Origin of the sequence: Pseudomonas sp. AB6, assembly GCF_034314105.1 — a bacterium.
In the GTDB taxonomy this organism is placed as follows: Bacteria; Pseudomonadota; Gammaproteobacteria; order Pseudomonadales; family Pseudomonadaceae; genus Aquipseudomonas.
Map to the genome: position 1 here is coordinate 1636545 of NZ_JAVIWJ010000001.1, position 57127 is coordinate 1693671.

The 57127-nt window shown below is 54.5% G+C and carries 51 protein-coding genes, 1 tRNA gene and 6 pseudogenes (2 of these 58 only partly in view); 29 read left to right on the forward strand and 29 right to left on the reverse strand.

Annotated features, from left to right (window positions below; all coding sequences use genetic code 11):
• A protein-coding gene (locus RGW60_RS07865; RefSeq protein WP_322183886.1) for a hypothetical protein crosses the window boundary here: on the reverse strand, positions 1-159 show its start. 1038 nt of this gene lie to the left of the window's left edge; the window shows 159 of its 1197 coding nt (coding positions 1-159); it begins with the start codon at positions 157-159; its stop codon lies beyond the left edge, outside the window.
• Positions 160-320: 161 nt separating this feature from the next.
• On the opposite strand from RGW60_RS07865, the gene RGW60_RS07870 reads away from it, so the two are divergent.
• Entirely contained in the window at positions 321-557 is a 237-nt protein-coding gene (locus tag RGW60_RS07870; RefSeq protein ID WP_322203571.1) for a hypothetical protein, read from the forward strand.
• 196 nt (positions 558-753) lie between these two features.
• On the opposite strand, the gene RGW60_RS07875 is transcribed toward RGW60_RS07870, so the two are convergent.
• A complete protein-coding gene (locus RGW60_RS07875; protein WP_322183888.1) occupies positions 754-1839 on the reverse strand; it encodes a hypothetical protein in 1086 nt (361 codons plus the stop codon).
• A 118-nt stretch (positions 1840-1957) separates the two neighbouring features.
• Here RGW60_RS07875 and RGW60_RS07880 point away from each other — a divergent pair, with 118 nt between their 5' ends.
• Positions 1958-2452 (forward strand): hypothetical protein, encoded by a 495-nt coding sequence (locus RGW60_RS07880; protein WP_322170222.1) that lies wholly within the window; start codon positions 1958-1960, stop codon positions 2450-2452.
• Between the two features lie 379 nt (positions 2453-2831).
• Here RGW60_RS07880 and RGW60_RS07885 read toward each other — a convergent pair whose 3' ends face one another.
• From RGW60_RS07885 to RGW60_RS23775, 5 genes are all read right to left on the reverse strand, one after another.
• The gene (locus RGW60_RS07885; RefSeq protein ID WP_322170221.1) at positions 2832-4193 is read right to left on the reverse strand and encodes a hypothetical protein; all 1362 of its coding nucleotides are present in this window, start codon (positions 4191-4193) and stop codon (positions 2832-2834) included.
• 1032 nt (positions 4194-5225) lie between these two features.
• Positions 5226-6683: a D-aminoacylase gene (locus RGW60_RS07890; protein ID WP_322203573.1), complete on the reverse strand. Its 1458-nt coding sequence runs from the start codon at positions 6681-6683 to the stop codon at positions 5226-5228.
• 1 nt (position 6684) lies between these two features.
• Complete coding sequence (locus tag RGW60_RS07895) at positions 6685-7545, reverse strand: MurR/RpiR family transcriptional regulator (RefSeq protein WP_322203575.1); 861 nt, start codon at positions 7543-7545, stop codon at positions 6685-6687.
• A gap of 11 nt (positions 7546-7556) precedes the next feature.
• Positions 7557-8906, reverse strand: a complete 1350-nt coding sequence (locus RGW60_RS07900) for a gluconate:H+ symporter (protein ID WP_322203576.1) — start codon at positions 8904-8906, stop codon at positions 7557-7559.
• 179 nt (positions 8907-9085) lie between these two features.
• Complete coding sequence (locus RGW60_RS23775; RefSeq protein WP_369124707.1) at positions 9086-9352, reverse strand: ImmA/IrrE family metallo-endopeptidase; 267 nt, start codon at positions 9350-9352, stop codon at positions 9086-9088.
• Between the two features lie 260 nt (positions 9353-9612).
• Here RGW60_RS23775 and RGW60_RS07905 point away from each other — a divergent pair, with 260 nt between their 5' ends.
• The 3 genes from RGW60_RS07905 to RGW60_RS07915 all read left to right on the forward strand — a co-directional run bounded on the left by RGW60_RS07905 (position 9613) and on the right by RGW60_RS07915 (position 12644).
• Complete coding sequence (locus tag RGW60_RS07905; protein ID WP_322203578.1) at positions 9613-9744, forward strand: hypothetical protein; 132 nt, start codon at positions 9613-9615, stop codon at positions 9742-9744.
• 161 nt (positions 9745-9905) lie between these two features.
• Positions 9906-11231: an OprD family porin gene (locus RGW60_RS07910; protein ID WP_322203579.1), complete on the forward strand. Its 1326-nt coding sequence runs from the start codon at positions 9906-9908 to the stop codon at positions 11229-11231.
• Between the two features lie 519 nt (positions 11232-11750).
• The gene (locus tag RGW60_RS07915; RefSeq protein ID WP_322203581.1) at positions 11751-12644 is read left to right on the forward strand and encodes a LysR family transcriptional regulator; all 894 of its coding nucleotides are present in this window, start codon (positions 11751-11753) and stop codon (positions 12642-12644) included.
• Here the strand turns inward: RGW60_RS07915 and RGW60_RS07920 are convergent.
• From RGW60_RS07920 to RGW60_RS07950, 7 genes are all read right to left on the reverse strand, one after another.
• On the reverse strand, positions 12634-13035 hold the full coding sequence (locus RGW60_RS07920; RefSeq protein ID WP_322203583.1) for a RidA family protein: 402 nt from the start codon (positions 13033-13035) through the stop codon (positions 12634-12636). The genes RGW60_RS07915 and RGW60_RS07920 overlap by 11 nt on opposite strands.
• Before the next feature lie 311 nt (positions 13036-13346).
• Positions 13347-14831 (reverse strand): xylulokinase, encoded by a 1485-nt coding sequence (gene xylB, locus RGW60_RS07925; protein WP_322206867.1) that lies wholly within the window; start codon positions 14829-14831, stop codon positions 13347-13349.
• A gap of 7 nt (positions 14832-14838) precedes the next feature.
• Positions 14839-15840, reverse strand: coding sequence for a LacI family DNA-binding transcriptional regulator (locus RGW60_RS07930; RefSeq protein WP_322203585.1), 1002 nt, complete (start codon positions 15838-15840; stop codon positions 14839-14841).
• Positions 15841-15899: 59 nt separating this feature from the next.
• A complete protein-coding gene (locus RGW60_RS07935) occupies positions 15900-16832 on the reverse strand; it encodes an ABC transporter substrate-binding protein (protein WP_407074097.1) in 933 nt (310 codons plus the stop codon).
• 54 nt (positions 16833-16886) lie between these two features.
• Positions 16887-17795 carry an ABC transporter permease subunit gene (locus RGW60_RS07940; protein ID WP_322206868.1) on the reverse strand — a complete coding sequence of 303 codons (909 nt, stop codon included), beginning with the start codon at positions 17793-17795 and terminating at the stop codon, positions 16887-16889.
• A 153-nt stretch (positions 17796-17948) separates the two neighbouring features.
• Positions 17949-19490, reverse strand: a complete 1542-nt coding sequence (locus RGW60_RS07945) for a sugar ABC transporter ATP-binding protein (protein ID WP_322203589.1) — start codon at positions 19488-19490, stop codon at positions 17949-17951.
• A 189-nt stretch (positions 19491-19679) separates the two neighbouring features.
• Entirely contained in the window at positions 19680-21035 is a 1356-nt protein-coding gene (locus tag RGW60_RS07950) for a carbohydrate porin (RefSeq protein ID WP_322203591.1), read from the reverse strand.
• 297 nt (positions 21036-21332) lie between these two features.
• Here RGW60_RS07950 and RGW60_RS07955 point away from each other — a divergent pair, with 297 nt between their 5' ends.
• The gene (locus tag RGW60_RS07955) at positions 21333-21941 is read left to right on the forward strand and encodes an FMN-dependent NADH-azoreductase (protein WP_322203593.1); all 609 of its coding nucleotides are present in this window, start codon (positions 21333-21335) and stop codon (positions 21939-21941) included.
• 15 nt (positions 21942-21956) lie between these two features.
• Here the strand turns inward: RGW60_RS07955 and RGW60_RS07960 are convergent.
• Positions 21957-22424: pseudogene (locus tag RGW60_RS07960) on the reverse strand (methyl-accepting chemotaxis protein); the annotation flags it as partial.
• Between RGW60_RS07960 and RGW60_RS07965 the strand changes: the two are divergent.
• A pseudogene (locus RGW60_RS07965) lies at positions 22402-23161 on the forward strand (MFS transporter). The pseudogenes RGW60_RS07960 and RGW60_RS07965 sit on opposite strands and share 23 nt — an antisense overlap.
• Here the strand turns inward: RGW60_RS07965 and RGW60_RS07970 are convergent.
• Together RGW60_RS07970 and RGW60_RS07975 are read right to left on the reverse strand one after the other, a co-directional pair.
• Entirely contained in the window at positions 23162-23728 is a 567-nt protein-coding gene (locus RGW60_RS07970) for a TetR/AcrR family transcriptional regulator (RefSeq protein WP_322203595.1), read from the reverse strand.
• A gap of 122 nt (positions 23729-23850) precedes the next feature.
• On the reverse strand, positions 23851-26553 hold the full coding sequence (locus RGW60_RS07975) for an autotransporter outer membrane beta-barrel domain-containing protein (RefSeq protein ID WP_322203597.1): 2703 nt from the start codon (positions 26551-26553) through the stop codon (positions 23851-23853).
• Positions 26554-26797: 244 nt separating this feature from the next.
• On the opposite strand from RGW60_RS07975, the gene RGW60_RS07980 reads away from it, so the two are divergent.
• Positions 26798-27205, forward strand: a complete 408-nt coding sequence (locus tag RGW60_RS07980; RefSeq protein WP_322203599.1) for an MbcA/ParS/Xre antitoxin family protein — start codon at positions 26798-26800, stop codon at positions 27203-27205.
• Positions 27202-27885 (forward strand): RES family NAD+ phosphorylase, encoded by a 684-nt coding sequence (locus RGW60_RS07985; RefSeq protein ID WP_322203601.1) that lies wholly within the window; start codon positions 27202-27204, stop codon positions 27883-27885. The genes RGW60_RS07980 and RGW60_RS07985 overlap by 4 nt, the downstream gene beginning before the upstream one ends.
• Positions 27886-28380: 495 nt before the next feature.
• Here the strand turns inward: RGW60_RS07985 and RGW60_RS07990 are convergent, their stop codons facing one another.
• Both RGW60_RS07990 and RGW60_RS07995 read right to left on the reverse strand, forming a co-directional pair.
• Positions 28381-28656, reverse strand: a complete 276-nt coding sequence (locus RGW60_RS07990) for a type II toxin-antitoxin system RelE/ParE family toxin (RefSeq protein WP_322203602.1) — start codon at positions 28654-28656, stop codon at positions 28381-28383.
• Positions 28656-28928: a CopG family ribbon-helix-helix protein gene (locus RGW60_RS07995; RefSeq protein ID WP_015060662.1), complete on the reverse strand. Its 273-nt coding sequence runs from the start codon at positions 28926-28928 to the stop codon at positions 28656-28658. Before RGW60_RS07995 ends, RGW60_RS07990 begins: the two co-directional genes overlap by 1 nt.
• Positions 28929-29256: 328 nt before the next feature.
• Here RGW60_RS07995 and RGW60_RS08000 point away from each other — a divergent pair.
• The 6 genes and pseudogenes from RGW60_RS08000 (at position 29257) to RGW60_RS08025 (ending at position 33551) form a co-directional block, all read left to right on the forward strand.
• Positions 29257-29818 (forward strand): annotated as a pseudogene (locus RGW60_RS08000) (recombinase family protein).
• Between the two features lie 3 nt (positions 29819-29821).
• On the forward strand, positions 29822-29944 hold the full coding sequence (locus tag RGW60_RS08005; protein ID WP_322203616.1) for a hypothetical protein: 123 nt from the start codon (positions 29822-29824) through the stop codon (positions 29942-29944).
• Positions 29917-30225: pseudogene (locus tag RGW60_RS08010) on the forward strand (Tn3 family transposase); the annotation flags it as partial. The gene RGW60_RS08005 and the pseudogene RGW60_RS08010, both read left to right, overlap by 28 nt.
• Positions 30226-30546: 321 nt before the next feature.
• A pseudogene (locus RGW60_RS08015) lies at positions 30547-31170 on the forward strand (MBL fold metallo-hydrolase); the annotation flags it as partial.
• Between the two features lie 318 nt (positions 31171-31488).
• Entirely contained in the window at positions 31489-32730 is a 1242-nt protein-coding gene (locus RGW60_RS08020; RefSeq protein ID WP_322206869.1) for an FAD/NAD(P)-binding oxidoreductase, read from the forward strand.
• Entirely contained in the window at positions 32727-33551 is an 825-nt protein-coding gene (locus tag RGW60_RS08025) for a sulfite exporter TauE/SafE family protein (RefSeq protein WP_322203618.1), read from the forward strand. Before RGW60_RS08020 ends, RGW60_RS08025 begins: the two co-directional genes overlap by 4 nt.
• 32 nt (positions 33552-33583) lie before the next feature.
• On the opposite strand, the gene RGW60_RS08030 is transcribed toward RGW60_RS08025, so the two are convergent.
• The 3 genes and pseudogenes from RGW60_RS08030 to RGW60_RS08040 all read right to left on the reverse strand — a co-directional run.
• Complete coding sequence (locus RGW60_RS08030; RefSeq protein WP_322203620.1) at positions 33584-34027, reverse strand: GNAT family N-acetyltransferase; 444 nt, start codon at positions 34025-34027, stop codon at positions 33584-33586.
• A 30-nt stretch (positions 34028-34057) separates the two neighbouring features.
• Positions 34058-34246, reverse strand: a complete 189-nt coding sequence (locus RGW60_RS08035) for a hypothetical protein (RefSeq protein WP_322203622.1) — start codon at positions 34244-34246, stop codon at positions 34058-34060.
• A gap of 113 nt (positions 34247-34359) precedes the next feature.
• Positions 34360-34470: pseudogene (locus tag RGW60_RS08040) on the reverse strand (DUF3313 domain-containing protein); the annotation flags it as partial.
• 161 nt (positions 34471-34631) lie between these two features.
• Here RGW60_RS08040 and RGW60_RS08045 point away from each other — a divergent pair.
• Positions 34632-36440 carry a monovalent cation:proton antiporter-2 (CPA2) family protein gene (locus tag RGW60_RS08045; protein WP_322203624.1) on the forward strand — a complete coding sequence of 603 codons (1809 nt, stop codon included), beginning with the start codon at positions 34632-34634 and terminating at the stop codon, positions 36438-36440.
• Between the two features lie 200 nt (positions 36441-36640).
• On the opposite strand, the gene glp is transcribed toward RGW60_RS08045, so the two are convergent.
• A complete protein-coding gene (glp, locus tag RGW60_RS08050) occupies positions 36641-37855 on the reverse strand; it encodes a gephyrin-like molybdotransferase Glp (protein WP_322203626.1) in 1215 nt (404 codons plus the stop codon).
• Between the two features lie 6 nt (positions 37856-37861).
• Complete coding sequence (gene moaB / locus RGW60_RS08055) at positions 37862-38401, reverse strand: molybdenum cofactor biosynthesis protein B (RefSeq protein WP_322203628.1); 540 nt, start codon at positions 38399-38401, stop codon at positions 37862-37864.
• A gap of 182 nt (positions 38402-38583) precedes the next feature.
• Between moaB and RGW60_RS08060 the strand changes: the two genes are divergently transcribed.
• Positions 38584-38808, forward strand: a complete 225-nt coding sequence (locus RGW60_RS08060) for a YgdI/YgdR family lipoprotein (protein ID WP_322203630.1) — start codon at positions 38584-38586, stop codon at positions 38806-38808.
• A 97-nt stretch (positions 38809-38905) separates the two neighbouring features.
• Positions 38906-38982, forward strand: a tRNA-Pro gene (locus tag RGW60_RS08065).
• A 202-nt stretch (positions 38983-39184) separates the two neighbouring features.
• On the opposite strand, the gene RGW60_RS08070 is transcribed toward RGW60_RS08065, so the two are convergent.
• The 4 genes from RGW60_RS08070 to RGW60_RS08085 all read right to left on the reverse strand — a co-directional run bounded on the left by RGW60_RS08070 (position 39185) and on the right by RGW60_RS08085 (position 41705).
• Positions 39185-39784: a biliverdin-producing heme oxygenase gene (locus RGW60_RS08070; RefSeq protein WP_322203632.1), complete on the reverse strand. Its 600-nt coding sequence runs from the start codon at positions 39782-39784 to the stop codon at positions 39185-39187.
• A 98-nt stretch (positions 39785-39882) separates the two neighbouring features.
• Positions 39883-40773, reverse strand: a complete 891-nt coding sequence (locus RGW60_RS08075) for a pseudouridine synthase (RefSeq protein WP_322203634.1) — start codon at positions 40771-40773, stop codon at positions 39883-39885.
• Between the two features lie 97 nt (positions 40774-40870).
• Entirely contained in the window at positions 40871-41197 is a 327-nt protein-coding gene (locus RGW60_RS08080) for a transcriptional regulator (RefSeq protein WP_322203636.1), read from the reverse strand.
• Between the two features lie 271 nt (positions 41198-41468).
• A complete protein-coding gene (locus RGW60_RS08085; protein ID WP_322203638.1) occupies positions 41469-41705 on the reverse strand; it encodes a glutaredoxin family protein in 237 nt (78 codons plus the stop codon).
• A 632-nt stretch (positions 41706-42337) separates the two neighbouring features.
• Between RGW60_RS08085 and RGW60_RS08095 the strand changes: the two genes are divergently transcribed.
• The 10 genes from RGW60_RS08095 (at position 42338) to RGW60_RS08140 (ending at position 55060) form a co-directional block, all read left to right on the forward strand.
• Entirely contained in the window at positions 42338-42652 is a 315-nt protein-coding gene (locus tag RGW60_RS08095; RefSeq protein WP_322203640.1) for a YqjD family protein, read from the forward strand.
• A gap of 5 nt (positions 42653-42657) precedes the next feature.
• A complete protein-coding gene (locus RGW60_RS08100) occupies positions 42658-43050 on the forward strand; it encodes a phage holin family protein (RefSeq protein WP_322203642.1) in 393 nt (130 codons plus the stop codon).
• Entirely contained in the window at positions 43047-43385 is a 339-nt protein-coding gene (locus RGW60_RS08105) for a hypothetical protein (RefSeq protein WP_322203644.1), read from the forward strand. The genes RGW60_RS08100 and RGW60_RS08105 overlap by 4 nt, the downstream gene beginning before the upstream one ends.
• A gap of 120 nt (positions 43386-43505) precedes the next feature.
• Positions 43506-44669, forward strand: a complete 1164-nt coding sequence (locus RGW60_RS08110) for an EAL domain-containing protein (protein ID WP_322203645.1) — start codon at positions 43506-43508, stop codon at positions 44667-44669.
• A 149-nt stretch (positions 44670-44818) separates the two neighbouring features.
• Positions 44819-46150 carry a deoxyguanosinetriphosphate triphosphohydrolase gene (locus RGW60_RS08115; RefSeq protein WP_322203646.1) on the forward strand — a complete coding sequence of 444 codons (1332 nt, stop codon included), beginning with the start codon at positions 44819-44821 and terminating at the stop codon, positions 46148-46150.
• 320 nt (positions 46151-46470) lie between these two features.
• Positions 46471-46884 carry a response regulator gene (locus RGW60_RS08120; RefSeq protein WP_322203647.1) on the forward strand — a complete coding sequence of 138 codons (414 nt, stop codon included), beginning with the start codon at positions 46471-46473 and terminating at the stop codon, positions 46882-46884.
• A 337-nt stretch (positions 46885-47221) separates the two neighbouring features.
• Complete coding sequence (locus tag RGW60_RS08125) at positions 47222-47848, forward strand: response regulator transcription factor (protein WP_322203648.1); 627 nt, start codon at positions 47222-47224, stop codon at positions 47846-47848.
• 8 nt (positions 47849-47856) lie between these two features.
• A complete protein-coding gene (locus RGW60_RS08130; protein WP_407074127.1) occupies positions 47857-51507 on the forward strand; it encodes a transporter substrate-binding domain-containing protein in 3651 nt (1216 codons plus the stop codon).
• Between the two features lie 22 nt (positions 51508-51529).
• Positions 51530-52003, forward strand: a complete 474-nt coding sequence (locus RGW60_RS08135; RefSeq protein ID WP_322203650.1) for a GNAT family N-acetyltransferase — start codon at positions 51530-51532, stop codon at positions 52001-52003.
• Between the two features lie 96 nt (positions 52004-52099).
• Positions 52100-55060 (forward strand): HD domain-containing phosphohydrolase, encoded by a 2961-nt coding sequence (locus RGW60_RS08140; protein WP_322203651.1) that lies wholly within the window; start codon positions 52100-52102, stop codon positions 55058-55060.
• A 74-nt stretch (positions 55061-55134) separates the two neighbouring features.
• Here the strand turns inward: RGW60_RS08140 and RGW60_RS08145 are convergent, their stop codons facing one another.
• Positions 55135-55479 (reverse strand): YggL family protein, encoded by a 345-nt coding sequence (locus tag RGW60_RS08145; protein WP_322203652.1) that lies wholly within the window; start codon positions 55477-55479, stop codon positions 55135-55137.
• A 344-nt stretch (positions 55480-55823) separates the two neighbouring features.
• Between RGW60_RS08145 and dacB the strand changes: the two genes are divergently transcribed.
• Positions 55824-57127: the 5' portion of a D-alanyl-D-alanine carboxypeptidase/D-alanyl-D-alanine-endopeptidase gene (dacB, locus tag RGW60_RS08150; protein WP_322203653.1), read on the forward strand. Its footprint extends 166 nt past the window's final position; the window shows 1304 of its 1470 coding nt (coding positions 1-1304); the start codon lies at positions 55824-55826; the stop codon falls past the right edge of the window.

Consider the following 57127-nt stretch of genomic DNA (forward strand, 5'->3'; position numbering starts at 1 on the left):
CCCTTTTCGGGAGCGAGCCGTCAGTATGATCTCCTTCGACGTCTTTACTAGGAGTACGGCCCGTTGTTCCGTTAGATGATTTTCAGGCGCGACGGCGATGCCGCGGCCGAATGTGCGCATTGGCCCAAACAGATCCGGTCTCGTGAAGGTGAAATACATCCTTGCTCCTCAATGATGAATGCTCCGATTCGCACCGAATAGTAGATGGTGCTCACCGGCCACCCTCCCATGATTGTTTGAATTTTGTGACAGCCTGTGATGGGCCGTCAGCCAAGCCTGCGCCGGTGGCAATATTACTCTTCGCGTGGAGGGAGGCACCAATGGCAGTGTGGCAAGATTTCAGCCCGACGGTAGTCGTGGCGGGCACCAGAAGGAAGAAGAGGGCAGCTACGTCCTTATCGGCTTCGTGGAAAATGCTGCTTAGTGGATGCAAGGATGCCCACCCGAATAAGGGCGACTTCCAGCTGGAACACTGGCGCTTGGGCGCACGCTCCCCACGCTCTCTGGAACTGCCGAATTGTCCTCCCGTGCTGCGTGACGGCAAACAGCCCGACTAAGGATAGACAAACGTTCGTTCTGTTTGACCATCAAAAAAGGATGAGGGGTTGCGCCGTTACCCCGGCGGCGTTGGTTAAACGGGAAAGAGGGCTGCCATAGGCCCGGCAGTTTCCCTTGGCGTACGGCTGATTAGCCTCCAATAAACTGCGTTCGTAGGAGAGGGCTATAGCACTAGGTACCAGCACATTGAAACTTCTACGCCTTGACCAAGGTAAGGTCAGCTTCAGTTGCGAGTGCGTTTATGAACAGCTGAGGGATGTGCGACTCACCAGGATATGTCATAGCAAGTTGAGTGGTCGCCCGATTAAAGGCTTCACGAATATCCTGCCCAAAGCCAATTGACGCGTAAAACCGGGCGGCGAAGTCTTTAGCTGCCTCATCTGCTATGGCGCCGTCCATGCCAATGGCCGCGTGAACATGCACAGAACAACGTTCTGCCAGCTCCAAGGAATGGCAGCAATTGAAAACGGCTAGCTTCAGATAGCGGGCGCTCCCGGCTATTGCACGCAGCATTCCTTCCAGAGGTACCAGGTGGGGCTCACCATTTGGGCTCTCTAACACCAAATGTCCGGCACTTGTTCCATGCCCACTGAAGTGCATGACGGCCGGCTCATTTTCATCAAGCGCTTGGAGTAGATCCTCCGCACGAACAGCCCAGTGTGAGTTTACCTTCAGAGCGTCACGATGCTTAGAAGCGCGGATGTGGGCGTTCACCCCACGGATCTCGTTTTGGAGATCCAGTGCTTTTTCAGATTTGCGACCGGGATCAGCACCGAAAAATAAAATCAAAATTTGTTCAGGGAGTTGCTGAAGCTTGGCCACTTCACGCTCTAGATCGTCCGCTCGGGCCATTTGATTAGCTAGGCCAGATTGTAGGACGTTAAGTTGGCGGTTGCGTGACTGGATGTCTCGGTCGACCTGCTGATTTAGCCGTTGCTGTTCAGTTTGTCGCTTGCGGGCTGCTTCCTTTAGCTCCCGTTCCAAGGCTTTGTCGAGATGCTGCTGGTCTGCTAGAAGCCGAGCCATTTCACGGTTGATGTCGGCGACGATCTTCGCCGCGTCTACCTCAGCTTTGGTTCTCTGGCCGTCATACCGCTGCGCTTGTTGTTGCTTTGTTCTGACAGTCGACGCAGACTGGGCACGGGTCGCCTCCGTCTCGGCTTTACGGCTGGCTTCTCCATGCTTTGCCGCCTCGTGGAGTTTACGGGCGTGAGATTCCCTCAGGCGAGCAATGCGCTGTTGATGGGAACGTACCAAACCGCGATAGTGATTTGAGCTCATAATTCACCCCTTGGCTTCCTGGCATTCTGTACTGGCGCACCACTCATAGACGCTTCGCTTGAGCATTAGTTTTCATATACGGCGGCTTCTAACCAAGCGCAGACAGACGGACGCTCTCATGGACGAAACCCTGACCTACCTGAAAGATCGCTATAAAGACGAGCAGGCGCGATTCGACCATTTCGAGAACAAATGCGCTAAGTTCCTCACTGCTGTGTCGATTGTGATCGTAGCTCTGACCGCTCTCGTGAGCGCAAAGGGGAAGGTGATTTTCGCTCTCCATGGCCCCCTGGATGTCTTGGCTTTTGGGTCGTTCATCGCCGCCGCGTTCTGCGTCGTGTGCTCTTGGGGCCACGCCTTGAATGCGCTCAGAATACGGGACTGCCCATCGCTGCCCTCAAGCCGTGAGACCGCAGAATGGATGAAAAACGCTGCCCCTAATGCTTATAAACAGCACCTCTTTAACTGCTACATAGACACCTTAGAAAAATTGAAGTCAGCTATCGACGAAAAATCCAAACCCTTAGACTTTGCCTACAGCGAAATGGTCTACGCCGCATGGGCGTTGTCGCTGTTGGCAGTAATCAGCATTGGCAGGGAGTTATATTCATGAGCAACGATCAAAAACCTAAGAATCAGGAAAACAAAACGCCTGCGCCGCCACCTACAACGGAGTATCAACGACGCTCTGAAGAGAGACCAATCAACCATAAGGATCACCCTAGTCGGCGTTAGCCCAGGGTTGTGGACGCCGGGTGGTCGGTCGTGCGGAGCAGGAGACTCATTAAGCCGTCCTACTAGTTCGATCAACGTCTTCACTGGCGGCCCTGTGATTGCAAAGCCTACAGCCGACCCTACGGGGCGCGCCCTTAATGATCTCTCGCCGCGTGCGTCGTAGAGAGGAGGGCGCTAGCTCCTAGATGTAGATATTACGGGGGCTGAGGCAAACCAGGCCCTTCAGTGGCCAAGCTCCCACAGTTAACTTTCTACCCTCAGTGGGTCTGAAACCACTGGGATTTCGATATATCTGGTCGAATGCCAATATCTGGCCAGATGTCTGCTTTAGCCCCAACATCCTGGGAGACGAAACTCTTCGGAATCCAGCCTGCGCGCTTTGCCGATTCACGCAGCTCGGCAAATGTAAGCGAGGCACTGGGCTCAAGCTTGTCCGAGCCTTTCCAGTGCATCCGAGCCGATGCAGGCCTGTCGCGAAGGACTTGTAAGATGCTGGTGGTAAAGTCGCTGAGCTTTTCAATGAGGCTGCCGTACCCATAAGCATCGACGCCACGCATCAAAGGAAGCAGGTAGCTATGAGGACTCAGCAATTGGTCATGCTGGTGCCTGAATTGCGCATAACGCTGGAAGTAGGGCTGGAATTGAGCAGAAAGGCGGAAGCGTCGACCAAGGTAAAGCGGACTTTCGAAAATCCCTGGCCCCTTGGCAATCCCCAGCTGTGAAGCCAGGTAAAAGCTCGCAAATTCAGTTTTGGGCTGGTTTTGTACTGGATCGGATACTTCGAAGTCTCGGGGTTTGAAGTAAGAGAACGTTGGCTTGATGGTCTGTGTGGCACCAAGCGCCTTCATGGGAATGTCCGAATGGAGGGCCGCTGCGACGACGAACAAAAACGGTTCCGATTTCTCACTATAGTTTGTGAGCGACTCCGCAATACCCATCAGGTCAGAGAGTTGTTCCAATGTGAAGATTGTCCGCCGATTTTCTGTACGGGCTTCGAAGTCTTTCGGCAATAAGTCCCTAAAGGGATTTTCAGTCTCGGTACCTGCGGCAGTGTTATCGTAGGCATCGGCGAGCGACTTGGGGCTTGGCAGAGAATCGGTGAAGGCGAAATACTCCCGTCCATGCGTTATGAACCAGTTCCGATGGTGTTTAGAACTCAGACCTGGATCATCGCCCGAGAAGGTCTGTCGGATGATCGGACGCCATAGCGGATCGAGAGGCTTCTCTGCGAAATTCCCGCGGGTCTTTTTGGAGTACCGGCTACAACCCGGTGTCGCTACCCACGCAACCGGCGGTCTCATGATGAACTCTATAAAAGTTTTTGCGTCGGTGCCGTTCCAATCATCCAAGGCTTTCCCTCGGATTGACCAACTCCAGTGCATCATCGACTCTAGGATCGGGCAAAGCACTTTGTAGTGCCGGTCTTGGAATCCAGGCCGTCGAGATTGTGAGATGAGAAAGGACATGCCCGTTCGCCAGGCGTTGAGCGCATTCAGGTGCTCGGGAATTGTCTTTAAGCGGCGCCGGACTTCCAGGTTTATCGGTTGTTCAACGTGAGCATGGTCGTTAAGCAGACCTAGGGGTGGGAACAGAGGATAAGGAACTGTGGGCTCAGCCATAGATATAAGTCCTATGCGAACACGGTGACCGCCTGAAGTAAGCGGGAACTGAGTGACTGGTTCAGCTTGGTTTACCAAGTAAACAAGTCACAGCATGTAGATCAGCGCACCGTGCGTAAACGTCATGGAAGGATTCCTTTTGGGGACTCATGACGGAGTGGATGCCCAAGACACAAGCTGCAGCGAATAGGCGCAATGAGTGGCCAAGGTTACTCATGGAAATCGCAAGCGCTGAACGGTCAATCGGTTCTTCATAGACAGCGTACACTCAAGTGAGAAGCACGACAAAGATCACATTGGCGAGTGTCTGACTAGGCTTAAGCAAAAATAGTTGGTGGCTTTGGAGTTGAGATTCGCCGTCTTGTTTTCAAATCTTAGGATTCGATAAATCAAATCTCGCAATCTCGAAAGGCTAGAAGGTAGGGCTCAGAAGCTGTTGATTTGGTTGGATTCTTATAATTCGAGGCAAAGTCCGGTTTTTACCGACTGGTGACAAGCGCGGTATCTGAGCTTGAGTTGAACGTAGTTTAACATAATATACATTATGCGAACCTTTAGGCTGTTCGCCTGTACGCCCAATGCTGCTGATTTGAGGCCTAGCAAACACGTGCTAAGCCCTTAACACTTGGCGTAACGATTCCGCACTCTGAACCGAGCCGCTTGTAGTCGTCACGAACGCTAACGTGCAAGCATTCACCAGAGACCGACGATGGTCTTCGTCGACAGCCGGACGCACTCTGCTTTATCAGCTATATACCAATGACTGAAAAATTTGGTTTGTCTAACGGAATCAGCCATATACCGCTTAAGCTCAAAAATCATGATTGGGTGGTCATCTATACGGACTTCAACACTTTCTTAAGTGTAGAGCCAACTCGAAAAGTAACTTTATCGTCTAGGTCAGCGCCAATTTTATCCATATCAAATCCAACATAACGATGAAAAATTACCATAACGTCTTAGATATGATGTCCAGCGGCTTGCTGGCGCGGATGGTGCGCGCCAGCACTTACCTCGATATGGCAATGCGCTTTAACTAAACCCCATACGCAAATCCCCCTCCCTTGCCAGAAACCGCCCTTCTCTTTTACCGCTCGCCTGGCCTTCGCTGTAACTCAACACGCCATTGACCCACACCCCATCAATTCCTTCCGCCGGCCGCTGCGGTTCATGGAAGTCCGCCATGTCGCGGATGGTCAGCGGATCAAACAACACCAGGTCCGCCCAATACCCTACGCGAATCTCGCCACGCTTTTTTAAGCCAAAACGTGTCGCCGACAATCCGGTCATTTTGTGCACGGCGGTGTGCAGCGGAAAAAGCCCCACATCACGGCTGAAATGCCCGAGTACTCGTGGAAATGCGCCCCACAAGCGCGGGTGCGGGAAAGGATCCTCCGGCAATCCGTCGGAGCCAATCATGGACAGTGGATGAGCAAGAATTCTTCGCACATCAGCCTCGTCCATGCCGTAGTACACCGCTCCAGCCGGTTGCAGCCGTTCGGCGGCATTGAGCAATGACACGCCCCACTCCGCAGCGATGTCGATCAGATCGAGGCCGCCCAGCTCGGGATGCGGCATGGACCAGGTAATTGTGATGCGATGGGCGGCGGTGACTTGCTTGAGGTCTAGGGTCGAAGAGCTGGCCGCGTAGGGATAACAATCGCAGCCCACCGGGTGGGTTTTCGCTGCATGCTCAAGGACCGCTAACAGCTGCGGGCTGCGGCCCCAGTTGCCGACACCGGCACACTTGAGGTGAGAAATGATCACTGGGACTTTCGCGTGACGACCTATCTGGAACGCTTCGTTCATGGCCTCCAGCACTGGTTCGAATTCGCTGCGCAAGTGGGTGGTGTAGACCGCGCCGAATGCCGTCAGCTCTTCAGTCAGTTGCAGCACTTCATCGGTGGACGCCGAAAATGCGCTCGCATAAGCCAGACCAGTAGACAATCCCAACGCGCCCGCTTCCAGGCTGTTACGCAGTTGCTCGCGCATCGCGCTGATTTCATCCGCAGTGGCGGTACGAAACAGGTCATCCAGGTGATTGCTGCGCAGTGCAGTGTGACCAACCAGCGCCGCCACGTTCAGCGTGGTGTTCGCCGCTTCGACGGCCGCTCGGTAATCGCTGAATTTCGGATAAACAAACGCCGCCGCCGTGCCAAGCAAGTTCATCGGGTCTGGCGGATCTGCAAGCAAACTGACCGGCGATGCACTGATCCCACAGTTGCCGACGATCACCGTGGTCACGCCCTGGCTGAGTTTGGGCAGCATCTGCGGCTGGCGGATCACCACCGTGTCGTCATGGGTGTGAACATCAATGAAGCCCGGCGCCAGCACTCGGCCCGCGGCGTCGACTTCTTCGATGGCAGTGGCGTCGTGCAAGTCGCCAATGAACGCGATGCGACCGTTCAGGATCGCCACGTCGGCGGGGTAACCGGGGCTGTTGCTGCCGTCGATAATCAGGGCGTTGCGGATCAGCGTATCGTACAACATGTCAGTCTCCCAACGGCAAGCGATCGTTGCCGCCACGGTAATCGTCCAGGGCCAGTTTGATCCGCCGCAGACGCTCTTGATTGTCTTCAGGATTTGCCAGTGCGAGTTCGGTGGCGAGTACATCAATGGCCAGCAACATGCCGTAGCGCGCCGCTGTGGGTTTATAAATAAACGATGTTTCAACGCCTTGCAGCGGCAGGAGCACATCAGCCTGTTGCGCCAGTGGTGAATCGGCGCGGGTGATGGCGAGAATCCGCGCGCCGTAGCTGCGCGCCAGCTCGACGGCTTCGATCAGTTCAGACGTTATGCCAGTCAGCGAGCAGGCGATCACGACGCGTTCGGTATCGAGGCTAGCGGCGGTGACACGCATCATTACCGGGTCATGGCACACCGCAATCGGGTAGCCAAATCGCACCAATCGCACTTGCAGCTCATCGCTGCACAACGATGAGCAGCCACCCATGCCGAAAGCGTGGATCATCCGCGCCTTGCCCAGTAATTTCACTGCATCGGCAAAGTGTGACTCATTGAAAGCTGCCAAGTGCTGACGCAAGGTCGATTCGATATCACCGACAATCTGGCCGTAAAACGCCGACTGCTCGGGTGTACCGGCCGGGTCGAGGAAACGGCTGCCGACGCCGCTGGCCTGGGCAAGTTGCAAACGTAAGTCGCGCAAGTCCCGACAGCCCACCGTGCGGGCAAAGCGCGACAGGGTGGCGGTGCTGACTTCCGCTCGCAGCGCCAATTCATCTAGGCTGGCAGAAGACGCAAATCCTACGTCATCGAGCATCAGCCGAGCGATGCGTCCTTCCCCGGCACTGAAGGAATCCTGGCGCGTGCGAATCTGGTAGAGGATGTCCATGGCGGCTCCGGCTATAGCAGGTAGGAAAGGCCCACGGTAAGGCCAAACGCGACCAGCGAAATAATCGTTTCGAGCACAGTCCAGGTCTTGAAGGTCTGGGCGACGGTCATGTTGAAGTATTCCTTGATCAACCAGAAGCCGCCGTCATTGACGTGGGAAAAGATAACCGATCCTGCGCCCGTCGCTAGCACCAGCAACTCTGGATGCGGATAACCCAGACCAATCGCCACCGGCGCGACAATCCCCGACGCCGTGGTCATTGCCACCGTCGCAGAACCGGTGGCAATGCGCATTAACGCGGCAAATAGCCAACCCATGATCAGCGGCGACAAGTGAAATTCATGGGCCAGGCTGACAATCTGATCGGTGACGCCGGCCTCCACCAGAATCCGGTTCAACCCACCGCCCGCCCCCACTAACAACGTGATACTGGCCGTCGGCGCCAGACATTCATTGGTAAATTTTAAAATCGATTCGCGGTTGAAGCCTTGGGCGATACCCAGCGTCCAGAAGCTCAGCAAAGTCGCCAGCAACAGCGCGATCACTGAGTTACCAATGAACAATAGAAACTGGTTCAGCCCGCTGCCCGGCGTGGAAATCAGATTCGCCCAGCCGCCGATTAGCATCAACACCACCGGCAGCAAAATAGTCGCCATGGTGATGCCAAAACTCGGAAGTTTGTCGCGCGGTTCACGGTCGAGGAACTGCCGTTCCAGCGGGTTCTGCGCCGGCAGTTGAATGCGCGGCACAATAAATTTTGCATAGAGTGGACCGGCGATGATTGCGGTCGGAATACCGATCAGAATCGCATACAGCAAGGTCTGCCCCACCGACGCCTGATAGGCCTGCACCGCCAGCATCGCCGCGGGGTGCGGCGGCACCAGTGCGTGCACCACCGAGAGCCCGGCGACCATCGGCAAACCGACCATCAGGATCGACACGCCGACACGCCGCGCTACGGTAAAGGCAATCGGCACCAGCAGTACAAAACCAACTTCGAAGAACAACGGCAGCCCGACCAAAAACGCGATACAGACCATCGCCCAGTGAGCGTTTTTCTCGCCGAAGCGGTCGATCAAGGTACGCGCTACCTGCTCGGCGCCGCCGGACTCGGCCATCATCTTGCCGAGCATCGTGCCCAGAGCCACGACTAGTGCGATATGCCCCAGAGTTTTACCCACCCCGGCCTCATAGGTGCCTACCACTCCGGACGCCGGCATTCCCGCCAGCAACGCAAGACCGATGGACACCAGGGTGATCACAATGAACGGATTGAGTCGGTAACGGGCGATCAGAACGATCAGCGCGATAATGGCGATGGCGGCATACACCAGCAGCCAATAGCCGAAGGATAGAGTCATGCGGTACTCCCCGAAAGGGTCACGTCGAATGGATTGTGAAATTCATAAATCATTTTTATGAATTATTTTCAAACAACGTGAAAGTAATTTTCGTAGACGGGTAAGAGTTGTCGCAAAGAGATATGGGTGGACGCAGTTTTTGAAACTCAGTTAGGCGGATTTTCATCGCCGGCCCTTGCTCACCGGCCAATGCGATACGTCAATGTAATCGCAGACACGTCCCACAACTTCTTGGCCTTTTGCACGTCAGCTGTAGTTCCGCATCCGCGGGCATACGTAAGAATGTTATCCCAAGGCATAAGGAGCGCTGATGCAAACACATTCGTTCCAGCCTCAACCTCTTTCCCCTTGCTTTTGCCATAACGGTGCAGGAGCAAATGTTCCAGCTCGCGCGCCGCGTCCAACCTGCTAATGACGCACTCTCGTCGACCTGTCGAAATGCGCACTCAAATGGCGGTAGTCGTCAGTAAGCAGAAACGCTAGTACTGACGTAGAGAAACGCCGGAGCCTTGTTATTGGCTAGAGAATAAGGCGGGAGTGATGAAAATCCGCTTGACCAAGTTTCAAAAACAGCGACTACCCGTATCTCTTTGCGACAACCCTTATCCCTGTACGAAAATTACTTTCTTTTCGTTTGAAAGTTGCGCCTCGAAATGTTTTATGAGTTTCACAACCTATTCGGCGTGACCCTTTCGAGGAGTACTGCATGACCCATTTCTTCGGCTATCGGCTGCTGGTGTATACCGTCACCGCCACCATCGCGCTGATAGCCCGTTACCGACTCAATCTGTTCATTGTGACAACCTTGGCGTACCGCAGGCCTTTTTACTTGATCTAGCGCTTAGAGCGCTGGTCGCTCGAACACTTCGCTCACCCCCCAGTTTCAATGCTGATGATCACCCATCAGGCGCGTCATTGTGCGCGTGAAACATAGGTGCCAGCGATGGATAGCGTTCGTTTTAACACTAAAAAACATAAGAAAATTACCTGGAGCACCGTATGTTTAAGCGAGTAATTCCCACCGCACTCTTATTGGCGACAAGTTCCATGTGCGCCCAGGCAGACAACACTACCGCGCACGGTTTTCTGGAAGACAGTAAAGCCAGTCTTTCGTTGCGCACCTTGTATTTCAACAGTGACAACCGCGACGGCACGGCAGCTCCTTCTAAGACCGAGGAGGCGGCACAGGGTTTTTTGCTGCGTTATGAGTCCGGATTTACCCAAGGCACCTTAGGATTCGGGCTTGATGCTCAGGCACTGCTGGGCATTACGCTGGACAGCGGACACGGACGCCATTTGGGCAGCGGCATGATCCCGACTGACGGCGATGATGCCGCCAATTCTTGGAGCAGCTTTGGCCCGACCGCAAAGATGCGCATTTCCAAAACAGAGTTTCGCTATGGCACGTTGCTGCCTAAGTTGCCGATCCTGCTGTCGAATGATGCCCGCCTCTTGCCGCAATCGTTCACCGGGGCTCAAGTCACCTCGAACGAAATCAATGGCCTGATGCTGACCGGCGGTGTGCTTGAACACGCGGTCGGCCGCGCGTCGACAGACCGGACCGGTTTGTCGGTGCCGGGTGGCACCCAAGACAGCAACAAATTCTACTTCGCTGGCGGTGACTACAACATCACCAAAGACCTGAAGGCGCAATACTACTTCGCGCAGTTGGAGGACTTCTACAACCAGAACTTCTTTGGCCTGACGCATGTATTGCCCATCGACGGCGAAAGTTCGTTTACCACCGACCTGCGTTACTTTCGCACCACCTCGACCGGTGCCAATAGTTCCGCCGCCGGCCGCTCGCAAGGCTACCAGACATCGGGTTACACCAAGGATAACAACGGCGAAATTGATAACAGCACCTGGGTGGGAATGGTGACCTACTTCAACAGTGGTCATGCGGTGTCACTGGGGCATCAACATGTGGGTGCCGGTAGTAACTTCACTCAGCCCAACCAGGGCGGCCTGGTCGATAAAGGCGCCGGCGGCGGCAGCGTTTATTTACCGACAGACCGTATGATCCAGAACTTTGGTCGAGCTGGGGAGCAGACCAATTTCGGCCAATACAGCTATGATTTCGCCCCGCTGGGTGTGCCGGGTTTAAGGGCGACTATCGTGTATCTGAAGGGGACGGACATCAAGGCACAAAACGCAGGTGATCAGTCCGAATGGGAGCGCGACATGACCGTTGACTACGTGCTGCAATCAGGCTCGCTCAAAGGGCTCGCTTTCAGTTTGCGCAACGGCAAGTCGAACACCGAAGCGGGCCGCAATGTGGAACAGAACCGCTTCATCATCAACTACACACTTTCGCTGCTTTAAGCGCCAACGCGATAAACAATCTGGTCAAGGGGATGATTGATGCCTAGCTTGAGTTGCGCTTCTGTGTTGGCACCGACGCCAAATTGATTCAGTTGCCTAGATATCGCTGACCCGGTCTGATTCCTTGGGAGCCATTATCTATAGTGGATTTAGGCTGGAGGCCTGGACGCATCAGGCCCACCTGCGCAACCTACTTGCACGGTTCAGATCATCTCTGCGCTAGCCAATGCGCTGTCGGGGAAATCGAGAGCGATGATCTGGCTTCCGTTCTGGGACTCGATAGCAGCTCACCTTCCCATCTGCCTGAGCCGCTGGGGGATGCGAAGTCGTACTTGAACAAATCACCCGTTCAGGCGCGGCAGTGTCCGAGATGATCCTTTAGTTGTCCGGCACGTTTTCTTGTACTAGCTAATGCGGCGCCCGTCCTGCAGGGACAACTTCTGCGGGAACTTTGGAGCGTGGGCGCTTAATACATTGTATGGTTAATCCCCCCGTATTTTCGTTGAGACAAACAGCAGCATGAACCAACTTCTGGCTATGCGCGCGTTCGTCCGAGTCATCGAAACCGGCTCATTCAGTCGCGCATCCGAACACCTAGCGTTACCTCGCTCCACTGTCAGCAAGCTGATTACTGATCTGGAAAAACATCTGGGCATCAGGTTGATTCAGCGCACCACCCGCGCCCTCACCCCGACGTCTGACGGTCTGGATTACCACAGGCATGCGTTGCGCATAGTCGCCGAGCTAGACGAGGTGGACAGCGCTGTGCGCGGCCGAAAGCTCAAAGCACACGGCCACTTGCGGGTGGATGCTCCGGCATCTTTCGCCAACTGCCTGCTGATCCCCGCGCTAGTGGATTTTCATCGTGAGTACCCTGACATAACCATTGCCCTAGGGATCAGTGACCGGGCTGTGAACCTTGTAGGTGAAGGAGTTGACTGCGTGATTCGAGCGGGAAAGCCAGAGGACATGACGATGATAAGTCGAAAGATCACCGCACTTGAATACATCACCTGCGCAGCCCCCAGCTATCTAAAGCGCATGGGAACGCCGCTCTCCCCCGATGACCTGCAGAAAAACCATCTCAGAGCGGGTTATTTTTTTACATCAAACACGCTGGAACCGCTGATTTTCCAGCGAGGTACGAGTCGGTATGAAGTGGGTAACTGTGCTTTTACGACTAACGAAGGTAATGGCCTCAAAGAAATGCTGCTCGCGGGCATGGGCGTCGGGCAGCACTTTCAAGCGATTGTTCAACATTACATAGATGAAGGCCGGTTAGTCCCGTTGTTGCAGGACTGGTCGCGACCCGCGATGCCGCTCCAGATTATGTACCCACCCAACCGTCATCAAAACGCTCGTTTAAAAGTGTTCATCGACTGGGTCATTCAACGGTTCGGCGTCACGGGATGACTGCCGTTACACGAATCTCAACGCGCATGGCTGGCAGCCCAAGGCATTCAACACCTACCTGTGTCCAGATCGGCGCATGGTTGGGCATGCAGTGTCGGAACCACTTGACCATCGCCTCGTTCACCTCGGGAGGAAAACCGCCAACATGGTACGAGTTGACGTGAATGACATGCTCCCAACCAGCCCCCGCAGTTGCCAAAGTACGTGTCAAATTGCCAAAGGCTTGAGCGACCTCATCCGCGACGAATTGCGGAAAGTTAAATTTCTCATCCCAGCCGCCTTGTCCTGATGTTTCAATGCGGTTGCCGATTTTGACTGCCTGGCTGTAGTGCAGGTTTTCGCGCAGATAGTCGCCATAACCCGGAGTGACGAAAAATTCAGACTTGCTCATGATGTTCCTTTGGTTGCAGTTCATTACCCAACAGATACTAGTGGACTATACGACGGAAAATAATCCCGGGTTTTTGACATCACTGTTCATGCACATGGACAGTGATGAATGATGCTGAACCACCGCTATTGTTGTGCCTGCCCCACTTGGAATTCCTGCTTTTTTAGACGCTTGGTAGGCGTGCTGACATTACCTACCGACCCAATCGCCGTAAGGGCATTCTCGTCATTGAGACATCTTAGTTATGCTCCCTAAGGTTCTATCGGATCGGCCCAATCCCGGAGGAACTCATCATCGGCGAAGGTGTTGGATCAATCGTGCAACGCCTTCGCCGCTGACAATAATCCGCGAAATTTCTCATAGCGCTGATTCAAGGCAGGCTGTTGCTCGGCCCGTGGAAAATATCGCGTTTTAATCGGCATCCCGGTGTGTAGCAGTGCGTCGCCCTGCCCGTTCGCTAAAAAGCCCAGCGTGGCCGCGCCGATGCAGGCGCTGAGTTCACTGCCGTGTAGCGTGTAGATTTCCCGGTCGAGGATGTTTGCCAACAACTGCGCCCAATATTCACTGCGCGCGCCGCCGCCCACCAATGCACAAGTATTCACTGCCGCGCCTGCCGATTGAACCGCGTTCATCGCGTCCAGCAAGCCAAAACCCACCCCTTCCAGTACCGCGTAACCCAGCATCGCAGGTGAACAGTCGTAGCCCAGGCCCATGAATCCACCGCGCAGTAACGGATCGTTATGTGGCGTGCGTTCGCCTGCGAGATAAGGCAGAAAAATCGGGTTGGAAACCGCTACCGGTTGATCGATGGGCACTACCTTATGCACCCGTTCCAACAACGTTTGCTCGTCGGAGAAGCCCAATAGCTGAGTCATCCAGCGCAAGCAACTGGCGCCCGCCAACATCGCGCCCATGGTGTACCAGCGCTGCGGTACTGCATGACAAAAACTGTGCACGGCGTGCGTAGGATGGCCAGCCATGTGATCGGTGATCGCAACAATCGCGGCACTGGTGCCCAGCGTGATAAACGCATCCCCGGCATGGATGGCGCCGATGCCCACCGCAGAAACCGGGTTGTCGCCACCGCCACCAGCGATGACCAGACCCACCGGCAAGCCCAAGCGTTGCGCCGCTGAGGCCTTGAGCCCGGCGGACACTGCGCGCCCTTCCACCAGCCGAGGCAATTGACAAAGCGCGAGCCCAGTTGCGCGAACCATCGGTTCAAACCAGTCACGCGTGGCCACGTCTAGCCACAAGGTTCCAGCAGCGTCCGAGACATCGCTGACCCGCTCGCCGCTTAGACGCAAGCGCAGGTAGTCCTTGGGCGACATCACGCAATCAATCTCGCTGAACACCTGGGGTTGATGCTGCTTAAGCCAAAGGATTTTGGGGGCGGTCAACCCGGCCATTGGCAGGCTGCCAGTCACATCGGAGAATTCAGGGTAATCCCGCGCCAATTGCTCCGCTTGGGCGCTAGCCCGTGAGTCATCCCAGAGCATGGCCGGATACACCACCCGGTTGTCATCGCCCAACAGCACCGCACCGTGCATTTGCCCCGACAAACCAATGCAGACAATGCGTGCATAAGCCTGCGGCTGAACCTGGCGCAATTGATCCAGGGCACTGAGACACGCCTGCCACCAGTCTTCGGGATGCTGTTCAGACCATCCCGGTTGTGGACGGCAAATCGTCAGTTTGGCGCCAACATGGGCCAGCACGATTCCACGCTCATCCAACAATACCGCCTTGAGTTCTGAGGTACCAAGATCGATCCCGAGCGAGACCGGATTGTTCATCACCATTTCAACGGCACCCACAGGAATTCCGAATCCGTAACGTAGGGGGTAACCGAACGGTTTGTCGTTTGCCCTCGGGTGATTCGATTCGTTTAAGCAGCAACTTCACCGCCCGTGCACCCAGCGCCTCCACCGGTTGCGCGATCACTGTCAGGCGCGGCACAAAAAAATCTGCCCAATCGAAATCGTCGAACCCCACCAGTGCCATCTGTTCGGGCACAGCAATGCCGGCGTCACGCAAGGCATGCATGGTGCCGATGGTCATCATGTTGTTAGCTGCCATGATCGCCGTGGGCGGTGAAGCCAACGTCAGCAATTGTCGTGTGGCCAACCGTGCAGGCTCACTGCTGGACTGGCCATTGACTAGTAATGCCGGATCAAACCGCAAACCCGCCGCACTCAACGCTGCCCGATAGCCTTCAATACGTTCCTCTGTGGTACTGAACCCGCGACGCCCGGCGACACAGGCAATGCGTTGATGACCATGTTCAATCAAATGCGCAACCAAGGCCTGAGAAGAGCGCTTGTTTTCTACGCCCATTTGGTCGAAGCCTTTTGCGGCAAACCTATCCACCAGCACTGTGGGAATCTCGTTGGCCTGCAAATACGCCAACGTCCGGTGGTGTTTAGTGTCCATGGACGGCGCCAGCAAGATGCCGTCTACCCGGCGATGATGTAGCGCTTTCACCACCCGCAGCTCCTGTTCGGGATCATCGTGGGTGTCTACAAATAACATCATGATTCCGTGCCTGGCCGACTCGGTTTCGATGGCATGCACCGTCTCGCTGAAATAGTGGTTGGACAGCGCCGAGATCGCCACACCAATGGTGTTGGTGGTCGAACGGGCTAACGAGCGCGCCAGCGTATTAGGGATGTAATCGAGGCACTGAACCGCCGACTCCACCGCACGCGCCGTCACCGGGCTAACCTTGCGCGTGCCGTTGAGCACGTGCGACACCGTTGATGTCGATACCTTGGCAAGTTTCGCTACATCATCCATCGTTACCACAGCGATTACTCCGCCCTTTCCATCACATTAAATGGGCCTTCTGTGGGAAGGCCCAGCTGTTAGTGCTTGGACCAACCGGTATACGAGGCAATGTTGTCCCGGGTAATCAGGGTCGGCGCTAGCAGTTTGATCTTGTCCGCCGGTGGCTTGCCGTTGAGCAGGTCGTAACCGATGGTCACCGCGTCCTGGGCCTGGGCCCACGGATCCTGGCTTGCGGAGGCCTGGATCGACGAATCGCTGGACTTCAGTGCCCCTTCGATATCCGGTGCGCCGTCAACTGAAGTGATGATGATGCCGCTGCGTTTCAGCTGCTTGGCGGCCAGGTCGCTGCCGATGGCCTGCGGGTCATTAATCGTGAACAACCCATCGATTTTAGGGAAACGCACCAGATAACCCTGCATGGCGTTCAAACCACCTTCCCGCGAGCCCTTGCCGTCTTGATCGTCAGACAAGACCTTGATCCCCGGCGCTGCCGCGAACACGGTTTTACAGCCATGAACTCGGTCGGTGACCGCAGTCACCTGCGGCCCATTCTGGATGATCACGTTGCCCTTGCCGGACAGTTTGTCGACGATGTACTGGCAGGCCAAACGGCCAGCCAAATCGTTATCGGTCTGCACAGTGGCATCCACACCCTTGGCGTCAACGTCAACAGCGACGACTACGATTCCGGCCTTGCGGGCTTTGCGGATGGCGGGTTCGATGGCAGAAGGATCCGTTGCGTTCAACAGGATCAAATCGACTCCGGCTGAAATAAAGTTATCAATTTGAGTAAATTGTTTGCTGAGGTCGTAATCCGCCGACACTGCGATCACTTTGGCTTTCGGATTGATCTCCATGGCCTTTGCCTTGGCACCCTCCACCAGCGCGACAAAATACGGATTACCCAACGAGCCAACCGTTATGCCAACCGCGTTCAGATCCCGAGCCTGGACACCTGCGGACAAGGTCGCGGCCAGCAATAACGTAGCAAAGGCAGGAAACTTCAACATGTAGTTCATGGCTTATCTCTTGTGATTATTGTGATAACGCTCGAGGTACAAAAATCAGGTTCGTGTGCCCGACTGACGATAACGGTCGAGTGCGACTGCGCCGATGATGACGATGCCTTTGATAATGTATTGCCAGATATCGGACACGCCCATTAACACTAGGCCGTTGGTCAGCACCGCGATAATCAAGGCCCCGATCAGCGTGCCACCAATGGTGCCGACCCCGCCGGTAAAGCTGGTCCCGCCGAGAATCACCGCCGCAATCGCATCGAGCTCATAGGATTGACCCAGCTGTAACCCGTTGGCCGCCGACAATCGCGAGGCCGTCATCACTGCCCCTAAACCCGCCAATGCCCCGGAGACCGCATAAACAAACAACAGCACTTTCCAGACTTTTATCCCAGATAAGCGCGCCGCTTCCGGGTTGCCGCCCACGGAGTAAATGTGCACCCCCATGACCGTGCGCCGCAAAATAAACCACGACAGTGCAACCACGCACAGCGCAATAATTATCAGCCACGGCACGCCCAACACTGAATCGTTTCCAATAAAGGCGAACGGTAAATCCGGGTTGAACACAGTTTTATCGTCAGCCATCAGGCGCGCCAAACCGCGCATCGCAGTCAAGGCGCCAAGCGTCACAATGAACGGCGGTAGCCGCATGAACGCTATAAGTCCACCGTTGACTAACCCCAGCAGCAACCCGAATCCAACTCCAGCGACGATCCCCAGCATGCCAAATTGAGGGGATGTCGACAGCAACATTGCGACCACCGCCGACGCCGCCAGAATGGCACCGACTGACAGATCAATCCCGGCGGTTAGGATCACAAAGGTCATGCCCGCCGCCAGCACCACATTAACTGAAGCCTGCTGGCTGATGATCGACAAGTTCTGCACCGTAAAGAAGTTTTCGCTCATCAGGGCGAACCCCGCCAGCAGTAGAATCAGCACCGGCAGCATGCCCACCGTACTCAGCCGCCCGCGAATTTTCTCGCCGATGCCACCCGCGACTGTCCCACGGGTTTCGCTGACAGGTACGCCCATGGCATTGGTTTTTTCGGTGTTTGGATTCATGGCAGTTCCACTTTGGGCGGTTATTTTTGTTTTATTCGATCAGGCGACGTGGTCTGCGACCTGCGCCGCGCCGGTGGCCAAATCAATGATGGTTTCTTGAGTGATCTCCCGCCCGGACATGCCGCCCAACTCAGCCACTAATTGACCTTCGCGCATGATCAATACCCGGTCAGAGGTGCCGATGATTTCCGGCAATTCACTGGAAATCAGCACAATTCCCACCCCGGCCTTGGCTAGCTCGTTGATGATTCGGTAGATTTCCGATTTCGAACCAATATCCACGCCACGGGTGGGTTCGTCGAGAATCAGCACATGGGGTTTGACTTCCAGCAAACGGGCCAGCAATACCTTTTGCTGGTTGCCACCCGACAAGGCGCCGACGTTAACCTTGCCCGAGCCAACCCGGATCGACAGCGAGCGAATGGCAGCGCTGGCGCGTTGCATGCCGTGATTGAGGTCAAGCACGCCGTAATGGGCGTCGGGCACGCAGGCACAGACGTTGATGTTGTCGCGGACACTCATGTCGAGAAACAACCCTTGGGCTTTTCGGTCCTCGGTGAGGTACACCACTCCGGCGCGGATCGCATCGGCGGGGTCACGCAACTGAGTAATGGCCTGGCCTGCAACTTCCAGCGTGCCGGATGTGCGAGGGTTCGCGGCGAAAATCAAGCGGGCCAATTCGGTACGGCCCGCCCCCACCAAGCCTGCGATGCCCAGCACTTCACCGGCGTGAACGTCAAAACTGCAACCGCGCACCCGTGCGCCATCGGCCATGTCGCGAACACGCATGACCACTGCCCCCGGATCGTACGGCGCGTGTTCCTTTTTATAGAAACCAGACAGGTCGCGCCCCACCATCATCTTCACCAGCACCTCGGCTGACAGGGCTTCGCGTTCGAGCATGCCGACGTGTTCGCCGTCGCGAAGCACTGAAACCCGGTCCGACAACTCATAGATTTCAGCCATACGGTGGCTGATATAGATGATTGCCAGCCCTTGACTGCGTAATTGCTTGATAAGCGCAAATAGACGGTCGGTCTCACGGGACGACAGCGGCGTGGTGGGCTCATCCATGACCAGAATTTTTGCATCGGCGTGCAGCGCGCGGGCGATTTCCACCAGCTGTCGCTCGGCAATCGACAATGTGCTGACTTTAGTCAGCGCCGTAAAATCTGCGCCGAGTCGGTTTAGCACCTCGACACAGCCCGCTAGCATCGCCTTGCGATTGACTATCAAGCCGGAACGTAGCTCGCGCCCGAGGTAGATATTCTCGGCCACACTTAGGTTCGGACACAGGCTCAACTCTTGGTAAATAACCGCAATGCCATGCGCTTTGGCAGTGCGTGGGTTGTAGCTGGAGACCGGTTGGCCGTCGATTCGAATCTCGCCCCCGGCGTCTGCCTGATAGGCGCCGGAGAGGATCTTCATCAACGTGGATTTGCCTGCGCCATTCTCGCCCATTAATGCGTGAACTTCGCCGGGATAAACGTTCAAATCAACGCTCTTCAGCACCCGCAAACCATTGAAGGTTTTGGAGATGCCGCGCATTTCGAGAAGAGGTAAGGGTGAGGAAAAACTCATGGGCGCGCCCTCAAATTTTTTATTTTTTTACGTGGGCGTGCATAGGCTTTGATCCTGATGCAACCTGATTGAGGTCGACTCTAGTCGATAAATCCATTTACGCAAGCGCTTGCGCAAGCACTTGCGTGGTCGCCGCGCGCTTTTATGGTTTCCTTCGCAAACAACTTCGCCGCGACAGAGATGGGCCGATCAGAAGGTTGATTGAACCTGCAGACCCGCTACTACGCCGTTCTGCACTTCGCGTACGCCGCCTGGGTGAGCGATGTATTGCACGTTAGGCCTGACGTTTAGCCATTGGGTGACTTGAATGCCATAGTTGAGTTCGAGGTTGTACTCAGTGTGTTGCTCTGGCACATAGGCGGCGTCGGCGTAATTAAGGCCGCTGACGTCGTTTGCTGTTTTGGCGTTACGCAGGTACAGGCTGCTGGCGTGCAAGCGAGCAACACCCAACCCCAAGGTGTCAGTCGGACGGGCGTCAAAAGGGCCCTTGTAAACCAACGTAACCTTCTGATAACTATCGATCGGCGTGGTAGCGCGGTCGTAGAAGCTGGCATTGGCCGAGAGGGTCAAACCTCGGGAGACATCGCCATTCACCGTGGTGAGTTGCTGCTTACCGGTCAACCACCAGCCATGGCGACTGGTATCGCTGCGGTAATCTTCACCGGATAACGCAGCCGGTTGATTGTTGGCATCCTTGTAAACATCGCTGGCTTTGGCGGTGCTGTAGTAATAACCGACGTGGTATTCACCCGGCAGATTATCAACCGTGGGCGCCCACACCAACTCAACTGGTATTAAGGCGCCGGTCGTGCCCGCGCCATTGAGTTTGAAGCCATTGTCGTTCTGTAGGTTGGATGGATTGACGTCAAACACGCCGACTTGTGCGTATGCCGAATCGGTCAGTTTGTATTTAGCTCGTGCTGCCCATTGGCTGATCGGGCTGTTATAGATGCTATCGACATAGTTACCTGGCTGTGAGCCACAAAACGCCAGGTTCTGGAATAGGCAATCCTCAACGCCAAACTCATCGCTGAACGCGAAACGGCCGGCTTTGATATTCAGCGCGGTATCGAACCAGCCCTTACTCAGCCACAACTCGCTGAGGCGACTCACGCTACCGGTGCCCTGCACTTCTTGGGTGGCGGAGAAGCTGCCCGCGCGCGGGTCGTTGAGGTTGTCGGTATTCAGGTTGTCGCCGTTGCGATTGGTGAGCTGAACCATAAATTGAGTGTCATTCCACCCCATCAGCTTATGCAGGTCGATAGCGGCACCTACGGTGAACTGGTCGGCATAGCGTGTAGTGTGATGCTTGTCGTAGCCGCCGCGCAGGTTCGAAGCTGATTCGCCGGTATAGCCCATTTGAACGTCAATACCTTTTTCCAACCACTCGGCGCGCAGTCCTCCCCAGTCACCGGTCATCCACTGTGAATCGGCTGAGAATGCGTCCTGTGCTTGTGCGCTAAGCGTCCAACTGGATGCGGCACACAGTGAAATAAGCACGCCAAAGACTTGCGGGCGCACGTGGCGGACGGTCGATCGAAGCATATGGTTTTTCCTGTATTTTCTATGACACAACGACGATATGGAGCTTTGTCGTCGCTATTCCCTAGGTTGCGCGGCCCCTGTAATGGAACGGAGCAGAATCAAAGCGAGCTCATGGTATAGATAAGTCCAAATATTTCAAATAGGAATATTTCTCATTTATCTGTGCGCCGCTATCCAAGGCCTAAAAGCGTATCGTCTGATCATGCTTTTCTACGGTAAAAAAGCACCGCGCAGTACTCGCGTTTCTGCTATCACTGGCCACTCAAGCCCGAAAAACACTCGCCGAGGGATTTACCCATGCCGCATTTACTGCATGTTGAAAGTTCGCCACGCAAGCAACGTTCAGCATCGATTGAAATCGCCCATGCATTTATCGACGCCTGGAAAAGTAAGCACTCGGGGGCCACAGTTGACACTCTCGACGTGTGGAATACCGCGTTACCGGAATTTGATGGCGAGGCGTTGGGCGCCAAGTACGCGGGCATTGAGGGTCGCGAACGGACCCCGGCCGAGCGGCAGGTCTGGACGGAAATAGAAGCGCTGGCTGAACGTTTCAAACGTGCGGACGTGATTGTATTCAGCGTGCCCATGTGGAACTTCGGCATTCCCTACCGGCTCAAGCACCTGATCGATGTGGTCAGTCAGAAAGACCTGTTGTTCACGTTTGATGACCGAGGCCTGAACGGTTTGCTAAACGGTCGCAAGATGTTGGTTATCGCGGCACGCGGCGCACAACTGGACCGTACGGAGCACCAAGTGTCCTATATGGCCAGTTGGTCAGAGATGGTCGGCATCGACGAACAACACACGGTCATTGTCGAAAAAACCCTGTATGGCCCAGAGGTTGATACTCAGGGCCGAAACGCCGCCAAAGCAGAAGCCGTGGCACTGGCTTCAACGATTTGATACCAGACGCTCAACTCAAACGGTAAATTTCATCACCAGACCGTTCAACTCAGTGGCGAGCCGTGACAGTTTGTGGCTTGCCGTTGACGTTTGCTCGGCTGCCGTTGACGACTCGGCAGACAGGTCACGAATACTGATCAGGTTCTTGTCCACCGACCTAGCCACTTGCGCTTGTTGCTCCGAGGCGGTGGCGATCAGCATGTTTCGCTCGGCAATGTTTACGATAGCGGCGGCGATTTCAACCAGTGCGGCACCCGCTTCGTGGGCGATCAATAAGGTTTTGTCGGCTTCAGTGCTGGTCAGAGTCATTGATGAAACGGCGTGTTCCGATCCCTCCTGGACGCCCCTAACGATTTGTTCGATTTCCAGAGTTGATTGTTGAGTACGGTGAGCCAAAGCCCGTACCTCATCGGCAACGACCGCGAATCCCGTACCCTGATCACCCGCCCTCGCAGCTTCAATAGCGGCGTTTAGCACCAGCAGACGCGCTCAATTTTTTCTGGCCGATGTCCGCGACGGGCTTGGACCTTATCTGGCCATTTATCTGCTAGCGGTTCATCACTGGGACCCGGCCAGCATCGGCGTGGTCATGACCCTGGCGGGAATTGCTGCGTTGATCACACAAGCGCCGGCGGGTGCGATGATCGACGGCATATGTGGTAAACGCGGCCATGTTGCCGTTGGTGAGCCAAAAACTGTCGCTGGTCAATTTGCAAATGGCTACCCCGTTGAGCGCGGCCTGCATTGTCGCCGCGCAACTGGTCATGGTTCCTGCCGCCTGGCTTGTCGGGACCAAGGCCGATCAGTGGGGACGAAAGCCGCTGTTGCTTGCCGGATTCTTGATCCTGCCCTTGCGTGGGGTGCTTTACACCCTGTCCGATGACCCCTATTGGCTGGTCGCCATCCAAATGCTGGACGGGGTTGGTGCCGGGTTATTTGGTGCGCTGTTTCCGTTGGTGGTGAAGGACCTGACACACCGCACTGGCCGATTCAATGTAAGCCTCGGCGCCCTGTCTACGGTGTTCGGTTTCGGCGCAGCGCTGAGTAACAGCCTCGCTGGGCTGGTGGTTCAACAGGCGGGCTACAGCGCGGCGTTTCTGACGCTGGCCGCAATAGCCAGCGTCGCGTTTGTTTTACTGTGGTGGGCGATCCCGGAAACCCTTCGCCAGTCAGATCGGTCCAGTACTGTCGACCTGAGCGCTTCCAGGGTCGCCCGATGACTAGGGCAACAGCCCCGCCGCTCGGTAAACTTCGATTGTCTCGTCGAACGCCGCGATGTCATTGCGGCCTCGCGACACCAGTTGAGCGCCTTCAACGGCCGAATAGATAGCCAGTGCCTTTTGCTGCAACGTTTTTAACGGGGCATCACCCTGTAGCAGGGACAGCACGGTTACCAGCCAGTTAACGTTCGCTTCAGTGAACGCATCCACTTCGGTTCTCACTTCAAGGGGCAGGTCCTGATACTCGGCGGCCATGATCCCGCACAGGCACATGCGATTGTCGTTGACCAGTGCCGAGCGAAAAATAGCGGTGTAGCCGTTTATCAAGAAGCGCGGATCTTGGGACTGCTCAGACAAACCTGTCAGGTATTTGACCCCATCTTCCGTATACCGCCGTGCGAGCGCAGCCCCCAAATCGCCCTTGGTGGGGAAGTGATGGTGAATGCTGGCGCTTTTGATTCCGACTTCCTTCGCGATCTCGCGAAAGCTCAGCGCGTTATAGCCGAGGGCTTGCACCCTGGCGCGGGCGATGCCCAGGATGGTTTCTTTGGTACTTGAGGTTGTCATTAAGAAACTCCCTACTGACAAAGACCTGATAAGAATACGTTGCTCGGCATTCTATCTATCTAGTGAAAGGTAGAACAGTGCCGCCGTAAAAATTATCCTGCCTAGAGTCGTTGGCAAATCCTTCACCAGGTCATACGAATCCCAACGTTGCCACTGATGCCTTTCAGGTCGTTGCTGTCCAGGTTGGCGTCATAGTCAGCGCCCAGGTAAACCGCGACCGTCGGCGATAGCTGCGCCACAACTCCCATGCCGACATCGGCGGAAGAGGCTTTATGCTGAGTTTTTATCCGGTCCACGTCGTCGTAGGTCACCGTATCCGAGCCGCCAAATGTCCGCCATACGTTGGCACGCAGATAAGGTTCGACCGGCGTATTGCTGACCCGATAGCGCCCATTCAAACGCACACCCAAACGCCCGGTGGTGTAGTTCTGGGAATCAAATGAAACCTCGGAAATTCCGTCGTTTTGATCGTCGAGGCTAATGTGCTGACTGATCAACTGCGCTTGCGGCTCAACACTCCAGTGATCGGACAGCGCTACCGGGTAGCCACCTTCCAGAGAAAACGTCAGCCCGTGGCCGTGGGTATCGAGCTTCACCCCTCTGTCCGACTGACTGTTTCCGTCTAAACGAGTGGCCATGGCCACCGCGTCCACATACCAGCCTGATCGGTCCGACAGGGTCCAATAAAGCCCGACATTATCGCCATCGAGCTTGGTCTGACCCGCTTGGCGCCCCTGAAAGCCTTCGGCAAATCCTTTTACGCTGCCGCGGAGGTGGGTTTGCCCCACAAAAAAACCAAAGCGTTGATAGCGTCCTTCACTTATTTCGGATGAGAAAAGGTCATTCCCGATCTGGAAGCCATCCAGAGAGCCATCAAGGCTGGGTGATACGGTTCCAGACCAGCTTTTCTTGAAGTCGTTGTTATAGAAGCGCCCCCATCCTGCAGACGCGAGACCGGTTTCGGTCAGCAGGCTTTGATCCCCCTGACGATCGTGAAATGTACCCAGGGCGTTGAGCATCAGGGTTTGCGCGGCCGGGACAACCACCGAATAGACCGGGACTTCCAACCTGAACAGCGGAATCGGCGCCGCCCCCGCCACGGCAGCAGGCAGCGCTGGCGTGGTGGCTGCCGGTGTCGGTGAAGCGTCGGCTGGGGAGTCAGCAGGAACTGTCGATGGCGGATCAGCGGGCGCCACGGGTGCGGCAGTCGGTGGTTCTACTGGCGGCTCGTCCGCCGCAACGATAGGCGCTGCGGGTGCTAAGGGCGGTGCAGATGGTGGCCGGATAATCACCGGCGGCGCGGCTGGCGGCGCAGCCCGAGGGGCGATTGCGATAACAGAAGAGCGCAGGTACCAGTTGTTCTCGGAGCCCGCAGTAACGCCGCCTTTGAACAAATAATATTGATAGGCACCGGCTGACACCGAGTTCTTCAGTGCAAACGCATCGGCGCTGCTGGTCGCACCGTTTTGCGCCTGCACGACCTCGATACCGTTTTGAAGGGTCAAGGCACCTTGACCGCCGAGGTTAGAAATCCCTACTTGGGTATTTCCACTGATTGCACCTTGGGAGACGATTAACTTGTCGCTGGCAGAGCTGTCGTCGCCTAACACTGTTTGAAGTAGCAATTGCCCGCCACGGCCGACATAGTTGCCATACACCGACAGCGTATCCGCAGCACTCGAACTTGCGCTGGTCATGTCAATAACACCAGCGTTGGTCAGGGTCGTAAGTTGCCCGGAGGTGTAGGGCCTGACCGCTCCATTGGTCACCTGCAATGCGCTGGTGCTGTCGATAGTGAAACTGCCGGTGCCACTGGAACTGTCACCCAGAAAGAAATCCCCGACCAAGTTAAACCGGCTGTTATTGGTGAGGTTGACTGACTCCCATCCGATGTACCGGGCGGCACCAGCAGATGAGCTGTTGTCAAAGGTCAAGGTGTCCTTACCCAGTCCGCCGTCCACCGAGGGTGTTAGAGACAACGTGTCTTCGGTCAAATGACTAATAAGCGCCGTGTCATTACCGTCCCCCATCAAAATAGACGACTTGATCAAACCTCCGGCGTTCCAAATAAACCCGTCATTACCGGTACCGGCGCGTATTTCACCGTTTATAACACCGCCGGTAACGGTAATACGGTCGTCGCCGCCACTGACGCTGATATTGCCGCCGATGGTGCCGCCGGACACAATAATCGTGTCATCGCCAAAGCCCGTCACCAAGTTACCCAAGATAGTGCCGCCCGACATATCAAAGAGGTTGTCGTCCAGCTTCATGTTGACGCGGCCGATAGTGCCACCGGTCATCTTGGCGATATCACCATCATCAAAACCGCCGACGATGGTGCCTCCGGTCATCAAAAAAACATCGCGACTGTTGCCCTGGGTCAGCGATGCAATAGTGCCCCCGGTCATTTGAAAATTATCAACACCGCTGCCCTGTGAAACGCCACCACTCACGGTTCCGGCGCTTATTTTAAATACGTTGGCGCCATCCCCTTGATCAACGGAGCCGAGGATTTTTCCCGAGTCCATTTGAATGACATCATTCTGCGGGCCAAAAATGATGTTTCCATTAACGGTGCCCGTACCGCCAACGGGAAATGCCAAACTGTTAGCGCCCGACAAATCGGTCAGTCCATTACTGGAACCGCTGCTGCAGCTATAGACGTCGTTGCCTGCCGATGCAATTAACGTACAGTCCGCCTTTGCCACCCCCGTTAGACTGATCGCGCACACTAAGGTCGCGGACCCTACTAACAGAACCGGCCCATGCACCGACACTGCGGTGTATTTAGCAGACCGCAAGACTTGGTTAAAGGTAAGCATCCCTGTTCTCCTAACCGGGCACTTACACTTGAACTTCGCCGTAAGTACCCTCCTTTATCTTCAACGGTTAGCGGGAGAGGCTTCTTTAAGCCAACCCGATCCTTGGGTTCTATTGACCCTAGTCGCACCCTTGAAATATCGCAACTTCCGGCCCCGAGCACATAACATGCGCATCTATTCATTGATTTATTGCGCATGCGCACTAAACTGACAACCCATTACCCACCGTCAAGGAGCGTTGGCCATGGCAAACGCAAGCACCGTCCACCCCGCCGTTCACAGCGTAGACACACCGGAGGCGGGCCGGGTGGCCTTGAAATTCTTCTTCGGTCTGATGGAGCATTGGGGTTGTTCGGCGGATCAGCAGCGAGCGCTATTGGGTTCGATCAGCACCACCACTTTTTATAAATACAAACGCCTGCCCAGTGTTCGACTGCCCCATGACACCTTGGAGCGGATCTCGTACCTGATGGGAATTCACAAGGCACTGAGCATTATTTTCAGCAACAACCATGATCGGGTGTACGCCTGGGTCAGCAGCCCCAACACTGCCGCGCCGTTTAATGGTCAAACGGCGCTTAAGTACATGCTGGCCGGTCGCGTTGTTGATATTGCAGATGTGCGCCGTTATCTGGATGGGGTACGCGGATGATCCTGCCGAAACAAGAGATACCCGCGTGGGACAACGCCTATCGAATCATCAGCAGCTCGTTCCCGCCGATCACCCTGTTCGAAGACATTCTGGACCCGTCAGAATTGCAGGTGGCCTACGCTTTGGAATCCCTCACCAATGATCGATTGGCTGAACAAGCGGGCGTCATCAGTCGGGTTAGCCCGGAAGATTGTGTGTCAGGCCCTGGTTCTACACCGGTGATGGCAGCTTTTACTCACATTGGCAGGGTCAGCCGGTTTACCGACGGGACGTTTGGCATTTATTACGCCGCCAACAGCCAGACCGCCGCCATCGCAGAAACAAGCTTTCATCAGGAACGATTTCTTGCCGCCACCCAAGAGCCTGACGTTGAACTGACCATGCGCACCTACGTCAATAAAGTGGTGAAGCCGATGCACGACATTCGTGCTGATTTCGGCCACTTGCATGACCCCGACCCCGCCCACTATGGGATTGCACAAGCGTTCGCGAAAAAGCTGCGTGAAGCAAAATCCTGGGGGATTTTGTACAACAGCGTCCGCGCCACTGGCCATGAATGCATTGCAGCGTTTCGCCCAACAGCGGTGTCAATTCCGGTGCAAGGCAAACATATTCGTTACGTGCGGGATGCCAAAAGCCAAAAAATCGGTTGCTTTTTTGAAATTACTCCAGTGATTTAAGGCGTCTGCGCTTTGAAGGTCATTACGGTGAAGGTATTTGGATGAAACACCGGGTCGGCCTTGCGGGCTGAAGGCGGGGTGAAGTCCATGTAGGCACGATGAAATTACCGTTCCCAGCATGATCGGGCCGTCGAGCTTGAGCGCCGCGACATCGCGTGAACCGCTGATGCGGTCGGTACGGGGGTCAAGAAAATACAGCGTCGAATGGTCGACCCGCCGGCCGCTGGTGAAGATCACCCGCAGGCTGCTCAGCGCGGGAAATTCGCCGACGGGGCTCATGGCGTCAGCCCCGCTTCAAGCAGCAGGCACTGGAACATCGCTTGGGCCATGTACTTCTTGACCCCTGCGCTCGGACACCCCGATCTATTCAGCAATTTCCCGGTACGTGTTGCCATACACCTGAGCCAACAGGGGGAGCCTACAGAATTCGGAAAAAATCGTACGCTAAGGTTTTTCGATCAGTCGTAGGCCCGCCAGTTGATGTGTTCCGTTCCTCTATCGGTCTTCGCGGGTGTGCCACAGGCGCAGCAGGTAGATAGTGGAATCCGCGATCTCGTAACGCATCTCGTATTGGCCGATCTGAATTCGGCGTACGTCCCTTGGCTCGAATTCCTCCAGGCGTTCTCCAATGCGCGGATTGGTCAGCAGCGTGGTAGGTGCGGTGGTGAGTTCCTGCACTGCTCGTGCGGCAGCAGGTTGATTCACCGAGGCCAGAAACTCGTATAGCCGGGTAATGTCGGAAAGCGCCTTGCTTGTCCACTTCAATTCCATCAGCGCGGCACCGGCAACGGAGTGTCGGTGCTGAGACTGTCAGCCCAGGCCTGGACGGCTTGGTGGTCAATAACGCGTCCAGCGTCAACATCAGCCAAAGCCTCACGGGTCAGGCGACTACGCTCTTCTTCTTGGTCTATCCAAGCGGACAGAGCTTGCTTGACGATCCAGTTCTTGGAGCGCTCCAGACGCTCAGCCATCAAATCGACTTTTTCCGCCAGTTGCACCGGAACGTGAGCTGTGACGGATCGGGTTTTGGCGGTGGTTGCCATATGTGGTTAATCCTGATTTATTTCGATTCAACCTAAATCATAGTGAATAATCACGCGTCGTCAAGCTTGTTGTCAGGTTGGGCTATACCCTAACCTGATGTCAGATTGAGTTATGCAACCATGTCAGATTAGAGTGCTTTTTCAAAAAAATTGACACTTGAAGCCCTGAAACCCTGCTGGACAATGGTCTTCAAACGCACGCTGAAGAGAAAGAGGGCTTTTTATGGCATTGCCATCGATGGCTCTCAACGGTCACGGCCTCGCACTGCGTAGCCTAAAATCGGCGAATACCGCCTCCGGCCAGTAACCACCAATCTAGGGAGGAACCTTGCAGGGACAACGTATCGGCTATGTCCGGGTCAGCAGTTACGACCAAAACCCGGAACGCCAACTGGAACAAACCGAGGTGAACAAGCTGTTCACCGACAAAGCCTCTGGCAAGGATACCCAGCGTCCGCAACTGGAGGCCATGCTCGGCTTCGTTCGCGAGGGTGACACCGTTGTGGTTCACAGCATGGATCGCTTGGCGCGCAACCTAGATGACCTTCGGCGCTTGGTACAAAAAGCTGACCAAGCGCGGTGTGCGTATCGAGTTTCTTAAGGAGAGCCTGACGTTTACCGGCGAGGACTCACCCATGGCCAACCTGATGTTATCGGTCATGGGAGCCTTCGCCGAGTTCGAGCGAGCGCTAATTCGCGAGCGACAGCGCGAGGGAATCGCCCTGGCCAAGCAACGTGGCGCTTACCGGGGCCGCAAGAAAGCTCTGTCTGACGAACAGACCGTCGCAGTCCGTCAACGGGTCGCTGCCGGCGAGCCGAAAGCCCAATTAGCCCGTGAGTTCGGTATAAGTAGGGAAACCCTCTACCAGTACCTACGCATGGATGACTGATACATGTCCCGTCGCTCGATACTCTCGGCCTCTGAGCGCGACACGCTGCTTGCGCTGCCGGAAAGCCAGGACGACCTGATCCGCTACTACACCTTCAAATGCGTCGTCGCGTGCATGCAGGTTTGAACAAGGAAGAGGCTCGCAATGCCTTGGCCAGGGCGGTGTTCTTCAACCGTTTCGGTGAAATCAGGGATCGGAGCTTCGAGCAGCAACGCTATCGGGCCAGCAGCCTGAACCTGGTGACCTCCGCCATTGTGCTATGGAACACGGTCTATCTGGAGCGGGCAACCCAAGGGCTGACTGACGCCGGAAAGCCGGTGAACACCGACCTGTTTCAATGCCTGTCGCCGTTGGGCTGGGAACACGTCAACCTGACCGGCGATTATGTCTGGCGGCAGAGCCGCAAGCACCCCAACAGGAAAGCGTGCCTAGCCTTGTCGGACAGGCGACGGAGCATCGCATCGATTCATGCAACGCCTGCAGCAGGATCGGGTGATGGCAGGGTCGTTAGAGGATGTGGGCATCGGCGAAGTCAAAATGGAATCTGGCGTGGAACAAGTTGATGCGGACAGTAACCAATCTCATTCGCGACGTCGACTCTCACTGCTCACTGCTCACTGCCGCGCTAAGATACCGACCAAGTGGCATAGTGGCAAAAGCAACGCAGTCAATCAGACGCAAATTCCAGACTGTCGGCCTGTGCTGACATCACGCCTTCGGAGATGCACATGATTATTGGTGAGAAGATCCTTCTAGAAGAATTTCTAGATGAAACAACCTCTACCTTCAGCTACTTGCTGGTTGATCGGTCAACACTACGCTGTGCGTTAGTCGACAGCGTTCTAGGTTACGACCCAAAGTCGGGTCACACAAATACCCAAGCGGCGGACCGCTTGATGGCGCGCGTGCTTGAACTGGGCGCTTCAGTGGAGTGGATACTGGAGACCCATGTGCATGCAGATCACCTTTCCGCAGCGACCTACTTGAAAGACAAGCTGGGCGGAAAAATCACCATTGGCAGTCACATCAAGCGGGTTCAGCAGGTATTTGGCGAGCTGTTCAATTCGGGTGAAGGCTTCAAACACGACGGCAGCCAATTTGACGTACTGCTCAATGACGACGACACCTTCACGATCGGAACGCTCGACGCGAGAGCGATGCATACACCAGGGCACACGCCTGCCTGCATGACCTACCTTGTTCAAAGCGAAGGCAGCTCGCTAGCCTTCGTCGGTGACACCTTATTCATGCCCGACTACGGCACCGCTCGCTGCGACTTCCCGGAGGGAGATGCTAGAACGTTGTTTCGCTCGATCAAAAAAATTCTCACATTACCCTCCGACACACGCATTTTAATGTGCCATGACTACTGCCCTAACGGCAGGCCCATCGCGTTCATGACCACTGTGGCAGATCAGCGCTCTAACAATATCCACGTCGGAGAAGGCATCGCTGAAGACGACTTCGTGAAGATGCGGGAGGCACGCGATGCCACGCTGGAGATGCCGGTTTTGATCCTGCCATCGGTGCAGGTCAACATGCGCAGCGGCCATCTGCCGGAACCAGAAGCAAACGGCATTCAGTACCTGAAAATCCCTATTAACGCCCTTGGAAAATCAGCAATTATCACCAGCGAGACAGCGACCAAATCACCTCCCCACGATACCTTTGTGCAGCACCAGATACTGATCATCGGCGCGGGCTCGGCGGGTATTGCGACGGCGTCGAGCTTGAAAGCCAGAGACCCGTCCGTCGACATCGCGATCATCGACCCTGCGGATCTGCACTACTACCAACCGGGTTGGACGATGGTCGGGGGCGGAATTTTTCATGTCAAATCCACCGTTCGCGCAATGGCCTCAGTGATACCTGACGACGTGCTGTGGATCAAAGCCGCCGTCGTCGCTTTTGAACCCAAGACCAATACCGTCGTGCTGGAAAACGGTCAGCTCATCGGCTATCAACAACTGATTGTCTGCCCTGGACTGAAGCTCGATTGGGCGGCCATACCGGGGTTAACTGAAACCTTGGGCGCCAACGGTGTAACGTCCAATTACCGCTACGATCTAGCGCCCTACACCTGGCAACTGGTAAAGGCACTGAAGCATGGCAGGGCACTGTTTACCCAGCCGCCAATGCCGATCAAGTGCGCAGGTGCGCCACAAAAAGCCTTGTACTTGTCGTGCGACTACTGGCGCAAAAACGGTCTTCAATCTCAGATCAACACTCACTTTTATTCAGCTGGCGCCACCCTCTTTGGTGTCGCTGACTATGTACCCGCACTGATGGTGTACATGCAGAAATACGCAGTCGAACTCAAATTCACGCACACGCTAGTGGCTGTCGACGGGCCAGGCAAGCTGGCGACATTCAAGCGCACTAGTCCCGATGGGAATACTGAGACGGTGGTTGAACCTTTCGACCTGCTGCATGTGGTCCCACCGCAAATTGCGCCAGACTTCATTCGCAACAGCCCGCTCGCCGATAAGGCCGGCTGGGTCGATGTAGACCCTGCTACCTTGACTCATCGCCAGTACGCCAATGTCCATGGGCTTGGCGATGTGACCAATACCAGTAACGCCAAAACCATGGCGGCCGCGCGCAAACAGGCGCCGGTCGTTGCACACAATGTGCTGGTGGCGTTAGGTCGCAGGCGTTCCTTGGCCATCTACGATGGTTACGGTTCATGCCCGCTGACCGTTGAGCGCGGCAAGATCGTGTTGGCGGAGTTTACCTACGGTGGCACCTTGGCCCCTACCTTTGCGCCATGGTTCATCAATGGTCTAAAACCTTCTCGTCTGGCCTGGTTTTTGAAAGAGCGACTGCTGCCGCCGTTATATTGGCATTGCATGCTCAAAGGCCATGAATGGCTGGCGGCGCCCTTTAAATCAGATACCGAGCACGAAAAATGATGGAGCATGATCTACTGGGCGCGGCGCTAGGTGCGGTCATTGGAGCTGTTCTGGCTCTGACCGGCGCTGGCGGGGGAATTCTTGCTGTTCCGGTTCTGGTATTTGGCCTCGGCCTGTCCATGGTGCAAGCTGCGCCGGTCGGGTTGTTAGCCGTTGGCTTGGCCGCGGCCTTGGGCGCAATCCTAGGCTTACGTCAGGGCATCGTCCGATACCGTGCAGCGGCTTTCATCTCCGGAATTGGCATCCTCGCGGCCCCGGTGGGCTTTTATATCGCCCACCGCGTATCTAATCAGCCGCTGGCGTTGGTGTTTTCTGCAGTGTTGCTCTACTCCAGTCTTCGAATGCTGCGAAAAGCCATTCGCGAAATTCGCCATGGTGCACCCGCGCCTCGAGCCGCGGCATTGCCGTGCGTGCTTAATCCGCTTCAAGGCAGACTGCGTTGGACCTTGCCCTGCGCACGCGCCTTGACGTTCACCGGCCTACTGTGTGGGCTGCTATCGGGACTGCTAGGGGTGGGTGGTGGATTTGTCATCATTCCGGCGCTAACGCGATATTCCAACCTTGAGATGAAAAGTATCGTAGCCACCTCGCTTGCCGTCATCGCACTAGTGTCGATAGGCAGCGTAACCACCGCCACACTGGCCGGGGTGATGTATTGGGAGGCAGGGATCCCCTTTGCCCTCGGTGCGATCGTGGGACTAATCGGCGGCAGACAAATCGCCCATCGTCTCGCTGGCCCTCGTCTGCAACAAGCCTTCGCCCTGGTGGGAGTAATAGCTTCGTTCCTGCTTGCGGCCAGCGCAGTGGGTGCGAAAATTTGAGCTGTGTTTTATCCCACACTAAATATTGCTACTTAGCTGACCACCGCAGACGAGTTCAGGCGCTTTTGAAAAAAGAAACGCTGGTGTCCGGGCGGAAAGTCTTCAACTTTAGCGAACTCGACGAACCCGTGTTTGCGGTAAAACTCGGGAGCTTGAAAGCTGAAGGTGTCCAGCCATATGCCTATGCAGTCTTGACTGCGCGCGTGGTCTTCGGCCATGTGCATCAGGCGCGACCCCATACCCTGCCCTCGACATTGCTCGGGCACAGCCAGCAACTCGACAAACAGCCAGCTGTATAAACTTCGTCCGTACAGGCCGCCAATGATTTCATCGCTCTGCTCGTCGCGAATCAGCAGTGCGAATCGCTCAGGCTTGGCATCGCCCGCTTGAGAAAAATTGTAAGCCCGCAACGGTTTTAGAATCGCCAAGTATTCAGTTTCACCTGGGCTTTGCGACACATCGATCCGAATACTCATCCGTAACTCCCTTGACCTGCCTATTTAAGCTCAGAACTTTACTTTGCGGCGCATGAAACCGTTGATAACAACCACTACGACTGCCACGGCTATGGCGATGTACTGAAAGGTTTTTTCCGTGATCGCACCGGTATTTTGCAGGTGTGACAAGCCCAGCATGATCGCCAGTACCACCAGGGCGATCACAATCGAATACGACAAGCGCTGTTTGTTGGTCATTACGGATTCCTGAATGTGCGTAGAAATCATCTGCAACTGCGCAAATGCTCGCCCATGGTACCGCTGATAGTCTGGTGTGGCACGATCGCTTTAATTTACTGCGCTTTGAGCTTTAAAAAGCCTGCCTCAGTGGCGATCTCGGAGTTTTCATCACGAGTGCCGGCGGCCGTACTCACTGCGGCATAGACCAATGCGACAGGAATTACTTCGTATACTTTTTGACCTGCGCGCCAGAGGGGGTTTCTGCTCACTCAGACGGCTGTAATTGCCTTTGTAAAAAGTCAGTTGGCTGACCCGTATCAGTGTGGTGCCGCAACAAAAAGGATAAACCTTCGTGCTCTAATGCCCCCCCGTTTTACGACAACATGCCTCAAAGGAGTCACCAATGCCCCACGAAGGTAACCTGCTGCAAGCCGCTGTTGTGTTTCTGCTTGCCGCAGTTGTGACCGTTCCCTTAGCTAAACGCCTGCAGTTAGGTGCAGTGCTGGGTTATTTGTTTGCCGGGGTAATCATCGGGCCTTCGGTATTGGGGCTTATCGATAATCCGCAAAGTGTCAGCGATATTTCCGAGTTGGGCGTTGTATTGCTGTTGTTTATCATCGGGCTTGAATTGTCGCCTCGGCGTTTGTGGGTGATGCGCAAGTCGGTGTTTGGCGTCGGGTTGGCACAAGTGCTAGTAACCGGCTTGGCGATCGGCAGCGTCGCGTTATTCGCTTTCGACCAGCCGTTCAATAGCGCGGTGGTGTTGGGACTTGGATTGGCGTTGTCGTCCACCGCGTTTGGACTGCAAAGCCTAGCCGAGCGCAAAGAGCTCAACAGCCCTCACGGACGCCTGGCCTTCGCCATTCTGCTGTTTCAGGACATCGCGGCTATTCCATTGATCGCAATGGTGCCGTTCCTCGCCGGAGTCAACGACCACGCTAGTCATGCTGACAATCTCACCCACGGTCTGCAGGTAGCAGGGAGTATTGTGATTCTGGTGATCGGCGGGCGTTATCTGTTGACGCCGGTATTTCGCATCGTGGCCAAAACCGGCTTGCAGGAAGTATCAACCGCTACCGCTTTGCTGGTGGTCATCGGTACTGCGTGGTTGATGAGTTTGGTGGGCGTTTCCATGGCCCTCGGGGCATTCCTCGCCGGATTACTGCTGGCTGATTCTGAATATCGCCACGAATTAGAGTCCCAGATTGAGCCGTTCAAGGGCTTATTGCTTGGACTGTTTTTCATCAGCGTCGGCATGGGCGCCAACATTGAGCTGTTGTTTAGAGTTCCCGGTGTGGTACTGGGTTTGATGCTGTTGTTGATGTTACTGAAGTTACCGCTGTTATTTTGTATCGGTCGATTGGCGGGTGACCTTAATCAGCAAAGTGCACTTCGCCTGGGTGTGGTGTTGGCAGCCGGCGGTGAGTTTGCTTTCGTAGTGTTTAAGATCGGCCGCGATCAAGGACTGTTCGAGCCTCGGTTGTACGACACTCTAGTATTGACCATTACCCTGTCCATGGCCCTGACGCCGATATTATTACTGCTGGTTTCACACCTGCTTAAACGAAAAGTCGTCGCGCAAGTCGTGCCGGAAAAATATCGCGATATCGAAAGCGATGCTCCCCGCGTGGTGATCGCGGGTATGGGCCGCATGGGGCAAATGATTGCCCGGATATTACGCGCTCAAAAAATATCTTTTGTCGCGCTGGACACCTCCGTGGAGTCCATCGAGTTCTCGCGAAGCTTTGGGCATATGCCGGTTTTTTATGGCGACCCGCTGCGCCCGGAGATCTTGCGCGCTGCCAAGGTCGATCAAGCGGAATTTTTTATCATCGCTACCGACGACCCTGACACAAATATCAAGACCGCCGAATTAGTACGCAAGTTATACCCAAAAATGAAAATCATCGCCAGAGCACGTAACCGCCAGCACGTGCATCGTTTGATGGATGTCGGTGCGCAGGCTGTGCGCGAAACCTTCTATTCCAGCCTGGAAATGAGCCGTCGCACGCTGGTCGGTTTAGGCCTTAGCCAGATTCAGGCCGACGCGCGAATAAACCGATTCAAACACCACGATGAACAAGTACTTAATGCGCAGCATCTGGTGTATGACGACGCTGCTAAAGTCATGCAAACCGCGCGTGAAGCCAGAGCTGAGTTGGCGAAACTCTTCGAAGCTGATCGGATGGATGAAGAATCGGTGAAGGACTAACCGGAGAGATGGCTTGCGCCAACCGTCTGCTGCATGTGCATCACCTTTTTAGCTAACGTGCTAGCGGAAGGTGTGTGGTGTCAGTCACGATACATCGCGAACAACTTCGCTCAGAAAGGATTGTGAATGGCACCAGTGTGTAGACGCTGTCAAAAGCTGCGATTGGCAGGAGCCAGCCGTGATGGTTAGTCAACGCCGGCTCAGGCAAAAACCTCACTTAACGGGATGAAATTCAACCAGTCACCTTCAGCAACGGTCGTGCCTTCTCGTACTTCGATTAGTCCATCAGCCCAAGCCGCGCTGCGCAAAACACCCGAACTTTGGTTGCGGTAATACACCGCTCGTCCGTGCTCCATTCGTCCGCGCAGGTATTCTCGTCGCTCACCGGGCTTGTTCCAAGTGAAGCCGGCAGGTACCAAAAATTGCAGCGGGGCCACATCCGTCACACCTTGGCGGCGCAGCAGATAAGGCCGGGCAAGGAGCGCAAAGGTCACCAATGTCGAAGCCGGATTGCCTGGTAGGCCGATTACCGGAATGCCTTGAAAATGGCCAAAGGTTAGGGGTTTACCCGGTTTTATCGCCAATTTCCACAATGACAACTCACCGTCTTCTCGCAAGGCGTGCCCGAGAAAGTCCGCTTCGCCCACCGACACGCCGCCAGTCGACAGGATCAAATCTACATGGCTGAGGCTTCCCAGTGCAGTTCGGGTTTTCTCGAGATCGTCTGGCAAGATCCCTGCGTCTACCACTTCACAACCCAGGCGCTGCAGCCAACTACACAGCAGCACCCGATTACTGTTGTAGATTTGCCCTGGTGCCAATGGAAGCCCAGGCTCGACAAGCTCGTCACCGGTAGATAACACCGCCACTCGCACACGACGGACAACGTTCAGATGCGCCAAGCCTAACGAGGCTGCAAGGCCCAATTCAATGGGCCCCATGCGCGTACCTGCCGTCAGCACTTGCTCGCCGACAGTCGTTTCCTGGCCTTGCGGTCGGATGTTTTGTTCAGCGCTCAGTGGCTGGATGAACCGCACCCGCTGATCAGCTAACACTTCGGCGTTTTCCTGCATCTCCACACAATTGGCACCCGCCGGAACCGGTGCGCCTGTGAATATGCGGGCGCAGGTGCCAGGGGATAACGGGCTTGGGGCTTGCCCGGCAAAGATCCGCTGGCTGACCGGCAATGGCTCACCTGTCCAATCAGACACCCTGAGTGCATAACCGTCCATGGCGCTGTTGGGCCATGGAGGTAAATCCAGAGTAGAAACCAATTCGTCAGCCAGCACCCGCCCCTGCGCATTGGCCAATGAAACTAGCTCACACTCAAGGATAGGCGTTGCGTCAGCCATCTCCAGCAAGCGCACAATGGCAACTTCGACTGGCATCAACGGCCGGACTTCAGTGCTTTTCATGTCGATTTACCCACGGGTTTCGCAGGGCTCAGCCTGCTTGAGATGGGTAACGAAATTACACGGGCGATGACGTGAATCCAATTGCTCGGCCAGGATACCGTCCCAGCCGGTGCGACACGCGTTGGTTGAACCCGGCAGGCAGCACACCAAAGTGCCATTGGCCAACCCGGCTAACGCACGGGATTGCACAGTTGAGCTACCAATATCGTCCCTGGATATCTGTCGAAACAACTCACCAAAGCCATTGACTTTTTTATCCAGCAAGCAACCCACCGCCTCCGGCGTGCTATCGCGCCCGGTAAAGCCGGTGCCACCCGTAATCAACACAACCTGAACGTCATCATCGGCAATCCAGGTCGCTACCTGAGCACGAATTTTGTACAGGTCGTCCTTGAGCAATATACGTTCGATCAAGCTGTGACCCGCTTCAGTCAGACGATCAACAAACACTTGACCTGACGTATCGGTTTCACGGGTACGGGTGTCACTGACCGTCAATACCGCGATATTCAAAGGAACAAAAGGTGTATCAGCCTTCGCTTTCATAGGCTCAATCCAGAGAGAGGGGAACAGCCAAGTGTTATATCACAGCGTTAAATTATCAGGCCCACCGGTTGTTATGCCGACGATTGAATACTCATTGCACCCTCCAGGGAACTTGCCGGTAATGTATACGTCTCAAGCTCGTAAGCTCGAACCCAAAAAGCATTCCCTCACGGAGACTTGTAATGACTCAACGGACCCTAACTGCCGCCTTCCTGCTCGCACTGAGCGTGGCCAGCCTGGCCGGCTGTGCTTCTCCTACGGTAATCACTCTAAATGACGGTCGCGAAATCCAGGCTGTTGATAAGCCAAAATTCGATGAAGACACCGGCTTCTATGAATTTAAGCAGCTAGATGGCAAAGAGACCCGGGTGAACAAAGACCAGGTTCGGACCGTTAAAGAGTTATAGGTTCAACAGTTCAATTTTTGACAGTATCGCTTGTGACTTGTGCTGCAAGTGAAACGACGCAACTGACCCGGAAGGTCAGTTAGGCGGGCCGGTATTTCGGGGTGTAGCGCAGCCCGGTAGCGCGTCTCGTTCGGGACGAGAAGGCCGCAGGTTCGAATCCTGTCTCCCCGACCATCTGAGCGTTCGGGTCTTTGGTACATCGCCCGAAACATTGAAAAACCCGCCATGTGCGGGTTTTTCTTTGCGTTAGTGCGACCTCAGTGCTCAAGCAAAAGCACTGACCTGCCCGGCTCGCTATGAACTAACAACGGCCGCTGAGGGTCCGACATGCCCATGTAGATTAAAAACGCCTCTGCCAATGGTCGTTTCAAACGGGTCATTGCAACACATCTGATTGCTCTAGCCATCCTTCGAAGCAGATAAACGTTTGTTGGGCTATCGCTACGGTTTGTGCAATGTCTTCAGGTTCTTGTATGCACGAAAGACAAGTTAAAAAACCTTGCCATAAATTTCTGGTCTCAGCGCCATAGACGTCCATGAATGCCCCACCCGTAGCGGATTCGACGCCAACCTTCGCTTTGATAATGCCCCGTAACACCTGACCACCCAACGTCGCACCCTCCACGACATACAGCGCACCTAGCGCTTGAGCCTGTGTTTCAACCCCCGGTAGAATTTTGCACAATGGCAGCGCGTCAATCTCCCCAAAGGTCAATCCAAGCGCGAGTAAATCCTGCTTTAAAATTGGAGTCTTAAGCCGTTGTGCCCAGCCCATACCCGGTATGGTCGACGCGGACGCGGCAAGCAGGGTTTCGAAGGGCAAATAGAACCCGTAGTAGGCCTGCATAATGCGCCGATACACGGCGATGTCAGTGGTGAAAAAAGGTAAACGTGCATCAAGGCGTCGATGCAGGTGAGAAGTAGCGGCACGCAGATCACTATGGACCGGCGGCACAGAAGGCTGCTGTTTTTTCATATGCCATCAAAGTAACAGCAACCCGATAACCAATGCACTTTCGTTCAACACAATTCACTAAATAGTGGCATCGCCACAGCGGAATGCAGCTTGTGCTCTCACCACTTCAGCTCAATACCGGTCTCGAAGAACCGAATGTCCCCGGATAATGGATCGATAAAGCGCAAGCCTTGGGCCAAGAGCTTCAAAGGTTGGTTGAAGTCATCCTCGACCGTTTTAACGACTTCTGGATAAAACGGGTCATTACAGATGGGTGCACCCAATGCGGCCATGTGCACGCGTAATTGATGCTTCTTGCCCGTCACCGGGTACAAGCCATAACGCCAAAATTCGCCATTGCGTTCACTGACCTCGATACGCGTTTCGGTATTACTCGTGCCCTCAGCTTCGCGCATTCGAAAAAATGGCTCTGCGGCTACCAAACGACTTGTATGCACCTGTGGAAATTCAACTTCAGGCAGCGCCCGCGCAATAGCTTCATAACGCTTATTGATTTGGCGGGTCGGAAACAACGACTGATACGCTGAGCGGCTGTTCTTGTTCGCCGAAAACAACACAAGACCCGCCGTGTGGCGGTCAATTCGATGAAGGGGAACCAGGTTGGGGTTATCCAATCGGCGAATCAACCGTCGCAGTAGCGTTTGCTCCACATACTCACCTGCAGGAGTCACCGGTAGAAAGTGCGGCTTGTCCGCCACCACCAAGTGCTCATCGGCATACAGGATATTCTCCAGCACCGGGATAGGTGTTTCGTTCAGGACTTCACGAAAATAGTGAATACGCAGGCCTTCTTTGTAGGATAGGGCCAAGCTGATAGGCAAGCCGTTGGCGTCCAGCACTCTGCCCCTGGCGATGCGATCCAGCCATTGCTCGTGACTGATTGCCGAAAAGTGCGCGCACAAACACTCCAGAACCGTGCCCCAAGGCCCCGCAGGCAAGTAAAGAGTACTGGCCTGAGCGTGAGCGGGGGAAAAATTTGACTCGGACATAAAATGGGCTCAGCAGCAGGCGGCCCTTAACTGGCCGGTTGCGCATTATCGCGCAACGGTTGACCTAAAATCTAATAGCCGCACCATCGCCAGGCTTTCAGCACCGGGCTAAAACGGGGCTTTGCGCTGCGGCGGCTTCGGTAAACTCTTTCAACCAACGCAACACATCCACCGCTTCCCAGCGCGCGGGGTCGTACAACGCATACAACAAGCCCTGATAACCGACCACATCCAGCTGACGGTGATACCCGGCACGCTGAAACAACGCTTCGATTTCTGCGAAACAGGTGTTGAAATGCACTTTGGTAAAGGGGGTTTTCCCTTCAGTAACCAAACCGTCCATGCGTAGCTCAAGCACAGCTTCGCTAACCACTTCGGTCGACATGCGATTCACGCTATTTTTCAATTGTTCAACATTGACCATGCTGTTGCTCTCTGTGTGTTCTTACATTCGTTCAATCGCGATTGGGCTGCGCTGTCAAGTGCCGAGCATAGCCGTTAGCAGTGCAGGACAGCTCGACAACGCGCGAATGCCGCACTCACGACGCGGGTGTCGGAATGGCGAACAGCATAGAAAAAATTCGCCAAACTGTATATACGTACAGCTAACGAATCAGAGATTGCAGACCAAGTGCTTGTGCAAGAATGTCGCAAAATAGCCGTTACAGTTGGCTATTCACTATCCCTACGAAGGTCTAACGAAGAAAAACCACAACCTGCTCGGCATCGAAAGGCCAATCGAGCTCGGCACCGGTATCGATACGCCTAAGCACCGGAATGCGCAGCCCGTAGTCTTCGAACAACGCTTCAGTTTCACCGATGTCGATCAGCTCGACCATCAAACCGTGCTCCACCAACGGCAGCAGTTCTGCTTCGGCGACTTCACACAAGTGACACCCGAGGGTGCCCAATAGCTGGCATTCAGGAGGCATGGATACACCTTTAAACAGAGATGTAGAAGGATTGTAGAGGCGCTATTTTAGGCCCGTGTTAATAAGTGAGTCGAGCTCAAATTCCCAATTCAATCCGGACTCGCCGACCCGATTTTGTGGGTCGACAGGTCGGCGCCGTAGTGCTCCTTTCCCCTGACCCAAGCGCAGCCCTGTCACCAGCTTGATCCCGCCATAAACGAGGAAGCCACCCAGTAAGGCCGCAAGCATGCCCGCGCACTGCCGATAATTCGTTCATAGGCTGATCCCGTCCATGGAGCGTAATGCAAAAAAATATTTTCTCGAAAAGCACCAAAACAGATCGGTGGTCATTGATACGCAACAAAACTGAGCTGTCTTGTCTCCCGGGTATTTTAGTGTGTATGAAATGGGCGCGAGTAAATCAGGCTGTCGTTCTTACTATTGGGATTTTCTAAAAAATTTTCAGTGGGAGCATCAGGTCTGGGTCATATTGCCATGGCCTTTGCCCTTATTAAGCGCGTTAGCGCTTCATGGCGCACCAATGAAAAGCAAGTCCGATACCCACCCATGCTGAGTTAGAGGCTTGCGATTGAAATGAACCTTCAGTAAACGGTTAGACTCGAAGCACCAGAAGCCACCAAACGGAGATAACCATGGCCCGCACTACAGCGCAGAACGCTCAGGAAATACTGATGGCTGACTTTCAGACGTTGGTCAGTGACACGGAAAAGCTGCTGGCACACACCGCGACGTTGGCGGGTGATCAGGCTGACGAGTTGCGGGGTCAGATACACGAAAGCCTGTTAAAGGCGCGGGAAACACTGAAACTAACCGAGGAATCCCTGCGCGAACGCGGCATGGCGGCGGTGGTGGCCACTGAAGACTATGTCCAGAGCAATCCATGGCAATCCGTTGGCATTGCAGCTGGCGTTGGGTTCTTGCTGGGTCTTCTGGCTACCAGGCGCTGACGGCGATGGCTTTGGGTACGGAATCAGGTCCACCACCGGCGGACCCTATATCTACGCCGCGGCGCTTGGGTGCTGCGTTTCTGGGCTTAATGCACAGCCATGTCGAACTGTTCGGCATTGAACTGCAAGAGCAAAAGTCACGCACTGTCAGCCTGTTCCTGTTTGCTGGCTTGGCGCTGGTGTTTGCATTATTGCTCTTCATTGGTTTGTCGGCGCTCGTACTGATATTGGTGTGGGACACCTACCGGCTCGCCGGCATTATGGGTTTGTGTGTTTTTTACACCTTAGCCGCGGCCTTCTGCGGCATGCGACTAAAATCGGCGATTTTTGATGAGTCATCGCCGTTTAACGCAACCCTAGAAGAATTGGCCAATGACCGCGAGCGACTGATGCCATGAGCCTAATTGAAGCGCAACCTAATTCTCGACGTGAACTTCGCAAGGCGCTGATCCGTTTACGGATGGAAATGCACCGCCAGGAAATTCGTCACGAGACGGGCCAATTGCTGCAACCCCTGCGTCGAGTACGCGGTATGAGTCAAGATTGGCAAGGCGTACTTGGAATTAAACATGCTCCGCTCTGGGGCATGGGCATTGTCGCCTTACTCGGTTTCCTCGGCGGCAAGGGAACTAAAGCTGGTGGCCTCAATAGCGTCTCTCGCCTAGTCAAGCTGGGCACCACTCTTATGCCGTTGATAAAACTGGTATTACAGGGTTCACCGCCCAAACGCTAATTGCTCTTTCTGGCTGCATTCTTGCTAAGCGTTACCTACTTGATCACCTTATGGCTCGCCATGAGGTGACGGGTCCTGCCCATTCGGCGGACCCTTTTTTGGACCCACTAAGGAGGTTCCGTGATCGATGGGCAACCGCTAGCCTGTTTTCAGCCGTTCATCGATACCGCAACAGGCCGAATTGCCGGTGTCGAAGCCTTGGGTCGCCTGCTTCAACCTGATGGTCAGCTGCTATCAGTCGGACCGTTATTCGCTGACCCCAGAATTTCTCCAGCCATTCTTCGCCGCCTTGATCGTGCCATTCGCGACAATGCTCTAAGCCGCTTGCATGAAGTCCCTGCCGACTGGTTTTTGAGCCTGAATATTTCGCCACGCTGGATCAGCCGATTGCGGCCAGGTCAGCCGTTACCTAGTCTTAAACAATTGCAGCGTCGTGGTGTGTCACCGCAGCGCATTGTCTTCGAGATCACAGAGCTAGTCGGCGACAGTCAGCGCTTGGCCAGCGTCGTCGCACAATATCGAGAAGCGGGCGCACGTATTGCTATCGACGATTTTGGCGCAGGCTATTCCCAGCTGGATCGGGTGCTGGCGTTACAACCAGACATTTTGAAACTAGACATGCGTCTGTTTCAGGCCGCCGCGAGGGGGGGGCCAAGTAGCGATGTGGTAAAAGCGCTGGCGCAAATGGCTGAAAAGACTGGATGCTGGATTATCGCCGAAGGCGTGGAAACCGATGCTGAATTGGATTTTGCCTTGGAGTGCGGGTCACGGTACGTACAAGGTTTTCTATTTGCCAAAGGCGAGTTGGATTTCTTCCCTACCGACGCGTTTGTCAGGCGATTCGGCGAACTGCGTGACCGCTATGTACTGAAAAAGGTGGAAGAGCGCGCACGACTCATGACGTTACGTCTGCAATTGAGCAAACTGATGAATCTGCTGCAAAGCTGGGCGGAAGGTCTCGCCCCCATTAGTGATCTACCGCAACTACATGACTACCCCTGGTTTCTGCGGTTCTACCAATGCGATCGTCACGGAACTCAATTGACGCCCAATTTGGAATGGCGCAACGGCGCATGGCAAGCAGATGCCAGTTACTTGGGTCACAACTGGTCGTGGCGCCCCTATTTTTATCAATTACTGGCAGAAGGATGGGATGACAGACGGTTGAACATGTCCAATACCTATCGCGACGCGACAAGTAACCAGTATTGCCTGACTGCCGGACAGTTTTTTGACAATGGTCAGCGGTTGCTGTTGATCGATATTGACGCTGCGGGGTTGTAACTCGAATGACAGGCGACTCCCGATGAGCATTATCACGCCCTTACGGCGCGATAATCCGACATCCGGGTACAGCGAGATCTTCTCCCAGCGCTTGCAGCTGAACGACCGAACCGGGAAGCTAGGCGCATTCAACAAGTGGAGTAAAGGTCTTGGATTGGGAAACCCTGTTAAACCGCGAGCGACTTGGCAAACCCGTACACAGCCCTCAGGAACTGGGCCGCAGTCCGTTCCATAAAGATCATGACCGCATCATTTTCTCCGGTGCGTTTCGACGCCTGGGCCGCAAGACTCAGGTCCATCCGGTTACCAGCAACGATCACATCCATACGCGCTTGACTCACTCGCTGGAAGTCAGTTGCGTCGGGCGTTCGCTAGGCATGCGAGTAGGCGAAACCATTCGTGATGCACTGCCCGACTGGTGTGAGCCCAGCGATCTTGGCATGGTCGTGCAATCGGCTTGCCTCGCTCACGATATCGGTAATCCACCGTTTGGCCATTCCGGTGAAGACGCCATTCGCCATTGGTTCTTGCAGGCCGCCGGGCGTGGTTGGTTAGACGCCATGAGCGAAGTTGAACGCAATGATTTTTTAAATTTCGAAGGTAATGCTCAAGGTTTCAGGGTACTCACTCAACTGGAATATCATCAATTCGACGGAGGAACCCGGCTGACGTATGCAACATTGGGCACTTACTTGAAGTACCCATGGACCGCGCGACATGCAGACTCCCTGGGTTACAAAAAACACAAATTTGGTTGCTATCAGAGCGAGTTAAGCATTCTGGAACAGATTGCGCACAAACTCGGCTTACCACAGCTCGAAGAGCAACGCTGGGCGCGCCATCCATTGGTTTACCTGATGGAAGCAGCGGATGACATCTGTTACGCCTTGATCGACCTCGAAGACGGTCTGGAGATGGATTTGCTCGACTATTCGGAAGTCGAGTCGTTACTTCTTGGATTGGTGGGTGATGATATTCCGGAAACCTATCGCCAGTTAGGGGCGAACGATTCACGTCGGCGCAAGCTGGCCATTCTGCGCGGAAAAGCCATCGAACACCTGACGAACGCTGCTGCCCGCGCGTTCGTCGAACAACAGGAGGCACTATTAGCCGGCACCCTGAGTGGCGATCTGGTGGAGCACATGCATGGTCCCGCCAAGCGATGTGTCCTTGATGCCAAAGACATGGCCCGAAAGAAAATCTTTCAGGACAAGCGCAAGACGCTGCATGAAATAGGTGCCTACACCACCCTTGAGGTTTTACTGAATGCTTTTTGCGGCGCGGCGCTTGAGCAATTTGGTGGTCGTACACCCTCATTCAAACACCGACGTATTCTTGACCTCCTCGGCAACAATGCACCTGACCCCCGCTGGCCGCTACACACCTCATTTCTGCGAATGATCGACTTTATTGCAGGCATGACCGACAGTTATGCCAGTGAGATGGCAGGTGAAATGACCGGCCGATCAGGGCCGGTTTAACCTCTTGAGCGGTGAGACCGGATGAGGCGTGTCCCAGTTTCCGCGCATAATCATCCGGCGGCCGATCTTTAACAAGGCTCCCCCGCCCTACAATTAAAGACACGACCTACATCGAGAACAGAAACGTCTTATCGCTCAATAAGCTCTGCTGCCGAATAATTCGAGCTAATCCTGGCCGTCGCCGGCTGGGCGAATTATTAACCAGACGCAGTGGTCGTATTCGATACCGACAGGCCATCAAGTACCTGAAGCTAACGAGCAACGACTGCTCTTGGTGGGTACGCGCATGTCGCGCCCTCGAATTAGCTCGGAATACTTTGATGTCAAAAACCAACCTGCGCATCCTGCTAGTCGAAGATCACCCTTTCCAACTGATTGCCACTCAAATACTCCTGAACAACCAAGGTTATTTCAGGCTAACCCCAGTGTTGAGTGCTGCTGAAGCGATGCAGGCCATGGAAACGACCACTGAGCCCTACGATATACTGCTTTGCGACCAGTGCTTGACTGACCTGACAGGCCTGGAGCTAATCATATTGGCCAGTCAACAAGGCCTGATTCACAGAGCGATATTGCTCAGTGGACTATGTGAGGAGCAACTCCTGGAGCTAGAGCAGGAAGCCCGATTGCTTCGCCTACCCTTGCTCGGTTGCTTAAGCAAACCGTTACAGGTTCAAGCCCTGACCGAATTACTGACAAGCACAGATGGGAACTACCATGGGCGGCCAAAATAGCGTCAACAGCCGGAATAAACACTTTCAACAACCGCTCATCTATCAGCGCCTAGGCGATTGCCAAAATAAACAACTCCTATATGTAGGCTGATACCTAAATATTTGTAGGATAATTCCGAAACGCTATAAACCGGGTGTTTTTCAATATCGAATCCACACAATATGACTACCCGAAATTAAACATCGCCTTAGGGATTTTGAGCATTTGTGTACGTAAGTACGTTAATTTTTGTAGGAAACTTCCTATATCCACTTAGCGGCCCTGTAGGTTCATGCGCCAACCCAAGCTTCTAAGCTAAGGTGCGCGCTTTACTCTTTGCTTGTATGGAAATTAACTATGCACTCGGTTTTTATCATCGACGATCATCCTGTTATTCGCCTCGCGGTCCGGATGTTATTGGAAAACGAAAATTATGAAGTGGTAGGAGAAACGGATAACGGCGTTGATGCCATGCAAATGGTCCGCGAATGCCTGCCAGACCTGATCATCCTCGACATCAGTATCCCCAAGCTCGACGGACTGGAGGTATTGGCTCGCTTCAACGCAATGAACTTGCCGTCAAAAATTCTAGTTTTGACAGCGCAAACCCCCAATCTTTTTGCTATACGTTGCATGCAATCAGGCGCTGCCGGTTATGTATGCAAGCAGGAAGACTTGAGTGAGTTACTCAGCTCGGTAAGAGCCGTATTATCGGGCTACAATTACTTTCCGAGCCAAGCTCTGAGTCCTGTATCTCGGGCAGAAGGACCGCCTTCTGAAATAGAGTTATTCAAACTGGTCAACGACCGCGAACTCATGGTATTGCAGCTGTTCGCCCAAGGCAGAACCAATAAGGAGATTGCCAAAGGAATGTTTCTTAGCAATAAGACCGTCAGCACCTACAAAACTCGCCTGATGCAAAAACTCAGGGTAAAAACCCTGGTAGAACTTATCGAGCTGGCAAAACGCAACGCGCTAGTGTGAGAGACCGGATGTCGAAGCACTTAATGGACTATATGAAGCTTTTCGGTTGCATGTGCTTGAGTGTCAGCGCGCAGGCAGCCAATCCTGTGCCTCAGAATTACGGGCTGTTAAGCCGCTCTAGCCCAAGCCATATGGATACCCGGCTCGACAGGGCGCAATGGCAATGGCTGCAAAACAAACGAGAGCTGAGGCTAGGGACCTCAGCTCCCGACTATCCGCCGTTCGACATGACACTCACTGGTCACGATTACGAAGGGTTTACGGCTGATTACGCTGGCATTCTTGCTCACGCACTGGATATGCAGATTAAGGTTTTGCGCTTTGAATCCAGAGAGGCGGCAATTGAGGCTTTAACCGAAGGACAGATTGACCTGCTCGGAAGCGCAAATGGTTTTGAAGCGCAAGGCAAGCACCTCACGCTGTCCCTGCCCTACGCCGTTGACCAACCTGTATTGGTTACCCGCACGGGAGAAACTCGCCCCCTTTCTGAGGGGTTGGCAGGCATGCGGGTAAGCATGGTTTATCACTATCTGCCGCGCGAGGAAGTCAAAGCGCTCTACCCCAACGCGCTCTTGCAGATCTACCCATCGTTTCAAAGCGCGATCAATGCAGTCGCTTTCAATCAGGCAGATGTTTTTCTGGGCGATACAATTTCAACCCATTACCTGATTAACAAGGGCTATCTGAACAACGTCCAGATGGCTAGTTTTGGTAAACATGAGGCGGACGGCTTCAGTTTTGCCATGCGCGACGACGATACCCAGTTATTGGATATCGTCAATAAAGTGCTCAAAGCGATTCCTATCGTCGAACGGGTAAGTATTTCAAAACGTTGGAATGCGGGCACCGATCTGCTCCTCACGGACCAAAAATTACAACTAACCCAGCGTGAAGAGCGCTGGATTGCACAACATCCAGTGGCGCATGTCCTCATTAACGAGGCCTATGCGCCCCTCACATTTCTGGACGCCAGCGGTAATTTTCGAGGAATTACCGCTGACGTACTTGATTTGATCAGACTCCGGACAGGGCTGAATTTCGAGGTCAAACGCGTTCCAAGCATGGCCGAAATGATGAAACAGGTCAGTGCAGGTCAAGCGGATATCATTGGCACAATGATCCCCAGCGATGAGCGGGAAAGCCGATTCAGCTTCACTCGCCCGTATCTGGACACGTCATTCGTTCTGGTCACTCGCCAAGAGCCTGATAGCCCAGTTCGCCTGGATCAGTTCGACGGCAAACGACTGGTTATTATTCAAGACAGTCCGACCTTACCCTTTATTCGGCGAGAACACCCTGGCATTCAGGTGGTGGAAACAGACAATCCTTTTCAGGCCTTGGACATGCTTGCTCAGCAGCAAGTCCAAGGCGCGGTTGTCTCGCTGCCCAGTGCTAACTATTTTTTGTCCTCACAATTGTTCGAGGATAAATTGCAGATGAGCGCCACGGTCGGTGACGACCAAGCCCGTATTTCGATGGCCACCGCACGTGATGCAACAGAACTCAGCTCGATTCTCGACAAGGCGCTCTCCAGCATTGCTCCTGAGGATTTGGCAATAATCAACAACCGATGGCGGGCTTATGTCCCTCCCAGTGGCGGTTATTGGCGTAATTACCATGAGCTGATTTATCAGATCGTGATCGGCACTGGGCTGTTATTGCTGGGCTCACTGGCGTGGAATGCCTACATGCGCCGCCAGATTAAAAAGCGCGAAGTGGCTGAGCGTGCATTAAATGATCAGTTTGAATTCATGCGTACGTTATTGAATGGCACGCCGCACCCTATTTATGTCCGTGACCGTGATGGGTTGCTGCAAACCTGTAACGACAGCTACCTGGCCGCATTTTCGGCTAAGCGTGAAGACGTTATAGGCAAGAATGTGATGGACGGCGGGTTGAGCAATGCATTCGAGGCGCGGGAGTTCGCCGCTGATTATCATCGGGTAATGGCGGAAGGTACTTCGTTGATTCTTGATCGCGCATTGCAGATCGGCGACCAGCAACTCACCATCTACCACTGGATTTTGCCTTTTCGCGATTCGCTCGGAGAAGTCCAGGGCGTCATCGGCGGCTGGATCGATATCAGCGAGCGCCGCCAATTGATGGAAGACCTGAGCTGGGCCAAGGATCAGGCGGACGCCGCCAGCCGAGCCAAAACGACCTTCCTGGCAACCATGAGCCATGAAATTCGCACGCCCATGAATGCGGTCATTGGCATGCTCGAACTTGCGCTAAAAAGGGCCGATCAAGGTCATCTGGACCGACCTGCCATTGAGGTGGCCTACACGTCTGCCCGCGATCTTTTGGAGTTGATTGGTGACATTCTAGATATCGCCCGGATTGAATCTGGCCGCCTGAGCCTCTGTCCTGAACGGGCGAATCTACGCGAGTTGGTGGAGTCGGTGGTACGCGTATTTGACGGCCTCGCCCGACAAAAAAGCCTGAACCTGCTGCTCGACCTCGATAGCCGTATCAATGTCGACGTTCTGCTCGACCCATTACGGTTTAAGCAGATCCTTTCAAACTTGCTCAGTAATGCCATCAAGTTCACCGAGCAGGGCCAAGTCAAAATAAGCGTGATCGTAGAGGACCGTTCCGACGCTCATGTATTGCATGTGCAATTGCTGATCCAGGACAGCGGAATTGGCATCACTGAAGAAGATCAACATCGATTGTTTCAACCCTTCGCTCAAGCTGATAATTCCGGGCACTTGGCCAGAAGCGGCGCGGGACTGGGGCTGGTTATCTGCCGCAGTCTGTGTGAAATGATGGGAGGACAGTTGAGTTTGAGCAGCCAGCCAGGTCAAGGCACATTGGTCCGGATTGCCTTGACGCTGACCACCCTGGAACCGCTCCATACTCCCGCGCAACGGCGAGATGAGATCGCTGAAATCAGCACGCCGCTGAACATTCTAATTGTCGATGATCATCCAGCAAACCGACTATTGATGTGTCAACAACTAGGCTTTCTGGGGCACCTTTTTCAGTCGGCAGAACATGGCGCGGATGGGCTACAAGTTTGGATTGATGGCCAGTTCGATCTGGTTCTGGCCGATTGCAACATGCCGGTTATGAATGGTTATGACCTGACCCGCGCCATCCGTACCCATGAACAGCAGTTCGCGCTTGAGCCCTGTACCGTTCTCGGTTTTACCGCCAATGCTCAATCTGAGGAGCACCAACGCTGTCGGGATGCCGGAATGGATGGTTGTTTATTCAAACCCGTCAGCCTGAACGAACTCAATCAAGCACTGGCCAACGTAAAACCAGGTGGTCGTTCGAAGTCATCGGCACCGTCCATCAAAACCGGCACTGCGGCATTCAGTGTCGAGGGCATCCAGGCTTTGACGGGTGGCAAGCCGCACATGATCCGTCGTTTACTGGCGCAATTGCTCAGCAGCAGCCAAGAGGATCGCATGGAGTTGGCGGCGATTGGGAACACTGACAATCGTCAAAGCCTCAGTGAAATGGCCCATAAAATCAAAGGGGCAGCAATGATCATCCAGGCACAAGAGGTGATTGAACACTGCGAAAAGTTAGAGGACGCCTGTGCTCAAGGGGCGTCAGAGGCAATCATCGAAGGGCATCGAAACGCGATTAACGCCGCAATGAAAGAACTGGAACACGACCTTTACCTGCAACAGATAGACGCTTATTAAGCCCCAACAAAAGGAATTGAACATGACCACCCAATGGATCGAGATGAATGCCGAGCAATTTCGTGGCTATGCGGCGCACTCCAGCGCCGGGTATGCCAACGATATTCAACTGACCTACAAGCAACCGCCCGACCTGACTCCATTGCAACAAAGCTGCTTGATGGACACGTTGCTTCCACAGGGGGTCAACACGCCGAATCACTACTTGTTTACGTTGCACTCCACTGAAGGCGAAGCCATTGGCGTGCTCTGGTTCGGCACCCACATGGAATACGGTGCCAAGACATTGTTTATTTATGACTTGGAAATCTACCCAAGAGCGCAGCGTCGCGGCCACGCGACTGAAGTGATGAGCATGCTTGAGTGTTGGGCTCGCACCAACGATGTCGATTGTCTGGAGCTCAATGTCTTCGCCCACAATAAGGCGGCCCAGGCGCTTTATCATTCTTGTGGACTGATTCCGTATGAGATAACCATGGGCAAGCAGTTGGATTAATCAGAAAAATCATCATTTAGCCACTATTCGGGCGATGTCCGTGACACTTGGCTATGCTGAAAAATTATGCAGCGCACGACTAAGGAGAGAATTGCGATGCCTCGGAACCTCCTGCCTGACCAACGCCGGCTCCCCCTGCATATTCATATCAGCCTCATGTTTACCGTGTTGCTACTGTTTACCGGTGTCGTATTGGGCATCTTCAATTACCGGCAGACTTCGCAGATCATTCTTTCCAGCAGTGAGACTCTGTTCAGCGCTATCGCCCAAGATGTGGAAGCCGATATCAATCGCACTTATCAACCGATCCGCCAACTGCTCAGCTTGTTGGCGGCCTACGATTTAAACTACGCCACCACGCTGGAACAAAGGCTGGCATTGCTCAAGCCCTTTACACAGGCATTGCAGGACGATCCCAATCTGGCTTCGTTGTACCTCGGCTATAACAATGGCGACTTCTTCATGGTCCGACCTTTGCGAACTGACACCGCTAAACAGTCCGTCCAGTCACCGGCGAACGCTTCATACCAGGTTTGGAGTATCGAACACATCACCGGCAACCCCTTGCCACGGTCGCAATCGCTGTTTTTCGACGCTGCACTGCACTTGATCAACAAGCACGAAAACCCTAAGGAACGCTTCGACCCGCGTGACCGGGAGTGGTTTAAGCGAGCCCGCGAAGGCACTGATCAGATCACCACCGAACCCTATGTCTTTTTTTCAAGTCACGTGCTGGGCACTACGTTGGCCCGTCGTAGCGGCACAGATAGTGTTATCGCAGCAGACCTGTCGCTTGATGCGCTGTCTGCAACGTTGGCCAAGCATAAGGCCACCGCCAGTACCGAGGTGGTGGTGTTCGACAATGATGGCAATGCTGTGGCTTACCCTGACAGTTCGAAGTTGATTATCGAAAGCGGTACGGCCCACCTTGCCAAAGCCAAAGACCTAAGCCCGGCGCTTAACCGGTTATTTCAATTGGGTGTCGATTACTCCAAACGCCTGACAGCAGGCAATCGCGAATGGATAGTCGCCCATAGTCCACTAAGTGAGGGAGGTTCATCCGGGTTGCAAATGGCGATGTTAGTGCCCGCAGATGAGCTGCTGGCTGACGCCATCCGGCTGCGATGGCAAGGGGCGCTGGTAGCATTGACCACCCTCCTGGTGTGTTTGCCGCTCGGCTGGGTGATTTCACGCATCATGGTCAAACCGTTACGAGAACTGGTAAGCGAAGCCGATGCGATTCGCGGCTTCGATTTTACTCATCCGGCCAGTCATCGATCGTTAGTGCTGGAAGTCGACCAACTGTCTTTGTCTATGGCGCGGATGAAGGCAACGCTGGTCAGTTTTCTACGAATCACCGCCAGCCTGTCTGCCGAAACTCATTTCGATACGTTGCTGCAAAAGCTTCTCTGCGAGACCGTGACGATCAATCAAGCCCAAGCGGGTTTGATTTACTTGGTCAATAGCGAAAGCGGATACCTGGAGCCTAGCGGCCTCATCGTGCTCGGCGTTCAAAACGAACCGCAGCGCTACGGCATAGGCGCCCATGATTTAAACAATCGTCAACTGCCAGGCTGGCTGCAACAGCTAATTACAGGCAAAAGCAGCACCGTAGTCGCATTGGGTTTCGAGCAAGCCGATGATCTGCAAGGTTTGATGCAGGCCATCGAGGCGCCTAGAGTTCATCTACTGGCTATTCACCTGAGCAATCAGCATGGAGAAACTATCGGTGTTCTAAATCTGATCCATACAGATACCGGAACCCGCTCGGATCTGGAGAAAATCAGCCCAGAGCGGGTTGCATTCACCGAGGCGGTCTCCGGGGCGGCGGCAATATGTATCGAAAGCCAACGCCTTCAGGCGCGCCAAAAACTGCTGCTGGATTCGTTCATCCAGCTAATTGCCGGTGCCATCGACGCTAAAAGCCCATACACCGGCGGCCATTGCCAGCGCGTTCCGGTATTGACGCTCATGTTGGCACGCGCCGCCGCTGCGAGCCAACAACCGGCATTTCTCGACTTTCACCCCACCGAAGACGAATGGGAAACCTTGCATATCGCCGCGTGGCTGCATGATTGCGGCAAAGTCACCACGCCCGAATATGTGGTCGACAAAGCCACCAAGCTTGAAACCTTACACAACCGCATTCATGAAATTCGCACTCGCTTCGAGGTGCTGAAACGCGACGCCTGGATCACCTATTGGCAAGGACTGGCAATGGGTGGTGACTCGCTTGAGCTGGCAACTACCCGGGACGTCGAACTGACCGAACTCGATGACGACTTCAGTTTTGTCGCTTGCAGTAATCTTGGGGCAGAGGCCATGGACGATTCGGATTTACATCGCTTGCAGCAAATTGCAGCCCGCAGCTGGATGCGTACGCTGGACGACAGAATCGGCGTTTCCTGGGAGGAGAACAACCGCCAGTCCCGTCAGCCTGTTACGGCGCTACCTGCAAGAGAGACCTTGCTGGCAGACCGGCCTGAGCACCTTATCGAACGGGCTGAGGCCGAAGATATACCCGCTGACAACCCCTGGGGTTTTAAACTGGATGTACCTAGGTACAAATTCAATCACGGCGAACTGTATAACCTGAGCATTCGTCGTGGCACGTTAACCCATGAGGAGCGCTACATCATTAACCATCACATGGTGCAAACCATACTGATGCTAAGTCGTCTACCGTTCCCTGCACACCTCAAAGGCGTTGCAGAAATCGCCGGCGGCCACCATGAAAAAATGGACGGCACAGGTTATCCCAAACGCTTGAAGCGCGCCGAAATGAGCATCGCCGCACGAATGATGGCCATCGCTGACATCTTTGAAGCGCTAACCGCCGCCGACCGGCCTTACAAAAAAGGTAAAAGCCTGAGTGAGGCGCTATCGATCATGGCTCAGATGTGTGTCGACGAGCACATTGATCCGCCACTGTTCGAGCTCTTCATTCAAGCGGATATTTTTCAGCGCTATGCGGAAAGCTTTTTACAGCCACAGCAAATCGATGCCGTCGATAAAACGAGTCTATTGAAAAAAGCGGGTGTGGAATCAAGGAATTAAACAGGAAGATCGCGAAGGCATTGCGCTCTTCGGAATAAAGCAGGCATTGAGCCTGCTTTATGTATCAGCGTTGATCAGGCAACCGGATTGATCGCCTTTTCCGGGTACCAAACGTCGATCAACGGGCTGACTGTCACTTCTGTCAGTTCGCTACGGGCTTTGAGCCACCCTTCGACTATTGCACGCTGCTCTGCGTTAACAGAGCCACGTTTCTTCAGGCACACCAGACCAAAGTCTTCACCGCCAACGTAGTTCAGATCGTTGGCATCCATGGCTTCCGTCAGGAATGCGTCGAGGAAGGCATCAATAGCCTCATCATCCAGGTCTTGTTTGAAGTCCAGGTTGAGTTCAAAACCAACCTCTTGGAATTCATCAACGCAGAGTTTTTTGCGCAGACGCTGGGAACGGTTAGTGGCCATGGAACAATCCTCATAAGTAATAACGGGCGGCACTCTACCAGCTTGGACGACTAAATGCCCGCCTCAGTGCTGGATGTTCATCCGGGAGGTCGCTCAAGGCCAAAAAAATAGCGAATTATCGAAGAAAAATTGCCGAATGGACGGTGTTTCATCGGCACAACTCACCCCAGGCTGGGGCATAATACCGCCCATTCCGGCGCCGAGGTGGTCCATTCTGCTGACACATCGACCGTCAATGGAGCAGCATTTTGAATCGCCGTCTTTACGTCGACACATCACTATCAACGAGGGAATCCATCCATGCCCTCTTCATTTCCCTTCTCAGCAGTAGGGCTTTATTTCCAATGATCAAATCTTTTCGCCCCTTGTTATTAGTCAGTCTTTTATTTCCCTTGGCCATGCCCGCCGCCGCCGCCCCGATCAGCACCTCGCTCCCGCCCAAAGTTCAACAGGCCCTGCAGGCCGCCAAACTTCGAAACGACGCACTTTCCTTAGTCACTTTGCCGCTCAGCGGACCGGGCATTGCTACAGTTTACAACGCTGATGTTTCGGTCAACCCGGCGTCGACCATGAAGCTGGTGACGACCTATGCCGCACTGGAATTACTTGGCCCGAACCACCAGTGGAGGACTGAGTTTTTTACTGACGGCACCGTAAGTAACGGCGTCCTGCACGGTAACCTCTACCTTAAAGGCGGCGGTGATCCTAAATTAAATATGGAAAAGCTCTGGCTGCTGCTGCGCGACTTACGCGCTAACGGTGTGCTGCAGGTCACGGGGGATTTGGTGCTGGATCGCAGTTATTTCATACGGCCGCTGTTGCCCGTGTTCAACGATGACGGCAATGACGAAAACCAACCATTCCTGGTCAAGCCCGACGCGCTGATGGTCAATCTCAAAGCGCTACGCTTTATTGCACATAACGACGCGGGCAAAGTGATGGTGTCCGTAGAGCCTCCAATTGCCAGCATCCATCTCGACAACCAGGTCAAGGCGCTGGCGTCTGACACTTGCACTGGCGACGTCCGTTACACCCCGACCCCTCGGGTCGATGGCAGCATCGACGTGATTATCAGTGGCCAACTTGGGCAGGGCTGTAGCTCTCAGACCTACCTGTCATTGCTGGACCACCCGACCTATACCGCCGGTGCGGTGCGTGCCATTTGGCAAGAGTTGGGCGGCAGTATTCTGGGCAGGGACCGCGAAGAAGTAGTGCCCAGTAACGCTCGATTGCTGGCCAAGGCCTATTCGCCGGATTTGGCTGAGATTATCCGTGACATCAATAAATTCAGTAACAACACCATGGCTCAGCAATTGTTTCTGAGCCTGGGGGCGAAATTTCGCAACGAAGCCGATGGGGACGACGCCAAGGCTGCGCAACGTGTGATTCGTCAGTGGCTGGCCAAGAAAGGCATCATCGCATCGCACTTGGTCATGGAAAATGGTTCAGGCCTTTCCCGCTCCGAACGCGTCAGCGCGAGAGAAATGGCGCAGATGCTCCAATCAGCGTGGCAGAGCCCATATGCCGCCGAATACATCAGCTCCCTGCCGCTGGCCGGGGTTGATGGCACCATGCGCAAACGTCTGAAAACTACGCAAATGCGTGGTGAGGCACATATCAAAACCGGCACCCTGAACAATGTGCGGGC

What these genes read in the sequence shown, in the direction of transcription:
- RGW60_RS08140 (WP_322203651.1), top strand. Translation starts at nt 52,100, where the DNA reads ATGCCTCGGAACCTCCTGCCTGACCAACGCCGGCTCCCCCTGCATATT.
- RGW60_RS08025 (WP_322203618.1), top strand. Translation starts at nt 32,727, where the DNA reads ATGATGGAGCATGATCTACTGGGCGCGGCGCTAGGTGCGGTCATTGGA.
- RGW60_RS07885 (WP_322170221.1), bottom strand. Translation starts at nt 4,193, where the DNA reads ATGGCTGAGCCCACAGTTCCTTATCCTCTGTTCCCACCCCTAGGTCTG.
- RGW60_RS07905 (WP_322203578.1), top strand. Translation starts at nt 9,613, where the DNA reads ATGACCCATTTCTTCGGCTATCGGCTGCTGGTGTATACCGTCACCGCC.
- RGW60_RS08135 (WP_322203650.1), top strand. Translation starts at nt 51,530, where the DNA reads ATGACCACCCAATGGATCGAGATGAATGCCGAGCAATTTCGTGGCTAT.
- moaB (WP_322203628.1), bottom strand. Translation starts at nt 38,401, where the DNA reads ATGAAAGCGAAGGCTGATACACCTTTTGTTCCTTTGAATATCGCGGTA.
- RGW60_RS07990 (WP_322203602.1), bottom strand. Translation starts at nt 28,656, where the DNA reads ATGGAATTGAAGTGGACAAGCAAGGCGCTTTCCGACATTACCCGGCTA.
- RGW60_RS07955 (WP_322203593.1), top strand. Translation starts at nt 21,333, where the DNA reads ATGCCGCATTTACTGCATGTTGAAAGTTCGCCACGCAAGCAACGTTCA.
- RGW60_RS08130 (WP_407074127.1), top strand. Translation starts at nt 47,857, where the DNA reads ATGTCGAAGCACTTAATGGACTATATGAAGCTTTTCGGTTGCATGTGC.
- glp (WP_322203626.1), bottom strand. Translation starts at nt 37,855, where the DNA reads ATGAAAAGCACTGAAGTCCGGCCGTTGATGCCAGTCGAAGTTGCCATT.
- RGW60_RS07945 (WP_322203589.1), bottom strand. Translation starts at nt 19,490, where the DNA reads ATGAGTTTTTCCTCACCCTTACCTCTTCTCGAAATGCGCGGCATCTCC.
- RGW60_RS08120 (WP_322203647.1), top strand. Translation starts at nt 46,471, where the DNA reads ATGTCAAAAACCAACCTGCGCATCCTGCTAGTCGAAGATCACCCTTTC.
- xylB (WP_322206867.1), bottom strand. Translation starts at nt 14,831, where the DNA reads ATGAACAATCCGGTCTCGCTCGGGATCGATCTTGGTACCTCAGAACTC.
- RGW60_RS07935 (WP_407074097.1), bottom strand. Translation starts at nt 16,832, where the DNA reads ATGTTGAAGTTTCCTGCCTTTGCTACGTTATTGCTGGCCGCGACCTTG.
- RGW60_RS08005 (WP_322203616.1), top strand. Translation starts at nt 29,822, where the DNA reads ATGTCCCGTCGCTCGATACTCTCGGCCTCTGAGCGCGACACGCTGCTT.
- RGW60_RS07950 (WP_322203591.1), bottom strand. Translation starts at nt 21,035, where the DNA reads ATGCTTCGATCGACCGTCCGCCACGTGCGCCCGCAAGTCTTTGGCGTG.
- RGW60_RS07970 (WP_322203595.1), bottom strand. Translation starts at nt 23,728, where the DNA reads ATGACAACCTCAAGTACCAAAGAAACCATCCTGGGCATCGCCCGCGCC.
- RGW60_RS07995 (WP_015060662.1), bottom strand. Translation starts at nt 28,928, where the DNA reads ATGGCAACCACCGCCAAAACCCGATCCGTCACAGCTCACGTTCCGGTG.
- RGW60_RS08035 (WP_322203622.1), bottom strand. Translation starts at nt 34,246, where the DNA reads ATGACCAACAAACAGCGCTTGTCGTATTCGATTGTGATCGCCCTGGTG.
- RGW60_RS07900 (WP_322203576.1), bottom strand. Translation starts at nt 8,906, where the DNA reads ATGACTCTATCCTTCGGCTATTGGCTGCTGGTGTATGCCGCCATCGCC.
- RGW60_RS07980 (WP_322203599.1), top strand. Translation starts at nt 26,798, where the DNA reads ATGGCAAACGCAAGCACCGTCCACCCCGCCGTTCACAGCGTAGACACA.
- RGW60_RS08085 (WP_322203638.1), bottom strand. Translation starts at nt 41,705, where the DNA reads ATGCCTCCTGAATGCCAGCTATTGGGCACCCTCGGGTGTCACTTGTGT.
- RGW60_RS08030 (WP_322203620.1), bottom strand. Translation starts at nt 34,027, where the DNA reads ATGAGTATTCGGATCGATGTGTCGCAAAGCCCAGGTGAAACTGAATAC.
- RGW60_RS07880 (WP_322170222.1), top strand. Translation starts at nt 1,958, where the DNA reads ATGGACGAAACCCTGACCTACCTGAAAGATCGCTATAAAGACGAGCAG.
- RGW60_RS07890 (WP_322203573.1), bottom strand. Translation starts at nt 6,683, where the DNA reads ATGTTGTACGATACGCTGATCCGCAACGCCCTGATTATCGACGGCAGC.
- RGW60_RS07895 (WP_322203575.1), bottom strand. Translation starts at nt 7,545, where the DNA reads ATGGACATCCTCTACCAGATTCGCACGCGCCAGGATTCCTTCAGTGCC.
- RGW60_RS08105 (WP_322203644.1), top strand. Translation starts at nt 43,047, where the DNA reads ATGAGCCTAATTGAAGCGCAACCTAATTCTCGACGTGAACTTCGCAAG.
- RGW60_RS07870 (WP_322203571.1), top strand. Translation starts at nt 321, where the DNA reads ATGGCAGTGTGGCAAGATTTCAGCCCGACGGTAGTCGTGGCGGGCACC.
- RGW60_RS07910 (WP_322203579.1), top strand. Translation starts at nt 9,906, where the DNA reads ATGTTTAAGCGAGTAATTCCCACCGCACTCTTATTGGCGACAAGTTCC.
- RGW60_RS07985 (WP_322203601.1), top strand. Translation starts at nt 27,202, where the DNA reads ATGATCCTGCCGAAACAAGAGATACCCGCGTGGGACAACGCCTATCGA.
- RGW60_RS08080 (WP_322203636.1), bottom strand. Translation starts at nt 41,197, where the DNA reads ATGGTCAATGTTGAACAATTGAAAAATAGCGTGAATCGCATGTCGACC.
- RGW60_RS08070 (WP_322203632.1), bottom strand. Translation starts at nt 39,784, where the DNA reads ATGAAAAAACAGCAGCCTTCTGTGCCGCCGGTCCATAGTGATCTGCGT.
- RGW60_RS08145 (WP_322203652.1), bottom strand. Translation starts at nt 55,479, where the DNA reads ATGGCCACTAACCGTTCCCAGCGTCTGCGCAAAAAACTCTGCGTTGAT.
- RGW60_RS08045 (WP_322203624.1), top strand. Translation starts at nt 34,632, where the DNA reads ATGCCCCACGAAGGTAACCTGCTGCAAGCCGCTGTTGTGTTTCTGCTT.
- RGW60_RS08075 (WP_322203634.1), bottom strand. Translation starts at nt 40,773, where the DNA reads ATGTCCGAGTCAAATTTTTCCCCCGCTCACGCTCAGGCCAGTACTCTT.
- RGW60_RS07940 (WP_322206868.1), bottom strand. Translation starts at nt 17,795, where the DNA reads ATGCTGCCGGTGCTGATTCTACTGCTGGCGGGGTTCGCCCTGATGAGC.
- RGW60_RS08060 (WP_322203630.1), top strand. Translation starts at nt 38,584, where the DNA reads ATGACTCAACGGACCCTAACTGCCGCCTTCCTGCTCGCACTGAGCGTG.
- RGW60_RS07975 (WP_322203597.1), bottom strand. Translation starts at nt 26,553, where the DNA reads ATGCTTACCTTTAACCAAGTCTTGCGGTCTGCTAAATACACCGCAGTG.
- RGW60_RS07875 (WP_322183888.1), bottom strand. Translation starts at nt 1,839, where the DNA reads ATGAGCTCAAATCACTATCGCGGTTTGGTACGTTCCCATCAACAGCGC.
- RGW60_RS08095 (WP_322203640.1), top strand. Translation starts at nt 42,338, where the DNA reads ATGGCCCGCACTACAGCGCAGAACGCTCAGGAAATACTGATGGCTGAC.
- RGW60_RS08125 (WP_322203648.1), top strand. Translation starts at nt 47,222, where the DNA reads ATGCACTCGGTTTTTATCATCGACGATCATCCTGTTATTCGCCTCGCG.
- RGW60_RS07920 (WP_322203583.1), bottom strand. Translation starts at nt 13,035, where the DNA reads ATGAGCAAGTCTGAATTTTTCGTCACTCCGGGTTATGGCGACTATCTG.
- RGW60_RS07915 (WP_322203581.1), top strand. Translation starts at nt 11,751, where the DNA reads ATGAACCAACTTCTGGCTATGCGCGCGTTCGTCCGAGTCATCGAAACC.
- RGW60_RS08100 (WP_322203642.1), top strand. Translation starts at nt 42,658, where the DNA reads ATGGCTTTGGGTACGGAATCAGGTCCACCACCGGCGGACCCTATATCT.